Genomic DNA, 57,671 nt, shown 5'->3' on the forward strand with positions numbered 1-57,671 from the left:
TTACTATGTAGATCCATGATTTTAAATGACTATTTTTTATTTACCCTGTTACAAAATCAATTAACTCAATCAAGAATTAAGTCAGAAAATATAACTTGTATTTATGAGGGGAAATAAATACCCCACTTCAACATATAAAACATCGACTGAGGCAACTTGTGGCAAGAGAATAAAAATAGATTAATAGATATTTGTTATGGCACTCTGACTTACGATAAAAAACAACTTAATTATGACTGTGGAAATCATGAAAATTACAGGTGCAAAAATAGACAACCAAACCCTCGTCATAATAACAAAGGAATATATAACATTGATTTAATTAATCATGAATGATATGAATTAAATTTCATATTTTCCACAAGAGTATTAATATGGTTATTTTGAATAACTTTCCCATCTTGCTCGTAAATTATTTTTTGTTGTCTATTTTTTATAATTTCTTATTATTTATTCTCTTCTGGTGCATTACATTTTTATTGTGCATCTGCTAATATTCCAATTCATTTCTAGCGAATAAAACGGTGCTGACCATGAAGTTTGTCTCTTTTAATATCAATGGCCTACGTGCTCGACCTCATCAACTGGCGGCCATCATTGAACAACATCAGCCTGATGTTATCGGACTTCAGGAAACGAAAGTGCATGATGATATGTTCCCGCTTGAGGAGGTCAGTCAGCATGGTTATCACGTCTTTTATCATGGGCAAAAAGGTCATTACGGTGTAGCACTGCTAACCAAGCAAGAACCTTTAGCTGTTCGTCGCGGTTTTCCAACTGATGAAGAAGATGCCCAGCGCCGTATTATCATGGCTGATATCGCAACGCCACAAGGGACTTTAACTGTTATTAATGGCTATTTCCCACAAGGAGAGAGTCGCGACCACCCAACAAAATTCCCGGCTAAAGAGCGTTTTTATGCTGACTTACAGCAGTATCTGGAACAACAACTTTCTGCTGATTCTCAGGTTCTGATTATAGGGGATTTAAATATCAGCCCAACGGATCTGGATATTGGGATAGGTGAAGATAGCCGCAAGCGTTGGTTGCGTACTGGCAAGTGTTCATTCCTGCCGGAAGAACGTGCGTGGCTGGATCGTTTGCAAAGTTGGGGTCTGGTTGACACTTTCCGTGCAGCCAATCCTGATTGTAACGATCAGTTTTCGTGGTTTGATTACCGCTCACGCGGTTTTGATGAAAATAGAGGCCTGCGCATAGATTTATTGCTGGCAAGTCAGCCATTGGCTGCGCGTTGTATTGCCACTGGCATCGACTATGAAATCCGTGGGATGGAAAAACCGTCAGATCACGCGCCGGTATGGTCTGAGTTCGCGCTCTGATTTTTATGCTCTCACTCTAATCATTATGGGAACAGCCAAACCACTTATTTTGAGCGGCGTAGTTCCCATAATTCTGGATATATCGGCTCTATTTAAATATAGGGCGATTTTTCAATGGAATATAGTAACCACTGTTATTGGGTAAATAGAAATGATTGATGTCGTCGCGGCAATTATTGAACAAAATGGCAAAATTTTATTGGCGCAGCGAGACTCACACCGCGATCAGGCTGGATTATGGGAGTTCCCGGGCGGGAAAATTGAAACCGGTGAAACTCAACCACAGGCTTTGATACGTGAACTAGCCGAAGAGTTGAATATTAAGGCAACAATTGCAGAATATATTGCGACCAATCAATGGGATTCGCCAAAACATACTATCCGGCTACATGCCTGGCATATAGAAAGTTTTAGTGGTGAGTTTGTTCTGCATTGCCACTCAGCACTGATTTGGTTAGCACCAGAGGATGCTTACAACTACCCTCTGGCGCCCGCCGATATTCCACTGCTCGATGCTTTTATTGCCCAAAAGCGCTAAATCACTATTTGGTTAATCTTTTCCAGATCAGTGGATTAGTCCCTATGACACTGGAATCACGCACACATTGCAGAACTTCCCCCTCGACCCGCAGTACAGCCCCTTCCGAGTAGTTCTGATTTTGATAAACACAACAACGTGTGCACGGATTATTGTTAGAATTGCGGTTTGCCGCATTATTCCATACCTCTGGTGGCAAAGGGACGACCACATCGACATTATTTCGGTTCGCCATAGCCGCACCGGAAATTAGCGTGGCAAAACCAATCACGCCCAACAGTACCCGTGTTCTCATGACTTATTCTCCTTGGCTTTAGACGGTGTTTTCTTGCGCTTCTTTGTCGCACCAGAGGGGGCTGCTGGCAACCCACGGAAAACCTGAGGTGAACGATTCTGTTTTGCCTGACTAATAAGATCCTGCAAAGTTGCCACCAGCGGCTGCATAAAATCCTGATAGCGACAATTTTTTTCGCTAATTTGGGTCAGTGTCGATTCCCAGTGCGCCGTCATATCGGGTCGCGCCGCGATATCAGGTAATGCATGAATCAGTGCTCTTCCTGCTGGGCTGGCATGAATATAACGACCTTTTTTAAACAAAAAAGTCCGTTTAAACAGCAACTCAATAATACCTGCGCGCGTCGCCTCGGTACCCAGCCCATCAGTGGCGCGTAAAACTTTCTTCAGCTCTTTATCTTGCACAAAGCGCGCGATCCCCGTCATGGCAGATAATAAACTGGCATCCGTGAATGGCCGTGGTGGTTGAGTTTGGCGCTCAACGACTTCACCCCGTTCACACAATAATTCGGCCCCTTTCTCCACCACCGGCAATGGCGCGCCTTCGTTTTCTTCATCACGCTCTTTACTGCCCAGCAAAGTCCGCCAACCGGCTTCGGCCAGAAAACGGGCTTTAGCAATAAACTTTCCGCCGGCGATATCCAATTCAATGACACATTTACGAAACTGGGCATCAGGGCAGAACTGCATCAGATATTGTTGCGCCACTAATCGATAAACCTTGCCCTCATCCGTGGTTAGATTCACCTTACTGGCTCGTGCGGTAGGGATGATGGCATGGTGCGCATCCACTTTTTTGTCATCCCAACAACGGTTACGCCGGTCGCTGTCCATCACCTCAAGCGGCAACAGGTCGGCTTGGTGGATACTAATAGCATTGAGCACGGAATGACGCCCGGCAAAATGCTCTTCTGGTAGATATCGGCAATCTGAACGCGGATACGTAATCAATTTGTGCGTTTCATATAAACGCTGGCAAATATCCAATACTTGCTGGGCACTTAAGCCAAATCGCTTTGCCGCTTCAATCTGCAATGTTGACAGAGAAAATGGCAAGGGGGCGATTTCTGATTCCCGTTTATCATTATAGGACGTGACAATGGCGGGCTGACCGGTGATACGGTTAACCACATGCTCGGCCAGCGGGCGATGCAACAAGCGCCCTTCTTCATCCTGATAAGATTCACATGAATCACTGGGCTGCCAGAGTGCTATAAAACGCTCTTCCGCCGGAGTGACAATATGGGCTTTAACTTCAAAAAAATCTTTGGAGACGAAATCTTCAATCTCTTCATCGCGACGAACCACCAGCCCCAAAACGGGTGTCTGCACTCGCCCAACAGACAAAACACCGTCATAGCCCGCATTGCGGCCAAGAATGGTATAAGCCCGAGTCATATTGATGCCATAGAGCCAATCCGCTCTGGCCCTTGCCAAGGCGGAAACACAAAGCGGGATAAACTCACGGTTATAGCGCAAACGCTCGACTGCGCGCTCTACCGCCTGTGGGTTTAAGTCATTAATCAAACAACGACGTACATTCTGCCGTTTCTCTGCGGCTAAATCGAGGTAGTCCAGCACCTCGTCAACCAGAAGTTGTCCTTCACGGTCAGGGTCACCCGCATGCACCACTTCATCAGCTTGCTGTAACAACTGTTTGATAACATTCAGTTGTTTACTAACAGAAGGCCGAGGCTGCAATCGCCACTTTTCAGGAATAATCGGCAAATCCGCTAATGACCAGCGCGCATAACGGCTATCGTAAGCATCGGGCTGAGCTTGTTCCAGCAAGTGGCCCACACACCAGGTCACCATTTGATCACTACCACAGGCAATGAATCCATCACCCCGACGATGCGGCTTCGGCAAAATATCGGCAATAGCCCGCGCCAAACTGGGTTTTTCGGCAATAAAAAGTCGCATCATTCACCGCATAAATGCATCAAAGGAAAGGTCATTCGGTTATCTCAATCAATGCCCGGCGATTATCTAGCGCAGTTAGCTCGCCAATGGCACTGAGCGTCATCCCATGTTGAGCAGCAACTTCTTGGACTTGCGCTTCAGCCTCTGGCAGTACCGCCAGCAGCAAACCGCCAGAGGTCTGCGGATCACAGAGTAGGTTTTTCTGTAGCTCAGACATCTTGCCAATCAGATGACCATAGCTATCAAAGTTTCGTCCGGTGCCGCCCGGTACACAGCCAGCTGCAATATACTCTTCAACAGCCGGTAAACGTGGAATAGCCGAAAAATGCAGTGTCGCCTGCACCCCTGAACCCTGACAAATTTCACTTAAATGCCCCAACAGGCCGAACCCGGTCACATCTGTCATGGCGGTAACACCCGGAATATGTGCAAAATCAGCCCCTGATTTATTCAACTGGCACATGGTTTCGGTAGCAACACCCTGATGTTCCGGGCGTAATTTACTTTTCTTCTCTGCCGTGGTCAGAATACCAATCCCCAGCGGTTTGGTCAGGAACAACTTGCAACCGGCTTGTGCCGCGCTGTTCTTTTTCACCTGTTCAGTGCTGACAATGCCGGTAACCGCCAAACCAAAAATCGGTTCCGGCGCATCGATAGAGTGCCCGCCGGCCAGCGAAATACCGGCTTGCTGACACACATAGCGCCCGCCTTCAATAACTTGCTGAGCGACTTCTGGCGCCAACTTATCAATTGGCCACCCCAGAATGGCAATCGCCATAATAGGTTTACCGCCCATGGCATAAATATCACTAATCGCATTTGTGGCAGCAATGCGGCCAAAATCAAAGGGATCATCAACAATGGGCATGAAGAAGTCGGTAGTACTGATAATGCCGACACCGCTGCCAATATCATAAACAGCGGCGTCATCACGGGTTTCGTTACCCACCAGCAGACGGGGATCTAAGAATTTTTGTTGCTCAGAATGCAAAATTTTATCCAACACTTTGGGCGAAATTTTGCAACCGCAGCCCGCTCCGTGGCTGTATTGAGTAAGACGTATCGCTGGCGATGTCATAACACTCTCCCGTCTGAAGGTTCAATAATAAGCAATTCAATCAATACGTAAGCTATTTAGTCAGGAATGATGCATATAAGGCAAGAATCCAAGGTTGCCTATGGTAGCGCCTATAGCTTGGCTTGGTAAGTAGATAGCAGTTATCAGGCAGATAGGTTGGTCACAAAGCGGGCTAAAACGCAGCGTATTGCTGATATCCACCCGGTTTCAAGTTGCAGGTTTGTTGGCTGCACTCAATCACTCGAATAACTTGCCATCGTCCTGCAACTTGAAATCTATGGGATATAGCGTACTAGAATAATTTATAAACCTTAGAAATGACGCACAAAAGTCGAGTAATCCGGTGGTGTCACTTTGGTCGCTGATTTCAGTTGTGGTGTTCCAAGATAAAGGAAACCGACAATTTCATCTTGCTCGCGGCAGGCAAAGCCCTTGCGAACAACCGGGTGCTGAGTCCAAGAACCGGTGCGCCAGATGCCATTAAAACCTTGTGCCAAGGCCGCCATTTGCATGGCTTGTACTGCACAACCGGCAGAGACAAGCTGTTCCCAATTCGGCACTTTAGGATTTTCTGTCACATGAGCAATCACGGTAATAATCAGAGGTGCGCGGAACGGTGCTTTGGTCGCTTTCTCCAACACTACCGCATCCGAACCATCGTGTTTAACGGCATCTTGTAACAATTGGCTAAAGCGCTCCAGACCCTCATTTTGAATTAAAACAAAGCGCCACGGCTGTAATGTGCCATGATCAGGTGCACGCATACCCGCATGGATAATATTGTCCAACGCCTCGCCCGCAGGGGCTGGTGTGGTTAAGCGAGACGCCGAACGACGATTGAGTAATAATTCCAATGCATCCATCATTTTCTCCTGATAACGATTTTCATTTTCAGCACGGTAGCATAAGTTGTCGTTTTGTTACCAGTGTTGACCTATTAGCTAGGTTTTTCGGTGATTTAAAGCTGACTTTTGTTCGTCAGGTCATTAGGATAACGATACTTGCCCGGTTTTGTTGGAGATAACATGCGCACTTTGTGGCGAATTATTGCTGGCTTTTTCAAGTGGACCTGGCGTCTGCTGAATTTTGCCAGAGAGTTTATTCTTAATCTTTTTCTAATATTGCTGATTTTAGTCGGCGTTGGTATTTACCTTCAGTTCCAAAGTAAACCGGCAGAACCGGTTAAGGGCGCACTGTTAGTTAATTTAAGCGGCGTGGTGGTTGACCAGCCCGCAGTCAATAATAAGCTGCGCCAATTGGGCCGCGAGTTATTAGGGGCATCCAGCAATCGCCTACAGGAAAACTCCCTGTTTGATATTGTAGAAACTATTCGTTTGGCGAAAACCGATAACAATATTACCGGCTTGGTATTATCACTGAGTGATTTTACCGGTACTGACCAGCCGTCGCTACAATATATCGGTAAAGCCCTGCGGGAATTCCGTGATACCGGCAAGCCGATTTATGCTATTGGCGACAGTTATAACCAGACGCAATATTATCTAGCCAGTTTTGCCAACAAAATCTATCTGTCACCGCAGGGTGCAGTCGATCTGCATGGTTTTGCCAGCAATAATCTGTATTACAAATCGTTGTTGGAAAAACTCAAAGTTACCACCAATATCTTCCGCGTGGGCACCTATAAGTCTGCGGTTGAGCCGATGATTCGTGATGATATGTCCCCCGCAGCGCGTGAGGCTGACAGCCGTTGGATTGGTGGACTGTGGCAAAACTATTTGACTGCGGTTTCCGCTAATCGGCAGTTAACGCCAGAGCAATTGTTCCCAGGTGCGGCAGGGGTTATCAGTGGATTACAAGCGGCTGACGGCTCCCCTGCGCAATATGCTCTTAATAGCAAACTGGTCGATCAATTGGCTTCTCGTCCAGAGGTAGAAACCGAGCTGGTTAAAACCTTTGGCTGGGACAAAAAGAATAATGATTTCAATTACGTCAGTATTTATGACTACCAGCCAACGCCAGCCCCACAGCAGGGAGAGCAAATAGCGGTGCTCTTTGCTAACGGCGCGATTATGGATGGCCCACAAACGCCTGGAAATGTCGGCGGTGATGCACTGGCGGCGCAAATTCGCCAAGCGCGGTTGGACCCGAAAATTAAAGCGGTTATCCTGCGGGTAAACAGCCCAGGGGGCAGTGTCAGTGCCTCTGAGTTAATTCGTTCTGAGTTAGCGGCATTGCGCGCAGCCAATAAGCCATTGGTAGTGTCAATGGGTGGCATGGCGGCCTCGGGTGGCTACTGGATCTCGACTCCAGCCAACTATATTATCGCCAACCCAAGTACATTGACCGGCTCAATTGGTATCTTCGGTGTGATTAATACATTCCAAAACTCGCTGGAGAGTATTGGGGTTCATACCGATGGTGTTGCCACCTCGCCACTGGCGAATGTGTCGATGACCAAAGATTTGCCGCCTGAATTCTCCCAGATGATGCAAATCAATATCGAAAACGGCTATAAGACCTTTATCGATCTGGTGGCCACCTCACGGCACAAAACACCGGAGCAAGTCGATCAAATTGCGCAAGGCCACGTGTGGATTGGTATGGATGCCAAAAATAATGGTTTGGTAGACCAGCTCGGTGACTTCGATGATGCCGTTAAGAAAGTAGCTGAACTGGCAAAACTGAAAACCTGGCAGCTGAATTGGTTTGTTGATGAACCAAGCCTCAGCGATTTGATTTTTGGCCAAATGAGCGCGTCAGTACAGGCGATTTTGCCTGCCGCAATTCAGGCATGGTTACCTGCGCCAATCTCTGCCATGGCACAGGCCGTCAAAGATCAACCTAGTTTGCTCAACACCCTCAATGACCCGCAGAATCGCTATGCGTTATGTCTTACTTGTGGTGATGTGCGCTAGTTAATGCATTAAATTGTAGATAAATACTCCGCCCGGCACCTGCTGGGCTTTTTTTCCTCGCCAGTCACCCTATAATTCACCCATCTTATTCAGTTCGACTTTTCAGGCATATTGCTCATGCAGAAGAAATCTATTTATGTCGCCTATACTGGCGGGACTATTGGTATGCAGCGCTCGGATCACGGATACATCCCGGTTTCAGGCCACCTGCAACGCCAACTGGCGCTGATGCCTGAGTTTCATCGCCCCGAAATGCCTGATTTTACTATCCATGAATATGCTCCATTAATTGACTCCTCAGATATGACACCTGAGGATTGGCAGCATATCGCCAATGATATTCAGCAGAATTACGATTTATACGACGGTTTTGTTATTCTGCACGGCACCGACACCATGGCATTTACCGCGTCGGCCCTCTCCTTCATGCTGGAAAACTTAGCTAAGCCGGTGATTGTCACGGGCTCCCAAATCCCTCTGGCCGAGCTGCGATCTGACGGGCAAACCAACTTGCTGAATGCCCTGTATCTGGCAGCTAATCATCCCGTCAATGAAGTCAGTTTGTTCTTTAACAACAAACTGTTCCGCGGCAATCGCACCACCAAAGCTCATGCCGATGGTTTTGATGCTTTTGCTTCGCCCAATCTCTCGGTATTGCTTGAAGCGGGTATCCATATTCGTCGTATGGCCTCAGTGGAGTCACCTATCAATAATGGCCCATTGATTGTGCATAGCATCACACCGCAGCCCATTGGCGTGGTGACTATTTATCCTGGCATATCCGGTGCGGTAGTGCGTAATTTCCTCCTACAGCCGGTAAAAGCTCTTATTCTGCGATCTTATGGCGTGGGGAATGCACCACAGAAAGCTGAGTTATTAGACGAGTTAAAAAATGCCAGCGAGCGCGGTATTGTGGTGGTGAATCTGACGCAATGTATTTCTGGCAGAGTGAACATGGAAGGATATGCAACCGGTAATGCACTGGCGCATGCAGGAGTTATCAGTGGTTTTGATATGACCGTTGAAGCCGCCCTGACAAAACTGCATTATCTGTTGAGTCAATCTCTATCCCCTGAAGATATCCGCCGGTTAATGCAACAGAACCTGCGCGGTGAATTAACTGACACTAACTGATCTGGCGGAGTTTTCATGAACGCGGCACTGCTTTTAATTGATTTGCAAAATGACTTTTGTCCGGGTGGTGCTTTGGCGGTTGGTGAAGGTGACCGGGTGATTGCGGTGGCGAATGAGGCTATTAATGCCTGTTTGGCACAAAAGATACCGGTCATTGCTAGCCAGGATTGGCACCCTGCCGAACATCGGAGTTTTGCTATTAACTCCAATGCGGAGCCAGGGACGGTCGGTGAGTTAGAGGGATTAACACAAGTCTGGTGGCCAGTACATTGTGTGCAAGATAAACCCGGCGCGGCGCTGCATCCCCTGTTGAACCAAACGGCTATTACCGCGATTTTCCGTAAAGGCCAAGATCCGGATATCGACAGTTACAGTGCATTCTTCGACAATGGCCGGCGGGCAAAAACGCCACTGGATGATTGGTTGCAGCAGCACGGAATCAAAAGTTTGTTTATTATGGGGCTGGCAACTGATTACTGCGTGAAATACACCGTTTTGGATGCATTAGCCCTGGGCTATCAAACCACCGTCATCAGTGACGGTTGTCGTGGGGTAAACCTGCAACCACAAGATAGCCAACAGGCTTTTGATGCTATGCGCGATGCGGGGGCCAGCATACAGACCTTGGCGCACTTTCTTGCTGACTGAAGCGAACAACAGCTCATTAAGATTAATACTCAACGGAGCCATTATTAGCACCGTTGAGTCTTTCACTCCGGCTTCAGCTTCACCAAGGTCGGTTGGCTGAATTGCTGCTTCAGCTCTTGCTTGGATTTCATCACTATCTGGCCATCAGTACCAATGCTCATATGTTGGGCATCAGTGTTATGGCGTGCTTGCCATAGCATAACCATTTGCAGGCTATTTTCTTTCTGCTCTGGCGTGAGTGCCACGCCGTCTGGCCATTTGCCTAACTCAACGGCTTGAACCAAACGTTGATAGATTTCCGGCGTCATCACTGAAATCAGGTCTTCAAGCTCCATCAGAGCATCCTCAGGTAAATGAATAACAAGCTGAATCGATTTTTCTTGTGTCAACTAATGATCTCAGACCGCACTACCCGGCGGTCTGTTCGCCATTTTGGTCATCAACAAAATTCAGTGATGCAGAATTCACGCAGTAGCGCTCTCCGGTTGGCTGTGGGCCATCAGGAAATACATGTCCCAAATGGGCATCACAATTGCCACAGCGAATCTCGACACGATGCATATTATGAGAATAATCATCAATATAGCGAATTGAGTTAGCATCAAGAGGTTGATAGAAACTCGGCCAACCACAGCCCGAATCAAACTTGGATTCTGAGACGAAAAGCGGCTGATGGCAGCACAAGCATTGGTACACACCGTCGCGTTTGTTATGCAGTAATTTGCCGCTAAACGGCGCTTCCGTCCCCCGCTGTTGGGTGACATGACGCTGAATATCGGACAGTTTCTCAATATTTTCTGTAGGGTTCAGTTCTTTAGCCATTTGTGCGGTTCTCTGGCAGGGAATAAAGTCAACGAAAACAACGTCTAATAATAACAAAAAATTAACAACAAAGCAGTTAAAATTGTCCTAAACTGTATGCCATCGAAGCGGCAACAGTATAAATGTGATAAAAATCGCAAATATTACTGATTCTCACTTTAAACTGAATAATTCGCCCCAATATAAAAATGAGGCTAATCGTATCAGGAAACGCGCGATTAATGTTCGATCTACCTCCCCTGGTTTGATTTGTAGCAATAATTGACACGATTCCGCTTGACGCTCGGTAAGGTTTTTGTAATTTTACAACCAACCTTTTATTCACTAACAAATAGCTGGTGGAATATATGACTATCAAAGTAGGTATCAACGGTTTTGGCCGTATCGGTCGCATTGTTTTCCGTGCTGCTCAGGAACGTTCTGACATCGAAATCGTTGCAATCAACGACCTGTTGGACGCTGACTACATGGCGTACATGCTGAAATACGACTCTACCCATGGTCGTTTCGACGGTACAGTAGAAGTAAAAGACGGCCATCTGGTTGTTAACGGTAAAACCATCCGTGTTACCGCAGAGAGAGATCCGGCTAACCTGAAGTGGAACGAAGTTAACGTTGACGTTGTTGCTGAAGCAACTGGCCTGTTCCTGACCGACGAAACTGCACGTAAGCACATCGCTGCTGGCGCGAAGAAAGTGGTTCTGACTGGTCCTTCTAAAGACGACACCCCTATGTTCGTTATGGGCGTTAACCACAAGTCTTATGCTGGCCAAGAAATCGTTTCTAACGCTTCTTGCACCACTAACTGCTTGGCTCCACTGGCTAAAGTTATCAACGACAAGTTCGGTATCGTTGAAGCGCTGATGACCACTGTGCATGCAACTACCGCAACTCAGAAAACTGTTGATGGCCCGTCTCACAAAGACTGGCGCGGCGGCCGCGGCGCATCCCAGAACATCATCCCTTCTTCTACCGGTGCTGCTAAAGCAGTTGGTAAAGTTATCCCAGAACTGAACGGCAAACTGACTGGTATGGCGTTCCGCGTTCCTACCCCTAACGTTTCTGTTGTTGACCTGACTGCACGTCTGGAAAAACCAGCTTCTTACAAAGAAATCTGTGCTGCCATCAAAGCAGCTTCAGAAGGCGAGCTGAAAGGCGTTCTGGGCTACACCGAAGACGACGTTGTTTCTACCGACTTCAACGGCGAAAAACTGACTTCAGTATTCGATGCTAAAGCAGGTATCGCGCTGAATGACAACTTTGTGAAACTGGTTTCTTGGTACGATAACGAAACTGGCTACTCAAACAAAGTTCTGGATCTGATCTCTCACATCTCCAAATAATGGATTGATGTAGATTTCTGCCAAAAGCCACCCTCGGGTGGCTTTTTTATTGTCTAAAAACAGCGGTATGAGTGCATCAGCTTATTAAGCTTCGACAATAAGTTGCGCAATATCAATGATTCACTACTACTCTACCCTAGGTTTGCTGCAAGATCTGACGGCTGTGATATTATCGAAAATCTGAAGTTCAATGGATCTCAAGCTCCTATTCTCATAAGGCCAAACGAATGAACGAGAAAGTATTCACCCTACCTGTTGTTGAACAAATTTCGCCTTACATCAGCCAACGCCAGTTAGATGAACTGCCAGTCGTGGTTGTTTCCCATCCGAAAGTTCGCGCCGCAGTGAGCCTGCAAGGTGCCCATTTACTGGCATTCCAGCCAAGTGGTGAGCAACCGATCATCTGGTTGAGCAATAACACTCCCTTTAAAGATGGCGTCGCTATTCGTGGTGGTGTGCCTATCTGCTGGCCTTGGTTTGGTCCATCCGCACAACCTTCCCATGGCTTTGCTCGTTTGCTGCCATGGACTCTCAGCGCACACGATGAGAATGAGAATGGGGTTATCCTGACCTTCACTCTTGAAGACAGCGATGCATCACGTAAATTCTGGCCACATGCCTTCACTTTGATTGCCCGCTTCAAGCTGGGTGATGAATGTGAAATGGAATTAGAATCACACGGTGATTACGAAGCGGTTGCAGCTTTACATACCTACTTCCAGATTGGCGATATAAACCAAATTAAAATCAGTGGTCTGGGTGAAAAATACCTGGATAAAGTGCTGAAAATTACTGATGCCACCCAACAAGGTGACTTAGTGTTTAATGGTCAAACTGACCGAATCTATACGCAGCCAGAAGCTTATAGCCTGATCAAAGATGCCGCGCTGAAGCGCACCATTGAAGTGCATCATCATCATCAAAGTGATGTTGTTGCCTGGAACCCAGGGGCTGAGCTATCAAGCAGCATGGTTGATATGCCAAATGATGGCTACAAAACCATGGTTTGCGTGGAAACTGCTCGCGTGAATAAGCCGTTGGTCGCAACACCAGACTCCCCTGCGCGTCTGGCCATGACCATCCGTAGCCGTAAAAATTCCTGATAGGGATATAAAGCGTCAGATACAACAATGGGGCTTTATGCCCCATTTTTTATGGTATCGATTTTCTCTGCGCTAAATTAGCGGAAAGTATAAGTCACACCGGTCCACAATAAGCCGCTGTAAGATGCATCTACCATTGGGCTGTTTTTTACATCATTCGCCAAACGAATATAACGGCCGGTAAAGAAAGCATTCCAGTTTGGATTAATGTTGTAGTTAACCGACAACTCCAGATACGGTGCCCAACTGTCATTTGGGCTGTATTCTGCTAAACCACTACGCGCCGATTCACTGCGGCTGACACCATAGTAGTAATCATTCTGATCATCACTATTCCAGCTCACACCCACACCCGGCGTCAGTGTCCAGCTATCTACACTAAAGCGATAGAGATAGGCCAGATCGCCGATAAAGCCGCCGCTGTTATCCAGCACATCGCCAGAGAACATGGCACGCAACGTCCCCCAATCCTCAATATGAGAATATGACATTCCTGCCATCATGGTACTGCGGCGTTTATCCAACTGCTTCATCTGCTGGTCATCACTGTCGCCCGGCGTAAAGTGCAGCGGCAAATAGTAAGCATCAATAGACAAGCGATTAGTATCATCTTTCCACAGGTAATAACCGGCCGCCAAAGTTCGGAAGTAGAAATTATCACTTTCATAAGAAACGATAGGCACAGGATAGACACGGTCATTCTTACCGCGGTAAGGGTCTGGACTGACTAAAGCGGATGCCCCCAGAGACCAAGTTCCTGCCATCGCTGTTGGCATACAAACAGCGGTAGCAACAGCCAATGCTGCCAGCGTTTTTACTTGCTTCGTTTTTATGTAATGTTTTTTCACGGATTAAATCCCATTGGTAACAAAATCATGAGTTAACGTAGTGTAAATCAATTGCTTGTCCGTGGCGAAATCTTTACACATGCCAGTCTGATATCAATAGTTTCTGTACAACTTATCGCCGATAAACCACAAACTGACAACCTAAAAATTTACGTAGATTTGATTACAATAAAATAACAATATATTCAAATGGATAATCCTGATTGATCATATATAAAACACTGAGAATGAAATAAAAAATAGATTTAATTACCAAATGGTGGTTATTTATTGTACTAGCAGTGGCAAGTCTGTGATTAAGGTGAACTTGACCTTTAGAGGAGACGCGACCATAACAATAAGGTAGTAGTTTCAAAATTTTAACCCAATAAAGCGCTACTATTATTTTATGTTCCCAACCATTCAAACAGGACGGGCATCGCTATGAACATATTTGATCACTATCGCCAGCGCTACGAAGCTGCCAAGGACGAAGAGTTCACACTGCAGGAGTTCCTCACTATCTGCCAGCAAGATCGCAGTGCGTATGCCAATGCGGCTGAGCGTCTGCTGATGGCTATTGGTGAACCAGTCATGGTCGATACCGCGCTTGAGTCCCGCATGTCTCGGCTGTTCTCGAACCGAGTTATCGCCCGTTACCCTGCGTTTGAAGAATTCTATGGCATGGAAGAAGCCATAGAGCAGATCGTTTCCTATCTCAAACATGCGGCACAAGGACTGGAAGAGAAGAAACAGATTCTGTATTTATTGGGTCCAGTCGGTGGGGGTAAATCATCTCTGGCCGAACGTTTGAAAGCCCTGATGCAGCGCGTGCCAATCTATATTCTCAGTGCCAATGGCGAGCGCAGTCCAGTCAATGACCATCCTTTGTGCTTATTCAACCCGCAGGAAGATGCGGCGATTTTGGCCAAAGAATACAATATTCCTAGCCGTTATCTTGGCACTATCATGTCGCCGTGGGCGGCTAAACGCCTGCATGAATTTGGCGGTGATATTACCAAATTCAAGGTCATTAAAGTCTGGCCTTCTATCCTTGAGCAAGTAGCGATAGCGAAGACTGAGCCAGGTGATGAAAACAACCAGGATATCTCAGCACTGGTCGGTAAAGTTGATATTCGTAAACTGGAGAATCACGCCCAGAACGATCCCGATGCCTATGGTTATTCCGGGGCTTTGTGCCGGGCAAACCAAGGGATAATGGAATTCGTCGAGATGTTCAAAGCGCCAATTAAGGTGCTGCACCCTCTGCTGACGGCAACACAGGAAGGGAACTATAACGGTACTGAGGGGATATCTGCCCTGCCATTTAGCGGCATTATCCTCGCGCACTCTAACGAATCTGAATGGGTCACATTCCGCAATAACAAGAATAATGAGGCATTCCTTGACCGTGTGTATATCGTCAAAGTGCCTTATTGCCTGCGGGTATCGGAAGAGATAAAAATCTACGACAAGTTGTTGAATCACAGTGAGTTGACTCATGCACCTTGCGCCCCGGGCACCTTGGAAACACTGGCTCGCTTCTCGATTCTTTCGCGCATGAAAGAACCGGAAAACTCCAGTATTTACTCCAAAATGCGGGTATATGACGGTGAAAGCCTGAAAGATACTGACCCGAAAGCCAAGTCTTATCAGGAATATCGGGACTATGCTGGGGTTGATGAAGGTATGAACGGCCTTTCTACCCGTTTTGCCTTTAAAATCCTGTCGCGGGTGTTTAACTTTGACCACGCTGAGGTCGCCGCTAACCCAGTGCATCTGTTCTATGTATTGGAGCAGCAGATTGAACGTGAGCAATTCCAGCAAGATGTTGCGGAAAAATACCTCGAACATCTTAAAGGCTATCTGATCCCGAAATATGCTGAGTTTATCGGCAAAGAGATCCAGACGGCTTATCTGGAATCTTACTCTGAGTATGGTCAGAATATTTTCGACCGCTATGTTATCTACGCCGATTTCTGGATTCAGGATCAAGAGTACCGTGACCCAGATACCGGGCAACTGTTTGACCGCGAATCACTGAATGCTGAACTGGAGAAAATTGAAAAACCAGCGGGTATCAGCAACCCGAAAGACTTCCGTAATGAAATCGTCAATTTTGTGTTGCGCGCCAGAGCGAATAACAGTGGCCGTAATCCAAACTGGACCAGTTATGAGAAGCTGCGCACGGTTATCGAGAAGAAAATGTTCTCCAACACTGAAGAGTTATTGCCAGTAATCTCCTTTAATGCCAAGACCTCAACGGATGAGCAGAAAAAACATGATGACTTTGTCGACCGAATGATGGAGAAAGGTTATACCCGCAAGCAAGTTCGTTTGCTGTGTGAATGGTATCTGCGGGTAAGAAAATCATCATAACCTGATGAGCCCCGGGAGCGTAGTCCGCTAGGTTCCCGGGGCGAATAAGGCAGCCAACACAGCAACAACGCGAGAGATGCAGGGGTTCACCTCAATAACTTTCGCGTTGTAGCAAGGCAACAACTGAGCGAAGCCCTGGGAGCGTAGTCCGCTAAGTAACGAGGGTGAGTAAAGGCGGCCAACACAGCAACAACGTGAGAGATGCAGGGGCTCGCCCCAATAACTTTCGCGTTGTAGCAAGGCGGCAACTGAGCGAAGCCCTGGGAGCTTAGTCCGCTAAGTGACTAGGGTAAGTGAAGGCGGCCAACACAGCAACGACGTGAAAGATGCAGGGGCTGGGGGAGCTATGGGCTACTTTATTGACCGACGACTCAACGGCAAAAATAAAAGCATGGTCAATCGCCAGCGCTTTTTGCGCCGCTATAAGTCGCAAATTAAACAATCTATTTCCGATGCCATCAATAAACGGTCGGTAACTGATATTGAAAGTGGCGAATCAGTCTCTATACCTATTGACGATATAAATGAGCCGATGTTCCATCAGGGGCGCGGTGGATTACGTCATCGTGTGCACCCCGGCAATGATCACTTTGTGACCAACGACCGGGTGGAGCGCCCTCAAGGGGGCGGCGGCGGAAGCGGTAGTGGTCAGGGTAATGCCGGTCAGGATGGTGAAGGCGAGGATGAATTTGTCTTTCAGATTTCCAAAGACGAATATCTCGATTTGCTATTTGAAGATCTTGCGCTGCCGAATCTGAAAAAAAATCAGTATAAACAACTGACTGAGTTTAAAACTCATCGCGCGGGTTATACCTCCAATGGCGTGCCAGCCAATATCAGCGTGGTGCGTTCACTGCAAAATTCACTGGCGCGTCGCACCGCGATGACGGCCAGTAAACGTCGCGAATTGCGTGAGTTGGAAGAGACTCTCACTGTATTGGAAAACTCGGAGCCCGCACAATTGCTGGAAGAAGAGCGTGTCCGCAAAGCGATTGCCGAGTTAAAACAGAAAATCGCCCGGGTACCTTTTATTGATACCTTCGATTTACGTTATAAAAATTATGAGCGTCGTCCTGAGCCTTCCAGTCAGGCGGTAATGTTCTGCCTGATGGATGTGTCCGGCTCAATGGATCAGGCGACCAAAGATATGGCGAAACGGTTTTATATCCTGCTGTATCTCTTCCTGAGTCGCACTTATAAAAACGTCGATGTGGTGTATATCCGCCACCATACCCAAGCGAAAGAAGTGGATGAACAGGAGTTTTTCTATTCGCAAGAAACCGGCGGTACCATTGTCTCAAGCGCCCTAAAATTGATGGATGAAGTAGTACAGGAGCGCTATGACCCGGCACAGTGGAATATCTACGCTGCCCAAGCCTCTGATGGTGATAACTGGGCCGACGACTCGCCACTGTGTCATGAATTACTGGCGAAAAAGATTCTGCCCGTAGTGCGCTACTACAGCTATATCGAAATAACGCGCCGTGCTCATCAAACGTTATGGCGGGAATATGAAGACTTGCAGGCAAAATATGAAAACTTTGCCATGCAGCATATTCGTGAACCCGAAGATATTTACCCGGTATTCCGTGAGCTGTTCCATCGGCAAACCGTGGATAATTAAATTCGGCGATAAACACCCAGCCGGTTAACTCTTTCTGTTACAGAAATAGCTTTCCGGCTTTTTCATGTTCATGGGTTAGAATGACCACTCCCTGGTTATTCTCAGAGTGACGCAATGAAATGGCATGATGGATTACGCCAACCCGGCGTGTTAGCTGCATTAGCTGCCGCAATACTGTTTGGCGCCGGTACTCCGTTGGCGAAACAATTGCTCAATACTGTCAGCCCGTGGCTACTGGCGGGCTTGCTTTATTTAGGTTCTGGCGCAGGTCTGGCGCTCTATCGGTTAATCACTCGCCCAGCGGCTGTGCGCCTGCCCCGCAATGAACTCCTGTGGTTTATTGGCGCGATTACCTCGGGTGGAATTATTGCCCCGGTATTATTAATGGTCGGTCTGACCGGAATGCCCGCCTCAGGGGCTTCACTGCTACTCAATGCTGAAGGGATATTTACTGCCCTGCTCGCCTGGTTTGCTTTCAAAGAGAACTTTGACCGCCGCATTGCCTTGGGCATGATAGTTATTGTTGCCGGTGCCGCGATTTTAAGTTGGCCGGGAGAAACACGCTTTGCCGGTTTATGGCCAACGTTGGCCATTCTCGGGGCCTGCTTCGCCTGGGGGATTGATAACAATCTGACCCGCAAAGTCTCTCTGACTGACGCTACCTGGATTGCATCAGTTAAAGGCCTGGTGGCCGGTATCGTCAACCTCAGTCTGGCTTTTGCTCTCGGTGCCACCTTACCGCCACTCACAAATTTGGCCGGCGCTTTACTGGTCGGATTTTTTGCTTATGGCGTCAGTCTGGCGCTGTTTGTCATTGGTTTACGTCATCTTGGCACCGCGCGTACCGGCGCTTATTTCTCTATTGCGCCATTTTTAGGGGCGATATTGGCGGTAGCAATGGGTGATGCGGTCACAATGCCATTAATCGTCGCTGGCCTGCTGATGGCAATAGGGATTTGGTTGCATCTGACTGAGCAACATGAGCACCCACATCACCATGATGATGTGGTACATGAGCACGAACATCTGCATGATGAACATCACCAGCATTCACATGACTTCCCTATTAGTGCGGGTGTGCCACACAAACACCGCCATCAACACCAGCCGCTAGAGCACTCTCATCCGCATTTTCCGGATTCACACCATCGCCACAAGCATTAATGAAAGTCAGCATTAATGAGAATGAGTATTAACATAAATGATAAGCAGTATTTATAAATCACCACGTTGCTGGGTATTTAATAGCGTAAATATCAGTTTGTATACTGCCGCCAGCATAATTAACCAATTAAAATCAGAATACATATCATCTGTATCGGAATAAATGCAAAAATCAATAATTATCTGAAGGGAAACTATTAATATATATAATTATTTTTATACTTTGTGACGTTCACATCAACTTAACAATTTAAAAAGATCGCCTAAAATCATTGGTTTATCCCAGTCAGTAAATCATCTAGTATAAGAACATTCTTATTTCTTATGAATTGCCGAGAAAACTGTGCGCCTCTTACTTTTACTGACGCTATTTCTGTCATTCATTCCTGTCTCTCCGGCGGCGTATAGCCCCTATGAATATAATGTTTGGCATACTCAGGGGGGAATTTTATATGGAACGACCCAAACAGCGGATAAAGAACCGGTACATATCAGCATTGCTGGCCCCACGACAAATTGGGCAAATATGGTAATTTCATTATTAGGTCATGAATCCTGTAATCTGCAAAAAACCACCACAGAGTTTTCCTTCAATAGCGATATCTATACGGTAGAATACGACTGCCTAAAAATGACCGAGCATACGGTGATTAGCTACACTCTGCGTGACGCCGCTAAGGTCAATTTACTCTACGACCAACTAAAATCAGGTTTTACTGTCACGCTGGATGAACACATTCTAACATTTGAGCATCCAACCTTAGTTCGCCCAACAACTTCGCCATCTCAACAATAGTGGGCACCTGCTGATACCGTCTTATCGATCATCCAGTTGGCTAAAACGCAATTCCAGATAATCAAGCACACTGCGCACTGAGGGGAGTAATCCTCGCCGTGATGGGAACACCGCATGGATGATTTCATGGCGCAGGGACCAATCAGGTAGCAAGCGTATAAGTGCTCCTGTCGTCAATTGTTCGGTCACCATCATCACCGGGAGTTGTACCGCTCCGACACCACTGAGTGCCGCACTTCGCAATGTCGTCATGTCTGCCGTCACCAATCGCGGCTGATGATAAATTGCAGCATGTGCCCCCTGCGGCCCATCTAAGTGCCAGATAAAATCTTGCTGCGGCTGCCCTAGCCCAAGGCTTGGCCACCCCGTCAAGTCAGCCGGTACCTTGATCTCCCCTTGACGCGCGAGTAATTCAGGGCTGGCAACCAGACACTGACAGCGATTACCCAACACCTTCAAGACCAAATCACTGTCTTGCAATGGTGGTGGCCGAACACGAATAGCAATATCAATCGCTTCAGCTACCGGGTCCACTTGTCGGTTAGTTGATTCGAGATGAAGGGTCACCAAAGGGCAAGTGGCCATAAAATCTGCCAGCATGGTACTCACCGTCGCCTGTAGCAATGCCACCGGGCAAGTCATGCGCACCACACCACGGGGTTCTGCCCGGGTTAAATCAATGGATTCTTGCGCAGCTCTGGCCTCTTCCAACATCGCTTTGCAGTGTTCGTAATAGGTGCGGCCAACATCGGTCACGGCGAAGCGTCGAGTTGAACGCTGAATTAACCGGACACCCAACCGCTCCTCTAGCAAGGCCAACCGCCGGCTCAGCTTTGATTTTGGCAGGCCCAATACTCTGGCTGCTGCACTAAATCCGCCATGCTCCACCACCTCTGCATAATAATAGAGATCATTAAGATCCTGCATAAACCGCCTCTCGACTATTGGCCGCTAATCTGATTATTGTTCTAATAATAGAACACTGATACTCAGTTTTGCTATCTACTGCTTAGATTATCCCGAATATATACTTTCTCCAACGTGTGGCCAGAGGCATAAAGCAACAGGGCTGCTATACCTTATTAATGATGTTGTAAGGAGAAAGTGATGAAAAAAGTTCAGGGTATTTATCGCGCCCCACGCCAACATTGGGTGGGTGATGGCTTCCCGGTGCGTTCACTGTTTTCATATCAGAGCCATGGCAAGCAACTGAGTCCTTTCTTGCTGCTGGACTATGCCGGGCCGATGGATTTTACCGCAACCCAGCATCGCCGTGGCGTCGGGCAGCATCCACATCGTGGCTTTGAAACCGTCACGATTGTTTACCACGGTGAAGTTGAACATCGTGACTCTACCGGCAAAGGTGGCGTTATTGGCCCCGGTGATGTGCAATGGATGACGGCAGGCGGCGGTATACTGCATGAAGAGTTTCATTCAGATGCGTTCGCACAGCGTGGTGGGGCCTTTGAAATGGTGCAATTGTGGGTCAATCTGCCCGCAAAAGACAAAATGGCAGCGCCCGGTTATCAAGCGATTCGCAGTGAAATGATCCCTCAGGTTGCATTGCCAGAAGACGCCGGCAGCCTGCGGGTGATCGCCGGTGACTATGCGGGGGAAAATGGCCCAGCCCATACATTCTCACCACTGAATGTCTGGGATATCCGGCTGAATCAGGGTAAAAGCACCGAGTTCTTACTGCCGGACGGTTGGAACACCGCACTGATTGTATTGCGGGGCACGGTGCAGGTTAATGGCGATGCCATTGCCCGCGATGCAGAAATGGTCTTGCTGGATTCTGCAGGCAGCCATGTGACTATCGAGGCCAATAATGACGCCGTGCTGTTATTACTTAGCGGCGAACCTATTGATGAGCCTATTATTGGTTATGGGCCATTTGTGATGAACACGCAGGAGCAAATTGCTGAAGCTATTGCTGATTTTAACAGTGGTCGTTTTGGTTCGATGGATGCCCAACCCTAACAACTGATCTACCCGCCATTACCTGATAACAATGTTGTCAGGTAATGGCATTTGTCTTGCTCTCAGAAAACACGCCGCTAGCAACAGACCACTCGCTATGTAATGCACGCTATAAATTCCTCTTTTTCCTCTCCGGTTATCAACTAAACTTACTGATATACGAGATATATAAAAATAATGCCGAGATAAATAAGACGACAGTGTTTATTTAACATTCTTATTATTAATTCGCGCCTGAATATTTGTCATTTATCCTATTTTATTTATTCATAAATAGTGATATTTCAGTGGAGATAACCATAATTTGATTTAGCTAATATGACTGCCAGCGCTTCTTTCGCATAGGAATTCACCATGAAGCCCAAAAACACAGCCGCATCGCAAGATGTCACGCAGTCTGAATACGACGAAAATAGTGCGTTATTAAGCGCCTTGGATCGCTCATTAGCCATTATTGAGTTTGATCTCTCTAGCCGTATTATCGCGGTTAACCAAAACTATCTTGATTATTTTGGTTATCAGCGTGATGAAGTCATTGGTCAACATCACCTGATGTTTTGCCCTCCAGGCTATAACACTAGTGAAGAGTATCAAACACTTAAAAGGCGTTTGCGCGCCGGGGAATCGCTGGAAGGGACTTTTGAGCGGTTACATAAAGATGGCTCTACAGTATGGTTGGCCGCAATTTATCAACCGGTCCCCGGCCCCGATGGCTCACTGACCCGCATGGTGAAAATTGCTAAAGACATTACTTTTTTAATTGAGCAGCAAAAAGCCACCCAAGAGTGGGTACAACTGCTGACTCAATTAACCGACCGCAGCGACAGTGCGATGTTTATTGCGGCCAATAGTGAGCATGGGCAACAAGCCGTTTATATCAATCAGGGGTTCACAAAGTTATTTGGCTATACCCCTGAGCAGGCCTTAGGGCAAAATATGGTGGATTTGCTCCAAAGCGCCCATCCTGAACAATTGGCATTGATAGATTCATCATCCACTGATGCACGTCAGCAACTGCTGCCTAAAGAACTTTTCTACAGCAAAGATAGGCAACCCCATTGGTGTTCCGCAGTCATTAACTCGCTAGTTAATCAACTGGGTGAACAGAGTTATAGCATCGGGGTATTAACCGATATTACGCTGACCAAAATGTATGAAGTGTTGCAATATAAGGTGCTAGAGGCGCTGGTTAAGGAACACCCGCTTGAAGAAGTGATGTCTTTGCTGTGCCATGAAGTCGAGCGCATTGCTCCAGAGGTCACTGCCAGTATATTACTGGCTAATGGGCCTGAGCACCTGAGCCATCTCGCCGCGCCGAGTTTGCCACTGAGTTATACCGCCGCACTCACCAATGTGCCCATCGGGCCATACGCTGGCTCCTGTGGCACCGCCGCTTTTCGTAAAGAATCTGTCGAAGTGCAAGATATTGCTACTGACCCACTGTGGGCGGACTATCGCCACTTAATTCTGCCTCATGGCTTACTGGCATGCTGGTCGACGCCAATTCTGTCCAGCCAAGGGGAAATCCTCGGGACTTTTGCTTTCTATTACAAGCAGGCGCGCGGCCCAAGCGAATTTCATCGCCAGTTAGTCAAGTTAATTGCCAACTTGTGTTCTCTGGCGATGGAGCGGGAAGTATCACGCAAACAAATTCAACATTTGGCGTTTTATGATTCCCTGACCGGTTTACCTAATCGCAGTCAGTTTTTGATTTACGCGAAACAAACCATTGCGTTAGCCGCTGAAGTTGGCCACTCACTGGCCGTGTTAGTCATTAACTTAGATCGCTTCAAGCAAGTTAATGACTCCCTTGGCCATGCGGCTGGCGATGAACTTCTGGCTTCTATCGCCCAACGGCTGCGCAACGAGCTACCAAAAAGTGACATTATTGGCCGCCTGTCTGGCGACGAATTTATTATTATTTTATCCCCCTGCACCATGCAGCAAGCCACCGTGAAGGTTGAGAAGATGCTCAGTTTGCTATCTCAGCCCTGCATGATAGCCAACGTCAATATTATTCCTTCCGCCAGTATTGGCATCAGTTTATATCCAGAAAATGGTGAGGAAATGGATACGCTGATGAACCATGCTGATATTGCGATGCATAAAGCCAAAAACATGGGACGCGGACATTTCAATTTCTTCAGTGTGGAAATGAATAATCTCAATCAACAACGCCAGGATATGGAAGATGCCCTGCGTCATGCCTTCCATATCGGTTCTCTTGAGTTATTTTATCAGCCGCAAGTGATGCTGAAAGATGGCCATCTGTATGGGGTCGAAGCCCTGAGCCGCTGGGTTCATCCCATACTGGGAAATATCCCGCCACAGCGTTTTATTCCTATTGCCGAAGAGAGCGGCCTGATTAACGAACTGGCTCTTTGGGCTATTGAAACCGCCTGCGAGCAGTTGGCCGACTGGCGTTTACGCGGGATTGATGTCCCCTCGGTATCGGTGAATCTGTCCCCGACCAACTTCCACAACCCCGGTTTGCCGGACATGATTTTGCATATTTTGCAGCATTATCATTTACCGCCACAGGATCTGACGTTAGAAATTACTGAAGATATATTGATTGAAAATAACCAGGCGATTTTCAGCACTATCGAAAAAATTCATCGTCTGGGCGTCAGATTATCAATGGATGATTTTGGCACCGGTTACTCTAGCCTGAGCTATCTCCGTCGTCTGGATCTCGATGAGATCAAGCTGGATAAGAGTTTTGTCCACGACCTCGAGCATGATGAAACTAGCCGTACCCTGAGCGAAGCGGTGATACGCATTGGCGAAAGCTTACAACTTTCAGTCATTGTTGAGGGGGTAGAAAATGAAGCTCAGCGCACTTTATTGAGCCGCCAAGGCTATCAGATTGGTCAAGGGTTCCTGTTCTCTGAGGCCCTGCCGGCCATCAAACTGGAGAAATGGCTAGAACATCGCCTTACCACTTAATTAGAAACCACTCCGTTAATGAATGATAAGTGATTGTTAATAAATAATAAGAAATAGTAAGTGAATAACAAGAGATATCTGATGAGTTGTAGTACCCTACTAGCCGATTCCAAACACTAATAAGTGACACCGTCACTATCGTTGGTTTTGGCTGTGCTCAACCTTCTCATTAGTCGGCAGATTATTTATCCTTGCCACCTGTGTAATCTGGATGTCGTCTTGTTGCTATGCAAAAATTTCTGTTTCTATTATTAAGCCTAATTCTACTCGGCCCATTGGGTATCGACCTCTATCTACCCACGATTCCGGCCATCGCCAAAGGGTTGAACAGTAGTGAATCACTGATCCAGTCCACCATTGCCCTGTTTATTCTGGTGCTGGGGCTGGGTCAACTCATTGCCGGTCCCTTAGTTGATAAATATGGTCGCAAACCCATCGCTATCATCGGTATTATTCTTTATATGCTGGGTGCCGCTATGGCCGCGCTGGCGGTTAGTCCGATGATGTTTGTCGGCTCGCGCCTGCTACAAGGTGTGGCGGTTTGCTGCACGGCGGTGGTGGCCTTCAGTGGTGTGCGTGATCGTCTTAATGGCAATGAAGCCGCGCGCGCCTTTGGATTCCTCAATGGGACATTAAATATTGTTCCGGCCTTAGCCCCGCTGCTGGGCGGCCTGTTGGCCGAAGCCTTTGGCTGGCGCGCGCCCTTCTGGTTCCTGGCGCTTTACGGCTTGTTAGTATTAATTCTGATCATTGTTTTCCTGCCCGAAACTCGTCCGGCGGATACTCAACCGATAAAAAGTTTGCCGATAAAGAACTATCTGCGCATTTTACGTGATGATCGCTTCCTGATTTTCTCACTGGTTAATGCCGGTGCAATGGGCATGGCATTGACCTATGTCTCTCTGGCTCCCAACGTGTTAATGGTTGGCGCAGGGCTCAGCCCACTGCAATTCTCGCTGGTATTTGGTGCCAATGGTTTTTGGATTATGGCCGTCAGCTTTTTTGCCAGCCGGGTTATCCAGAAAGTGGGCCGTCCAGCATGTCTGATGACCGGCAGTTTACTGATGGCGCTAGGTTGTCTGGGGTTACTCTTCGGTCTGACCCAACTCTCGGCGGCCACACAGAACCACTGGCTGGTGTATATGTTACCGGTCGCCAGCGCCTGTGCCGGTTTAGCCTTTATGATGGGGCCAGCAACCAGTTATGCACTGGAGCCTTACGCCAATGAAGCTGGTGTTGCCTCAGCCTTAGTGGGTTTTGTGCAAATGGCGGGGGGGGCCGGATTAGGTTTACTGGCCATGGCATTACCCATTGAGCCAAAACTCTCACTGGCTATCGTGATGCTGGTCGGTTGCATACTGGCAGGGCTAGCGCGCCGCGCCAGTAAACATGTGCGTGGAACATTGCAGAAAATAAACTAACGCTAGCTACAACCTTTGGTGTTGTCGCCGGACAGCAAGCGAACGCATCTCGATGCACTTATGAAGTTCAGTGATTCGGGTGAATAAAACCGCTGACCGCGCGACAACGTCAAGGACGTAAGGTAACAGGCACTCGATTTGCCAGCGCACACATCAACTCATAACCTACGGTACCGGCGGCTTTAGCCACATCATCAATAGGCTGATTTTCACCCCAGACTTCAACTTTACTACCTATTTGCGCTTGCGGGCACGGGGTTAAATCCACCGTCAGCATATCCATCGAAATTGAGCCGACCGTCTGTGTCAAGATGCCGTCTACCCTTATGGGCGTTCCGCTGGGTGCCAGTCGCGGATACCCATCGGCATAACCACAAGCCACCACGCCGATACGTTGCGCGGCACTGGCGGTGTAGCGGCTGCCATAACCCACCGAGTGGCCGGCTGATAATGACTGAACCGCAATAATTTCACTGTTCAGGCTCATCACCGGTTGCAGGCCAATCCCTGCGATATCGGCAACCTCCCCACTGGGTGACGCGCCGTAGAGGATAATACCGGGGCGGACCCAGTCATAGTGCGTCGCTGGATTACGCAATATTGCCGCGGAATTGGCAAAGCAACGCGCTGCCGGAATATGTTCACTAGCCTGCTGAATCAGCGAAAATTGTGTCTGCGCGCCGATGTGATTATCCGCATTGGCAAAGTGGCTCATTAGCGTCACCTCACCCACGTTACTCAGGCTTTTCGCCCATTGCCAAATAGTCTCCGCCTGCCCAACAGGAAAACCTAAGCGATTCATCCCGCTATTCAGCTTTAAATAAATATTCAGTGGAACTGACAAACGCGCGGCTTTGATCGCCTCAAGCTGCCAGTCACTGTGCACTGTTGTCGTGAGGCGGTAATAGTCCAGTAGCACTAAATCCTGCGGTTGAAAGAAGCCTTCAAGCAGCAAAATCGGCCCCTGCCAGCCCTGTTCACGTAACATTATTGCTTCATTTAAATCCAGCAGTGCAAAGCCATCCGTTGCCGCCAACCCTTGCCAAATACGTGCCAGACCGTGCCCATAGGCATTGGCTTTCACCACTGACCATATTTTTGCCGCTCCGGCATGATGGCGAACAATACTCAAATTATGGCGCAGTGCAGATAAATTAATCGTGGCAGATATCGGGCGAGGCATGCTTATTCCTTCCAAAGCAGTAGTCAGTCATGCACAACCTATTGCCGCTTGCCCATAGTGTTGTGCCTGAATAATCAGCGTTTTAGCGAACAGGATGAATGTCGTGTAATGGCGCAGTATTCAGTGGCCGAAAGCCCGCGCTATAACGTGATACCGCAAGGTCATCAGCTAAAATAGCGGGTCGACGGCCATATATAATATCAGCCAATAACTGGCCCGAACCACAAGCCATCGTCCAGCCCAAAGTGCCGTGCCCGGTATTCAGATAGAGGTTCTTAAGCGAGGTTCGCCCGACAATTGGCGTGCCATCCGGCGTCATTGGCCGTAAGCCGGTCCAGAATGTGGCTTGGCCGATATTGCCCCCATGGGGATACAAATCAGTAACCACCATCTCCAAGGTTTCACGTCGTGCTTGTGCCAATTGGGTATTGAACCCGACGATTTCAGCCATGCCACCCACACGAATGCGGTCGTCAAAGCGTGTAATAGCAATCTTATAGGTTTCATCTAACACAGTAGAAAATGGGGCTGATGCTGGGTCGGTGATAGGGATGGTCAACGAGTAGCCTTTGAGTGGATAAACCGGAATCGACACTAACCCAGCTAACAGCGCGGTTGAGTATGCGCCAAAGGCAACAACATAAGCATCCGCTTTTATAATGTCATCACCACACAATACGCCCGCGATTTGGTCACCCTCCACCAGCAATTTATCCACCGAGCGGTTAAAGATGAATTTCACCCCGGCCTGTTCGGCCATTTTTGCCAGCCGCTCGGTAAATAATTTACAGTCCCCGGTTTCATCATTGGGGAGACGTAAACCACCGGTGAGTTTGTGTGCCACTTTGGCTAATGCCGGTTCAACAGTAGCCAGTTGGTCGGCAGTGAGCAGTGAATATGGCACGCCCGCATCATCCAATACGGCGATATCTTTGGCCGCATTATCAAATTGCTGTTCGGTACGGAACAGTTGCAGTGTGCCCCCCTGACGGCCCTCATATTGTATACCGGTATCTTCCCGCAGATCTTTTAAGCAATCGCGACTGTATTCTGCCAGCCGTACCATGCGGCTTTTGTTGGTCATATAGTGGGAAGTGTCGCAGTTTCTCAGCATCTGCCACATCCAACGCAACTGAAATGCACTGCCATCTAGGTGAATCGCAAGCGGGGCATGGCGTTGAAACATCCATTTAATGGCTTTTAAGGGAACACCAGGGGCTGCCCAAGGGGCTGCATACCCCGGGGAGATCTGCCCCGCATTGGCGGCACTGGTCTCTTGCGCTGGCCCCTCCTGGCGGTCAATTACGGTGACATCATGACCGTCTTTGGCTAAGTACCAGGCACTGGCGACACCCACTACACCACTTCCTAAAATGACAACGCGCATATCATCCTCACTCCAAAATCACCACAAAAGCATAATATTCTGTTGACAGAAAATTAACCCAGCAGAAAAAACTATCCAACATATTAATTATAGACTGTGACTTAATTCACAATTAATTTACGCTGCAATGACTTTTTAATTCAATAGCGCCAGAGAAATAGCGATAAGATGCTATTTTTGCCCAATTAAACGAAAGAAAGACTGAAAATTAAACTGATTATCCCTATTAACAGCATGAATAATTAGCATGTTGCATAAGTTGATTTTATTGGTTTTATATTCTGCATAACCACCAAATAAACAGAATAATAATCCAATAAAAACCTATTTAAGATTATCCGTTAGGGCGATAAAAAATAATCTATATTGACATAAGGTCTTGCCATGCCTCAGTTTGTTCATATTGAGCTAGGATTATTGAAGTGACCGGTATTTTGCAGGGTTATAAAACCGTGAGGATGCGCTAATGACAACTTCAACACCAAAACACACCGCGCAAGATAAGCGCCTGACTGACGGCCCGGACTGGACATTTGAATTGCTACAGGTCTATCTGGATCAAATCGACCGGGTGGCAAAACATTACCGGCTTGATACCTATCCCCATCAGATAGAGGTGATCACCTCAGAGCAAATGATGGATGCCTATTCAAGTATTGGCATGCCAATCAACTATACCCATTGGTCTTTCGGTAAGAAATTTATCGAAACCGAGCAGAAATATAAGCACGGTCAACAAGGACTGGCCTACGAGATTGTTATTAACTCCAATCCTTGTATTGCTTATTTAATGGAAGAAAACACCATCACTATGCAAGCCTTAGTCATGGCGCACGCCTGCTATGGCCATAATTCCTTCTTTAAGAATAACTATTTATTCCGAGCATGGACGGATGCCAGTTCCATCGTGGATTATCTGCTGTTTGCTCGCCATTATATTAGTGAATGTGAAGAGCGCTATGGGGTGGAAGAAGTTGAGCGGCTGCTCGACTCGTGCCACGCGCTGATGAACTATGGCGTGGATCGCTATAAACGCCCACAAAAAATATCCTTGATTGAGGAAACTGCCCGCCAGAAAAGCCGTGAGGAGTATCTGCAAAGTCAGGTTAACTCTTTATGGAAAACCTTACCGCGTAAAGATCGGGGAGAAGTGCAAGCTCAGGCTCATCGCTACCCCAGTGAGCCACAAGAGAATCTGCTGTATTTCATGGAGAAAAATGCCCCACTGCTGGAGTCATGGCAGCGGGAAGTGCTGCGCATCGTGCGCAAAGTCAGCCAGTATTTTTATCCGCAGAAACAGACTCAAGTGATGAATGAGGGCTGGGCCACCTTCTGGCATTACACCATTTTGAATCATCTGTATGACGAAGGCCAAGTCACCGACCGGTTTATGATGGAGTTTTTACACAGTCATACCAATGTTGTCTATCAGCCGCCCTATAACAGCCCTTATTACAATGGTATTAACCCCTATGCTCTGGGGTTTGCCATGTTCCAGGATATCAAGCGCATCTGCCAGTCCCCGACTGAAGAGGACTATTACTGGTTCCCTGATATTGCCGGTAAAGATTGGCTGGATACGCTGCATTTTGCCATGCGCGACTTTAAGGATGAAAGCTTCATCAGCCAATTCTTATCACCGAAAGTGATGCGTGACTTCCGCCTCTTTACTGTGCTGGATGATGATAAGAATAACTATCTGGAAATTTCGGCTATTCATAATGAAGAAGGCTATCGTGCCATCCGTAATGAATTGTCTGCTCAATATAATTTGAGCAACCATGAGCCCAATATTCAGGTCTGGAATGTCGATTTGCGCGGTGACCGCTCTCTGACGCTACGCTATATCCCTCATGACCGGGCACCACTGGATAAAAGCCGCCAGCAAGTGATGAAACATATTCATCGGTTATGGGGGTTTGATATTCATATGGAACAGTTGAATGCTGATGGCAGCATTGAGTTGCTCGACAGTGTCCCGCCCCGAGCGAGCAAACTCTAGGACGATAAGTCGTCGCTAATATCCATCAAAAAGGGGCATCAAATGCCCCTTTTACTTTGCTATTTTATCGCCTTTACCTAGCGACGAGCTTCAGCCAAATCACTTGGCATGGTGCCCTGCATACTGTGCCAGATAGCACCGCTCTCTTTACCGTAGGTCCGCAAGCAATCTACTACCTGCTCGTGCCCTTTCTCATCACACAGTGTCGACAGCTTGCTATAAAACGCCAGTGCCAGCTTACGTGCTTCAGGATTAGAGAAATAGTAACGCCCAACCCGGGTGTAAAGCCCTTTCAAGCCATTGAGGATCAAGCCATAAATCGGATTACCGGAAGCAAACGCCAAACCACGGAAAATACCGTAATCCAGTGCGGTAAAGGCCTCTGAATTATCATCAACCGTCTGGGCTTGTGCCAGAATTTCCTGAGCTTTTTCCGGATGGTTGCGAATAGCCGTTCGGACAAAGATGGTAGCGATATTGGTTCGAACAGCCAGTAAGTTGTCTATCAATTGTGGCACACTGTCGTGGTCAAGCCGCGCCAGCGTTTCCAAGATATTAAGACCGGACGTCTCCCAAAAGTTGTTTACTTTCGTCGGTTTACCATGCTGAATAGTGAGCCAGCCATCGCGGGCTAACCGTTGCAGCACTTCGCGCAATGTTGTGCGGGTAACTCCAATAAGCTCTGAAAGTTCACGCTCCGCCGGCAAAATGGTGCCTGGAGGGAAGCGATTATTCCAAATACTTTCAATAATATACTCTTCCGCGAAACCGGCAGGACTTTGCGCCTTTATAACCATATTTTTTGACGTTCCGTAGCGATATATATCAGCAATTTAGTGCGCTCATCATACCAGACGACTCTATTCTGACATAGCATCGGAACCGAACAAATGGTGAAAGCAGTCATAAAGTTGCAAAAATTGCGCAGATAGAATGATGAGCAGATTATACATATTGCTTTTAGAGCAATAACCTAAAGTAAAATGTAACTTTGAGCAGCAATAGCATCATAAAAAATTTATTAAGGAGACCATAAGCCACAATGGATATGACCATTAGACAAGCGGTACTTAGGAATTTTCTTGGCAACTCGCCAGATTGGTACAAACTGGCAATCATAGGGTTCCTCATCATTAACCCGTTGGTGTTCTTCTTCGTCAACCCATTCCTCGCGGGTTGGATGCTGGTGATAGAATTCATCTTTACGCTGGCGATGGCACTGAAATGCTACCCATTGCAACCCGGTGGTTTGCTCGCTATTCAAGCCGTGGCTATCGGTATGACCAGCCCGCATCAGGTTGCAGAAGAGATTGCTAATAATCTGGAAGTCCTGTTGCTGCTGGTTTTCATGGTGGCGGGCATCTACTTTATGAAGCAGTTGTTACTGTTTGTATTTACCAAACTACTACTCAATATCCGCTCAAAAATCATTCTTTCATTAGCCTTCTGTGTGGCTTCTGCTTTTCTTTCCGCCTTTCTCGATGCCCTAACCGTTATCGCGGTAGTCATTAGTGTATCTGTCGGTTTTTATACTATTTATCATCATGTTGCCTCCAATCATTCGGATAAAGACATTAATGATGACAGTTGGATAGACAGTCAAGATAACCGCAAAACACTGGAGCAATTCCGGGCATTTCTGCGCAGCTTAATGATGCATGCCGGTGTGGGTACGGCATTGGGCGGCGTGATGACGATGGTCGGAGAGCCGCAGAATCTGATTATTGCCAAAAGTGCCGGTTGGCATTTTGGCGATTTCTTTATCCGCATGTTGCCGGTCACGCTACCAGTGCTGTGCTGTGGGTTATTGGTTTGCCTGTTGGTTGAGCGCTTCAAACTGTTTGGATATGGTGCGGAGTTGCCTGAACGTGTGCGTCAGGTTTTAACTGATTACGACAAACAAGCCAGCGCCAAGCGGACCCAGCAGGAGAAAATGAAACTTCTGGTTCAGGCGCTGATTGGGGTGTGGTTGGTGTTGGCACTAGCCTTACATCTCGCTGAAGTCGGCTTAGTGGGGCTATCGGTCATTATTCTCGCGACCTCCCTATGTGGCATCACCAATGAACATGCGCTGGGTAAAGCTTTTCAGGAAGCATTACCGTTTACTGCCCTGCTCACGGTATTTTTCGCTGTGGTCGCGGTAATTATTGAGCAAAGTTTATTCACGCCTATTATTCAATTCGTGCTGCAATCTTCGCCATCAGCCCAACTATCACTGTTTTATCTGTTTAACGGTTTGCTGTCATCGGTATCAGATAATGTCTTTGTTGGCACGGTGTATATCAATGAAGCGCGCACTGCATTTGAGCATGGCATCATTTCACTGCAACAATTTGAGTTATTGGCTGTCGCCATTAACACCGGGACTAACCTGCCGTCAGTCGCCACGCCGAATGGTCAAGCGGCATTCTTATTCCTGCTGACCTCGGCACTCGCGCCATTGATTCGCCTCTCATATGGTCGCATGGTGTATATGGCTCTGCCTTATACCATTGTGATGACCCTTGTGGGTCTGCTGGGCGTTGAATATCTCTTAGTTCCGGTGACAGAATGGATGATGCAAAGTGGCTGGATAAGTTTGCCTCATATAGCCGCAGAGGTTAGCATCACACACTGATTGCTTGCATTATCGTCTCTGCCAGCCCTACACTTTCCCTCGCCACGAGGGACGGTGCTATACCCACAGACATAAGTTTCAAATACTATGGGGTAGACTTAGAAGGATTATGGGCTGGCAAAACAAACCAATATCTTACCCAAAGTAAAATTTATGCTCGTGGTAGTCGATCATTCGCGAGAAATAACTGATTTTTGCCTAATTTTACCTTTGGGTAGCTGGCAGCAAAGATGAATTGGTTTACACTGCCGGTACAATTGCTTACTGCATGGAAAATAAAGATATGTTGCAATTCCTTAACCGCTGCTCTAAAGGGCGCGGTGCTTGGCTATTACTGGCCCTGACTGCACTTGCATTAGAATTAGTTGCGCTCTATTTTCAACACGTGATGCTACTGCAGCCTTGCGTGATGTGTATTTACGAACGCGCCGCATTATTCGGTATTCTTGGTGCCGCATTGCTAGGTGCTATTGCCCCTAAATCACCCTTGCGCTATCTGGCTATTTTTATCTGGATTTATAGCGCCTGGAAAGGGATTCAGCTGGCGTGGACCCACACCATGCTGCAACTGCATCCATCACCTTTCACCACCTGTGATTTCTTTGTGAGCTTCCCTTCTTGGCTGCCATTGGACAAGTGGTTCCCGGCTATTTTTGTTGCCAGTGGTGATTGCGCGGTAAAACAATGGGAATTTTTAAGCCTGGAAATGCCACAGTGGTTAGTGGGTATTTTTGCAGCTTACCTGTTGGTATCGCTGTTAGTGCTGATGAGTCAGTTTGTTAAGCCGAAAAGACGCGATCTGTTTGGTCGATAGTTTTCATACATATCTTTATCTATTTAAGGCGCCCATTTGTGTGGCGCCTTTTTTATATACCCTTTCTGCTCGCTGTAGTGACCTACATTCCGCATAGGTACATCAGATTATCAAATCACAATGGTAATCTGCTGGCCTGATTAATTTAACGAATAATTCCGCGTGCCGAGCGGGAGAAAAAAGGCTTATAGGGGATTAATATTTGCCACTCTTTCGCCAGAAGCTCAATTTCTTCATTAACATCTGCTACCAACTTACCCGCATGATAAATAAGCTGATAAGCATTCTGAACCGCTTGCCCATCCCCCCAATTTAACCCATCGGCTTTCACGCCAATTGGGACAGCACGGTTACCTTCAGCAATCACATACGGAGGAATATCCTGCACCACACAGGAGCCAGTATTAACCAATGCACAAGTACCAATCACACAGAATTGATGCACTGCACTTGCCGCACCGATAGTGGCGCAATCACCCACCTCAACATGCCCGGCTAATCCCACATTCGACGCCAATAAACAGTGGTTACCGACAATACAGTCATGACCAACGTGAACGTGGCTCATCAGATTATTATCATCACCAATCGAGGTGACGCTGCCACCTTGCAAAGTACCGCGATGGATAGTGACATTTTGTTGAATCAAATTGCGGTTACCGATGACCACCCGAGTGGCCTCACCATTATATTTAAGATCCTGATTAATCTCGCCAATAGAGGAAAACTGTCCAATATTATTGTCACATCCAATCTCAGTAATACCATTAATCACAATGTGTGATTTAAGCACGGTGCCTGAACCAATAGTGACTTGAGAACCAATGTAGCAAAAGTGACCAATCTGTACATTCGCCCCAATTACCGCCCCCTTCTCAATGATTGCAGAAGTAGAAATTATCGCGGTGTTATCAATCAAGCTATTTAACTCTCCATGTGGAGGACTCACTTTACGACTTCGTGGGTAACTTCAGCGTCGACTCAGGACTAATCCATCCATTGGTTTAATCGGATTTACTAACATAAAAAGTGGTTGTCACTCAGATTAGGTAGGCCCATATGCAAAAACCCTGGCAATAACCAGGGTTTTTAAAAGGGAGCCGGTACTTTCCCGGCCGTCATGTTATGGCGTAAGCGTTCATCGTACACTCCGACGTTACACAGCCTAAGCACGACTATTGCACAACAGAGAAACACACTGGAAAACTACCCAATAAGCTTCTCTGTTACGCATCTTTCTACACCCTCTAAGAGCGTGATTGCCGAAATGTTGCTATGCATTTACTTCACCAGAGCAATAATCATACAGTGTTATAATATTTCATCAAGGTAAATTGAAAATTTTCTTCCATTGAAACCTTCTTTGGATTTTTTATTTCTCATCACTTACGTGTAGAGCTAATTATAGCTGCGAGTCACACAAAAAAGGCCGCCATTAGGCAGCCTGAGTTCAATCCATCATCAAAGGCTAAGCTTTGGTATGGGTGCAAATATATTGATTAGCTTGTTCACCATCGACAACCGCCAAACGAATTGGCAATGCCGAGATATTAAGAGAGGCAATCACTTGCTCTTGGCTACTCGCCTTCTGGAAGATTAACGACTCTCCCTGCCCCTCTGGATTCACTTTTACAAAATGAAACACCGCGTTATCTATGGTCAATTGTTGATTCGGGCCATCCAATACCGCAGTAAGGCTGGCGCCATCTTTCAATTCGCAATCAAGATTAATTAATGAAGCCCCAGCGGCCTGAACCTGGTGTGAAACACTACCTAAAGTAGTGGAGATGCCGATGATGATAGCGGCTAATGTTGAATATTTCATATTTTAGGTTTCTTTGTTAGATACGGCGTATGTCAGCCAAATCTGGCTTATTAATAGGTAGCGTTATCTAGCCCACTGCGGTTTATTCAGGATGTGATCTTGCCAGTCAATGACTTCGCTCTCGCGAACAGCAATATGGCGCACTGAGATTCGCTCACCATGCATAGCTGATTTGGACCCAGTTAATAGCGGATGCCAGCTTGGTAAATCATGGCCTTCACCAATTAAACGATAAGCACATGTGGGTGGCAGCCAATCAAAAGTGACCAGATTTTCGCGCGTTAACTTTATGCAATCTTCTTCTAATTCAAAGCGACGCTCATAGTTACGGCACTGACAGGTTTTAATATTGAGCTGATCACAGGCCACATTGGTGAAATAAATTTCATCAGTGTCCTCATCAATCAATTTATTCAAACAGCATTGGCCGCATCCGTCACACAGCGATTCCCATTCACTATCTGACATCTCAGCGAGTGTTTTTTGTTGCCAAAAAGGAGGTTGTGACATATTTGTATCCGCGGTGGTTGATGAGCATGCAGTAATAAGCATATAGCTAAATAAGCGGGTCGTTATAGACGTTTTGGCTACCAGATGCAAGTTTTGCCGCCCGCAAAAATGGGCAAGCGGCATAGTTTTCTTAGATTATGCGGGTGTTCAACGTTTTACCATTTAGCATAATTTTAAGCATATCGCCCGACTTCATCGGCCCGACACCCTGCGGCGTTCCTGTCAGTACCACATCGCCTGCGCGCAAGGTAAAGAAGCGACTGATGTAACTTATCAATGGGATTATCGGGGTGATCATGTCGCGAGTATTACCCTGCTGACGGATTTCATCATTAATGGTCAGGGATAAATCGACATTTTGCGCATCGCCAAACTCAGCCACCGGGATAAAACCGGAAATCGGGCACGAACCATCAAATGCCTTGGATTTTTCCCACGGCTGCCCGGCTTTTTTCAATCCTGACTGCAATTCCCGTAGCGTTAAATCCAATGCCACACCATAACCGGCAATAGCACGCGCCACCCTATCTTCACTGGCTTGTTTTAATGGCGTACCAATCAATACCGCCAATTCCACTTCATGATGGACAGCACCGAAATCTTTCGGAATAGAGACCGGCTGGCGAATATCGCATAATGCTGTTTCAGGTTTGATAAACAGCACCGGTTCAGCTGAGGCTGTACTCCCCATTTCTTTAATATGCTCGGCATAGTTGCTGCCGACGCAAACCACTTTGCTTACTGGAAAATCCAGCAAAGCCCCTTGCCAGTCTCTATGTTGGTACATACTGCCTCTCCTGAATTCACATCCTGATAGACACTACACCGCGGCGATTTGACCGTGGTATACAACAACTATTTAACCATAGATATTATTAATCATAGACATTATTAGCCACAAACATTATTGACTAATGCTCTCAGCCATCATACCAATGCTGATGGCGAAATAGTAAGAGCGGTTCCAGTGCATAAGGGTACGAAAATTATCATAAACCAGAAAGGCTCGCCCTTGAACATCATCGGGAATGATCACCCAAGCCCGTAAGTCTGAGTTAACGACCTTCCCTCCGGGGATCAGCGTCACACCAAGCTGCTGCCATTGGGCCACTGTTTTAGCTTGATTATCTTTCAGACCAGCCAAGGCGACATTGAATCCTTCCGGTAGTTGCGCTTCCTGTCCCCAACCAATGCCGGGTTTCCAACCTTCAGTAGACAGATAGTTAGCAGTAGAAGCAAATACATCATCAATATTATTCCAAATATCGATTTTTCCATCGCCATCACCATCGGCACCATAAGTCAGGAAGGAACTGGGCATAAACTGGCTTTGCCCCATCGCTCCGGCCCAAGACCCTTTTAACTGCGGATCCTCAACCTTGCCCTGTTGGATAATCTGGAGTGCTGCCATCAGTTCTTGAGTAAAGAAAGCTTCTCGCCGCCCTTCAAATGCTAATGTCGACAAAGCCGAAATCACATCTTCCTTACCCTGAATCTTGCCAAAACTACTCTCCATGCCCCACAACGCAACAATGTAGCGTTCAGGTACACCGTAGCGGGCCGTCACTTGAGATAGCTGAGGCTTATAACGCTGATAGTTTTCCTTGCCCTGCTTTATTCTGTTCGCCGTCAAGACCTTGGCCAGATAATCATCCAGTGTGACTTTCTTCTCTAACTGATTACGATCAGATTGGATCACTCGGTCAACAAAATGAATATTGGCGAAGGCGACATTCAACGTCGCCTCACTGATCCCATTGGCTCGGGCCTGTGCTTTCAATTGCTCAACATAAGCAGGAAATCCTGCCGGATCACGCCCTTGCTGAGATAGCATCGTTGCCGTATTAGCGCTGTTTGTCGAAGCTGACTTTACCTTAGCTTGGGGGGCAACCGCCTGGGTTTGCATGGGGGCCGCCGAATTCTTATTGGCACACCCCATCGAGATGACCGTCGCCAGTGCGACGGCAATCATGGATAATTTCATCGACGCATTCCTTGGTAAAGCAATAGCCAGTGAGGAAGCCGAGCGTTTAAAATCAGTGGGTTTCACCCAAGTGCATTTTCAACAGACTTTCCGGTGGCGGCGGGACTTGCAAATAAAAGCCCTGCTCGATAAGTGCACTTTTCACTTTCTCGATATCAGCTGTTGCCAGACTTTTGCGCTCGTTTAATGAAAGCAGCATCGCGAATTGCGGTTTGCCAAAACTGGCCAGTAACTCAGCGGGAACTCTCGAAAAATCATCTTTCGTTTCAATATATAGGTAGGTTTGATCCCGTTTCGGACTTCTATAGATAGCACAAAGCATGTTCTGGACTCTGGTTGATAAATTCAATAATAAAACTGCATAGTTAGCTTAAGATTATAACACGTCAGGCCATCTTGCAGGCCCGAGTTGTCAATAGACGGGAATTTCTATGCCTATACTGCCAGCACAGGGGTCTGGCTTATAGTATTGATACTTACCATTGTCAGCACGTCGACGTTGTAGATATTCCTGCTGCTGGCATTTAGTCTGCTTTTCAGCTTCACGCCTTGCAGACTCAGCATCTATCCGCGCTTTTTCCTCATCAAGTTGCCGTTGCCATGAATTAGCATCCGGGGCGACAGAACCAAGAGACTTACGTTTCTCCAGATAATCGGGCGAAACCTTACTATCTTTTGGAATTTCAGCATGATAACTATAGTCAGCCCATGCAGTTACCGGGGCAGACAGAGCTGTAATGCAGATAAATGATAGTGGGATGAAATTCCTTTTCATCATTGATTTCCTTTCGATTAGAGGGGTAGAAAACGCAAATTATCACAAAATGATTATCATTCTCAATGTTAAATAACTAAAAATAGTACTCATTGGCGCAGTTTATATCGAGCACAAAAAGAGAGGCTGGGCCGTATCATTAATTATCATTTGCCGGTCTGTTTCACCAATTGACAAAGTACTGCGTGAGATTTTTCTGAAATAATATGGTGAGGTATTTCACTAAGCCGATAATAACGACATTCAACCGCCCTATTTCATCATCTTAAAAGTGATAATAATGGTCAGCGCTTACTGTATTTTATAAAAAACAACTTCAGCTGATAAAAAAATGACCACATTTGTTAGAAAATAGCGACTTTTATGGGCGGTGCTAACCCCAGATAAAACCAACCCAACTGCTGAAAAAATACTCAACTTAATCATGGTCGTGATAATAGCCAAATATAGGCAGGTCAGGGCTAGCGAATAAGCAGAAGTTATGCTGTAATTTCTTGTCAGATTGGAGTCATTGTGGCCTTAAGATTTCAATATATTGATACGGATAGATTTATTTTTATATTACCTATAACATGTTTGGTAAGATCAGAATATTGTACCCCGAATGATATTGCGGGGATTAAACGCAGCTGAAACTGAGTCAGGATAGATGTCACAATCGCCAATTGAGTTAAAAGGCAGTAGTTTTACCCTATCGGTCGTTCACTTACATGATTCTCGACCGGAGGTAATTCGTCAGGCTTTACAGGAAAAGGTAGATCAAGCGCCTGCTTTCCTGAAAAACGCCCCTGTTGTGATTAACGTTGCAACGTTACCTAACGGTGCTAACTGGAAAGATCTCCAACAGGCTGTCACTTCAGCAGGTCTGCGTATTGTTGGCATCAGTGGTTGTCAGGATGAACGTCAAAAACGTGCAATCGCGCGTGCAGGTTTGCCGTTACTGAGCGAAGGTAAAGGCCAGAAAATGGCACCCGAGCCGGTTGTCAGCCCGCCAGAAAACGTTCCTACCAAGACACGAATTATCAACACGCCTGTCCGTTCCGGCCAACAGATTTATGCTCGTAATTGCGATTTGATTGTTATCAGCAGTGTCAGTGCCGGTGCTGAATTAATTGCCGACGGCAATATTCATATCTATGGAATGATGCGAGGCCGTGCGCTAGCAGGTGCATCGGGTGATGCTCAATGCCAGATTTTTTGCACGCATCTGGGTGCTGAACTAGTCTCTATCGCAGGGCAGTACTGGTTGAGTGATCAGATCCCGCGCGACTATTTTGGTCAAGCCGCGCGTTTGCATCTGCTGGATAACGCATTAACTATACAACCTTTAAATTAAGCCCTTTTGACAAGGAATCCATTTCATGGCACGCATTATTGTTGTTACATCGGGTAAAGGGGGCGTTGGCAAGACCACATCAAGCGCGGCTATCGCAACCGGCTTGGCCCAAAAAGGTAAAAAAACCGTCGTTATCGATTTCGATATCGGGCTACGGAACCTAGACTTGATTATGGGATGTGAGCGCCGGGTCGTTTACGATTTTGTTAATGTTATTCAAGGTGACGCCACGTTGAATCAGGCATTAATAAAAGATAAGCGCACAGATAATCTATATATTCTGCCCGCTTCGCAAACCCGTGATAAAGATGCTCTGACCAAAGAAGGTGTTGAAAAGATTTTAAACGATCTTGGCGACATGAATTTTGAGTTTGTTGTGTGTGACTCACCAGCGGGTATCGAAAGCGGCGCCTTGATGGCTCTGTATTTTGCTGACGAAGCGGTCATCACCACCAACCCTGAAGTTTCTTCTGTGCGTGACTCAGACCGTATCCTTGGGATTCTGTCATCGAAATCACGTCGTGCAGAAAATGGCCAGGAGCCAATTAAAGAACATCTGCTGTTGACTCGCTACAATCCAGGGCGTGTGAATCGCGGCGATATGCTTAGCATGGAAGATGTCCTCGATATCCTGAGGATCCCACTGGTTGGCGTTATTCCAGAAGATCAGTCTGTATTACGTGCCTCGAACCAAGGCGAGCCTGTGATTCTGGACAAAGAGTCAGATGCCGGTAAAGCTTATGACGATACCGTTGACCGTTTGCTAGGAGAAGAACGTCCCTTCCGCTTCATCGAAGAAGAGAAGAAGGGCTTCCTGAAACGCCTTTTTGGGGGATAAACCATGGCTTTGTTAGACTTTTTTCTGTCCCGCAAAAAACCGACAGCCAATATAGCCAAGGAACGGCTGCAAATTATCGTCGCTGAGCGTCGTCGTGGGGACAGTGAGCCCCATTATTTGCCTGACTTGAAACGCGATATTTTGGCGGTTATTTGTAAATATATTCAGATCGACCCTGAAATGCTACATGTGCAATTTGAGCAGAAAGGGGATGATATTTCGGTGCTTGAACTTAACGTGACATTACCGGAAACGGAAGAAACGCCTAAATGATTTCTTCGCAATAACTATCCCCTGTATTTATTTACAGGGGGTATTTCTCTGTTATTTACTGTATATATATCCAGCTCAAACTTTTCTATAAATATATTGCCAGCAAAACAAGAAAATTCTTAATCCCTATTTCAGTTGTCCATCAACGGGCTATAAATTTAAACTGAAACATTCAGAGCGAAGTCTCCTCCCCTCTGAATATCGATTAATACTGTTGTAAAATCTCGGTTAATTCCACAGACAATAAATCCCCACGCCAGCCACTTAATAATTCTGGTTGAGTGTCCGTTGATTTCAGTTTCCAGTGCCAACTGAGTAATTGGTTTATTTGACGACGTGATGCCAATAACTCACTGCTGAGTCCACTACGTTCACTGACTGCTAGAATAAGCGCTTTAATATCTTTAAAGACTTTCTTGTAACCGGGCTGATCAATCAAATTAATCACCGGTGGTGGCAGTTGGTCTTCAGGGACGGCATTGCCCTCGACCACCAGCGCCAGCAACGTGCGCCCATGATAACGGATCTCCTGACCACTCAGCCCCAGAGAATCCAGCTCTCCCAGTGAGGTTGGCTGATAGCGGGCAACTTGCCACAGATTTTCTTCTCGCACCACGAAGTTCACCGCCAGGTCACGCTCACGCGCTTGACGCAAACGCCATGCAGCCAGCTTTTGCAAACAGGCCAACTGGTGACCACGTAACTGCCAGGCGTTGGTGATTTCGCGGTATGCCAGTTCCGGTTCCAATGTTTCACTGCGGCGTCGACACAGCAGCTGGCATTCATCAATAGCCGCATCCATACGCCCGGCAGCCTCGGTCGCTTCAACCAGCTTGGTGGCCAAAGGCAGCAGATAAAACACATCCGCAGCCGCATAATCACACTGTTTTTCACTCAGTGGGCGGGCAATCCAATCCGTGCGAGATTCGCTTTTATCTAACTCAATACCTTCGAACTCATTCACCAACATGGCAAAGCCACAAGAGAGCGAGCGCCCGGAGAATGCAGCCAATACCTGAGTATCAATCATCGGCGTCGGCATCAGACCAAAAGCATTGAGAAATACTTCAAGATCTTCACTACCGGCATGCAGATACTTCACCACATCCAAATCTTGCAGCAGTTCGCGGAAAGGTTGCCATTCAGTAATAGGTAAAGGGTCGATCAGTGAAAGTTGTTCACCGTCATACAGTTGAATCAGGCCTAACTGCGGATAGTAAGTGCGCGTTCTGACAAACTCTGTATCCAGCGCGACATGGGCATGTTTTCGGGCGAGCTCGCAGACCTGCTGCAACGCACTGTCGGTCGTGATCAACTGATAATTCAAAACGTCATTCTCTTGGTCGTTATACCCGTTATCGTGCAACTGGATATAGTCTATGACAAACACAACAACGCCGGTGATGACCGGCGTTGTTGATGATGATTGGGTGACTCCGTTACGCTAAGCCGCGTTTTGCTCGCTAGCATTAGCCTTAACCTGTTCGTCACGCAGTTCCCTTCGTAAGATTTTACCGACATTAGATTTCGGTAATTCGTCACGAAACTCTACTATTTTCGGTACTTTATACCCTGTAAGGTAGCGGCGGCAATGGGTTAACAGCTCTTCAGGCGTCAATGAAGCATCTTTTTTCACTACAAACAATTTTACAGTCTCGCCGGAGACCTCATTAGGCACCCCAACAGCAGCCGACTCCAGCACTTTTGGGTGTAACGCGACCACATCTTCAATCTCATTGGGGTAAACGTTAAAACCAGAAACTAGAATCATATCTTTCTTACGGTCCACAATTCGCAAGAAACCTTGTTCATCGAGGGTCGCAACATCGCCGGTTGCCAACCACCCATCTTTTAGCACTTCATCGGTCGCATCGGGCCGCTGCCAATAGCCTAACATAACTTGTGGGCCACGCACCCATAGTTCGCCCGGCTCACCGAACACGGTGACATCGTTGCCTTCATCATCAACCAGCCGCACATCCGTAGAGGGGACGGGCAAACCAATGCTGCCACTGTAATGCTTCAAGTCGTAAGGGTTACCTGTGACCAGCGGCGAACATTCCGTTAAACCGTAGCCTTCTAATAAGTGTTTACCGGTCAGTTTTTCCCACTTTTCAGCCACCGCCTTCTGTACTGGCATGCCGCCCCCCACTGAAAGCCGTAATGTCGAAAAGTCTAATTTGGTAAACTCTTCATTATTTAACAGCGCATTAAATAATGTATTCACACCGGTCATGGCGGTGAATGGATAGCGGCTTAGCTCTTTCACCATGCCCGGAATATCACGTGGGTTGGTGATTAATAAACTGCGCCCGCCTAACTCGATAAACAGTAAGCAGTTCATGGTCAAAGCAAAGATATGGTAGAGCGGCAGGGCCGTTACCACCAATTCATGGCCCGGTTGCAGTAATGGCGCGTAGGCCGCCTTCGCCTGCTCCAGATTCGACTGCATATTGCGGTGAGTCAGCATCGCGCCTTTCGCCACGCCAGTCGTCCCGCCGGTATACTGCAAGAATGCCATATCCGTATTGATGACATCCGGCTTCACATATTGCATGCGCCGGCCTTTCTGCAGAGCGGTGCGGAATGAAATGGCATCCGGCAAATAGTACTTCGGCACCAGTCGCTTGATGTATTTCACGACAAAATTCACCAGCGTTCCTTTGGCCGTCGACAGTTGATCCCCCATGCGCGTCAAAATGACGTGCTTGACCTGGGTTTTGAAAACGATTTTTTCCAGTGTGTGAGCAAAGTTGGAGACAATAACAATGGCGGCGGCGCCGCTATCATTCAACTGATGCTCCAGCTCGCGCGGGGTATACAGTGGGTTAACATTCACCACCACCATACCGGCGCGCAAAATACCAAACAAGGCGATAGGATATTGCAGCAGATTAGGCATCATCAAGGCAACGCGGTCGCCTTTTTGTAGCCCTAGACCTTGTTGCAAATAGGCGGCAAAAGCACGGCTACGCTCTTCCAGCTTACGGAAGGTCATCACCTCCCCCATATTGATGAACGCAGGTTGGTCCGCATAACGCAATGCCGCGTTCTCAAACATTTCCACCAAAGAAGAATAGCGGTCCGGGTCAATCTCTGCGGGGACATCTGCCGGATAACGCTTTAGCCATACTTTTTCCAAGGTAGCACTCCTGAAATTATTATTGATCGCCAGGGTAAGACTCAAACTCACACCAGAACTTTAACAATATTTTAACTCAGCTTACCAGTTTGCTTTTAAACAATTTTGAAGTTGAGAAGTACATCACTAATTCTTTTCATGCATCCCAGCAAAAAAACCAGGCAGCCAGCACCATCTCATTAATACAATTAAAATCAATATGTTACATAAATTCATATTTATGGCAACCATAACCTATTGATTATACATCGTTTTGACTCATTCTTAATCTAAAGCTTGGGTGAGAATGATTATCTGGTGATCATTCATATAAATTGGTTGAATAGCACCAGCAACTTTTGTCCTTTACCTAATGAGCCTTATACAGGGCTTCATTGCGATTAAGCTGTCACCGTAATGTTAACAAGTAGATACCATGACCCTATATCGTATTGAGTTTGGCCAAAAACAAGATTTGCCTTTTCTGGCAAGTATTGACTGCCGATAGAGCCAATTCTCACGTCTTTGGGGGGGCTGGTAGTGGGTGGGATTGATGCCACAAAGGATAAAAAAATCACGACTTTTTCAGCGAAGGGTTTAAACCAATAAAAAAGGGTGCCGATTGCTCGACACCCTGTTCTATTATGTTCTTAGCCAAGATAAATCAACAACTTGCTAGCCGTTACTCGTCGCGCTATTCAGTCACAATAGTCTGAATTTGCGCCGGTCCGGTGTCGTACCAGCCCCATGGCCCCCACATTCCGGGGTTGCGATAGCCCCAAGGCCCCATGGCTGGCGGCATCATCACTTGTTGTGCCAGATGCCAACGTTTGTAACCCGTAGCATCGACCACCACAAAATCATACGGTGTCATGCCAATTTTACCCGCCTCGACACCGGTAATCGGGCCGACGACGGTCACAAGGTGCCCACGGAAATCGACAGGCTCAAGGAAACCATTCACATAAGCAATCACTCGCCCCTGCGAAGGTTCACCCAAAATAGGTCTGGCACCAGAATCCAACGGTACGCTGGCAATTTCTAGCCGAGTGCGGCTCGGTTCGTTGGTCACACTAATAACTGTGCCGCCAAAACGCGCTTCCTGACCGACAAATACCTGCGGTGATGTTCTGACCAAATTAAGATTTTGCTGCGGTGTCGCGGTAGTCCCCTGAATCGCTGGTGGCACCGTGACACAACCGGAAAGCAGTAGCGCGCCCAACCCCAGCCAACCACACATCCATTTACGGCTTATATTCTGTCTAGATTGAGTTATTGTCATCGTTTGCTACTCCTTATTATTTCTTTGCTATCCAGACATTTTAGACTCTAATCACGATAACAAGTTGCTAAGTTCTAGCGGCCCGGTAGTTTTTTCCACGTCACTTCATTACGCAGGTAGACTGGCTCAGCATGTTCAACACTGACAATCTGCCCGCTAGCCCATGACGATAAAGCCAATGGCAACATATCTTCGGCGTGCGGCAAGATAATTTGCCCGTCAACCAGCACCACATTGCTGCCGTTAATCATATCGGGATAAGTCTGCCAGCCAGTACCCACGGTGGCCCAATGACCACTCAGTGACTGGGCCTGTAACAATGCTTGCGCCGGAGTCATTACCGCCTCAGTGGCTTCGCCAAGCCACTGCCCTTGCGCATCGCGCTCAAACTCGCCCCAATAGACCTCCCCCATCCGCGCATCAATTGCCGCCAATACTCGAGATGCCCCGGTCAGACGAAATGCGCCCTGAGCCATGGTTTGCAAGGTAGAAACACCGATCATCGGCAAGTCAGCGCCTAATGCCAGCCCCTGACCAATACCAATACCAATGCGCACACCGGTAAAGCTCCCCGGGCCGCGGCCAAAAGCCAGGGCATCGAGTTGTTGCAGTGTCAGGCCCGACTCAGCCAAAACTTGCTGCACCATCGGTAAGATTCGTTGGGTGTGTTCCCGTGGGCACAGTTCAAACAAAGCCTGAACTTCGCCGTTATTCCAGAGTGCGACAGAACAAGCTTCTGTTGCGGTATCGATCGCTAAAATTCGCGTGGACATGCCAACCTCGGCAGGAAAAGAGTATGAATTCAACACAGGGCGCGCATGATAGCACACCCCTCCTCGCTTTTCCCTCAATCGCGCTGTTTGAGAAAAGCGATGGCTTTCGCCAGATCGCGGGTACGTGGTGCGGGCGGCAGGCTATTAAGGAACATCGCGCCATACGGGCGCATCACTAGCCGGTTATCGCAAATGACCAGCACCCCGCGATCGTCAATATCACGAATCAGACGCCCCACCCCTTGTTTTAGGGTAATGACGGCATCAGGTAATTGCACGTCGTTAAAGGGATCACCACCGCGCAGACGGCAATCTTCAATGCGCGCTTTCAGTAACGGATCGTCTGGAGAGGTGAACGGCAGTTTATCAATAATAACGCACGAGAGCGCATCACCGCGCACATCGACACCTTCCCAGAAACTGCTGGTAGCCACGAGTAGCGCATTGCCCGCCGCCACAAACTGTGACAGCAACTGCCCCTTGCTGGTTTCCCCTTGAACCAAGACCGGCAAAGTCATGCTGGCGCGAAACTCTTCTGCCAAGCCGCGCATCATCTGGTGCGAGGTACAGAGGAAAAAACAGCGCCCTTGGTTCGCATCAATCAGTGGTTTTAACATCACGGCTAATTTGCGCGCCGCTCCGGGTTCATTTGCCGAGGGTAGATTACGAGGCACACACAACAATGCCTGATTAGCGTAGTCAAACGGGCTGGGCAGCAGCAGTGTTTTGGCATGAGTCAGCCCCAGTCGCGAGGTAAAATGTGACAGTTGGTCATTAACTGATAAGGTGGCGGAGGTAAAGATCCAGGTTCCTGGCTTTTCTTCAATTAATTCACGAAAACGGTCAGAAACCGAAAGTGGCGTGAGTGCCAATACAAAATGGCGTGAATTACACTCATACCAATAGCTGTAACCCGGGGTGCTGACATCCTTTAAGCGTTTAAGGCGGTTACGATACACCGTCGCCCGCTCAAAAGCCGCATCAAGCATCGCCGAGCGCCCCAGTGACAGCTTCATCACGTCGTAGCAAAGCTCCAGAGCATCATCGAGTAATAACAGTGCCCGCTGGATGGCAGGTTGCTCCATAACATCGCGTAAATTACCGCGATAGCCAGGATCGCCAAGGACTAAACGAAAATCTTGGGTACTTTGTGTCAACCGATCGGCACTTTTTTGCAACTGTGCAGCATCACGAACTTCGGTGCGATAAGCAATAATGATGTCTTTCGCCAGATCCATCAGCTGTCGGCTGGTCAGTTGCTGGCCAAAATATTGGCTGGCAATATCGGGGATCTGATGGGCTTCATCGAAAATCATCACATCGGCAGTGGGGATTAATTCAGCAAATCCGCTCTCTTTCACCACCATATCGGCCAGAAATAGATGATGGTTAACCACCACCACATCAGCATCCATTGCCTTGCGGCGCGCCTTCACGACAAAACAATCTTTATACAGCGGGCAATCACTGCCCAGACAGTTATCATTGGTGCTGGTCACCAACGGCCAGACAAAACTATCCTCTGCCACCTGACCACAGGTGCTGATATCACCATCAACGGTTTCAGCTGACCAACCGCGCAAGCGAACCAAGTCGACCAGAGTCTCACTCGCCAACTCGCCCCCCGCCAGTGATTGCTGTTCAAGCCGCTCCAGACAAAGGTAATTGGAGCGCCCCTTAAGTAAGGCCAGCTTCCCTTTGTATTTTAAGGCAGTTGCAACAGTGGGCAGGTCACGGGAATAGAGCTGGTCCTGTAATGCCTTGGAGCCGGTCGAGATAATTACTTTGCAGTCAGCCCGTAAAGCGGGTGCCAAATAAGCAAATGTTTTACCGGTCCCGGTGCCAGCCTCTACCACCAATTGCTGTTTGGCAGCAATAGACTCACTGATTGCCGCAGCCATCTGGCGCTGGGATTCGCGAGGATTAAAACCTGTAATGGCCTGCGCTAATGCGCCGTCTGTTGCAAAATCGTCTGTCACGCTTTCTCTTCCGAGTGAAATCAGCGCTGATTATGCCAAGCCTCACGTCCCGCGACCACACATTCTCGCCGTAAGCTATGTTACTCTAGCAGCGAAACTGACATTGACATTCACACAAGGGAGTGAAAATGAGTATTGAGCGAATTAATCCAGAAAAGCGTTGGTCCGACGCAGTGGTATTCAACAACACAATTTATTATACCAGCGTACCGGAAAATCTGGATGCAGACGCCACGGCCCAGACCGCGAATACACTGGCAGCAATTGATATCATGCTGCATCAGCTCGGTTCTGATAAAAGCCGGATTTTGGATGCCACCATATTTCTGGCCGATAAAGCAGATTTCGCTGCAATGAATGCCGCCTGGGATGCCTGGGTTGTCGATGGCAATGCCCCGGTGCGCTGCACCGTCGAGGCCAAATTGATGAATCCAAACTATAAAGTTGAAATCAAAATCATTGCGGCGCTGTAGTTATAAGAACGTTATTTATGGCCCCAAAATGATAAGGGTAGCCAAATGGCTACCCTAGTTTGCTGTGCTGAATATTGTTTATATCCGCAGCCACTGGTGTTGCCACCAAGGACTACAGAGGATTAGGACAGTTTGATCATCACCATCCCCGCCAGTAGTAAAATCAGGCCAATCCAGCCTTTGTAATTCAGGCGTTGGTTGAATAAAATCCAACCGGCGGCCACAGTCGCGGCGATACCAAACCCGCCCCACAGCGCATAAGCCACTGATAATTCGATGCCTTTAACTGCCTGAGCCAAAGCGCTGAATGCTCCTAATACTGACAGTAACGACAGGATACCCAACCATACACGGCGAAAACCGTCTGACATCTTCAGCAAGATATTGGCAATAATTTCTAGAATGACGGCCAATATCAGAAAAGCAATATGATAAAACTCAAGCTGTTGCATGATGCTCACCTGACTGGGTACTTATCTTGCCACTGCCTGGTTTCTTCGGCTTACGGGTCCCCGATTTCACTAACATAATGCCGCCGACTAAGGTAACTAAACCGGCGATTTTCAGTGGAGATAAACTTTCATCAAACCACAGCACACTGAAGACCGTAATAATCAGGATGCCGATCCCTTCCCACAATGCATACGCGACACCTAAAGCCACTTTTTTAACAGCCAGCGCCAGCAGAATGTAAGAACCGGTAATCATAAAATACATCACAATGTGCCCGGTCATCTCACCACTGACACTCGCGTATTTCATTGATAAAGTGCCGATAATTTCAGCAACAATCGCTAAACCTAAAAATATCCAATAAATCATGATTCTTCTCCTAACATCCATAAACGCACGCTAAGGTCTATTTGTTACGGTTTCCAATTCACTTGATATATCCCCACAGGCTTTGGCGGTGCGGGTCGGCAGCAAGCGAACTTATCCCGATGAGCTTACTCTGGTAAGTGATTCGGGTGAGTGAACGTAGCTAACATCCCTGTGACGTCAAAGACGAAGGGCATGCGCAGACCGTAAGAAATAGAAACTCACTTGGCGTATAAACTTTTATACCTTAAATAATTCGAGTTGCAGCAAGGCGGCAGGGAAGATAATCCCGATGAACTTACATAAGTAAGTGACTCGGATTATTGAACGCAGCCAACGCATATGCAGCTTGAAATATGACCGGTATGTTTAAAGCGGAAGAAGAAAGACGCTATAGCTCGCTGCACCAGTGATGCTCACTGGCCAGAATGGCTGACAGGAAGAGTTGGCATGTAGAGTGTTTGAAAGTAATTCCATTAATTTTGATCATAATATATCTCTTTTTTTTAGCCACACCTGCTTTAGCCACATACTTGTTTGCTAAACCTAGTGTGATCCGCCTAAAACCCTCATCAAATTGGAATAATTAACTGATGTATTTTTACCACAGTCAATTTTATAAAGCAAACCATCCATTTGATAAATTGTTTAAAAAAAGAGATTAAAAAATAATAAGTTAGTAAATCCAAAAAAACAAAACCCCTGCATTGCAGAGGTTTTATATTGGGCGACAATCCGCGCTTCTCCCATCAGTTCAGGGAGTTAGAGTAGCTTATGCTGTAGCGCCCGCCACAGCTTGTTTCGCTAATTCAGTAATACGAGCGTAATCACCTTTTTCCAGCGCGTCAGCAGGAACCAACCATGAGCCGCCGATGCACAATACGCTCTTCAGCGCCAGATAATCGCGGTAGTTGTTTGGTGTAATCCCCCCGGTTGGGCAGAAGCGCACTTGTGAGAATGGGCCGCCAATCGCTTGTAATGCTTTAACGCCGCCGTTAGCTTCCGCCGGGAAGAATTTAAACTCACGCAGGCCATAGCTCATGCCGAGCATCAGTTCTGAAACTGTGCTGATCCCTGGGATCAATGGAATAGAGCCTGCTGTCGCAGCTTTAAGCAGTTCATCAGTCAGCCCAGGGCTAATAGCGAATTGCGCGCCAGCCTCAACAACTTCAGCCAACTGCTGTGGATTAAGCACGGTACCCGCGCCAATAATGGCTTCAGGGACTTCTTTAGCAATGGCACGGATAGCCTCAACAGCACAAGGGGTGCGCAACGTCACTTCCAGCACCCGAACACCACCAGCCACTAAGGCTTTTGCCAGCGGTACCGCTTGCTCGAGCTTATTAATCACAATCACCGGGACAACTGGGCCTGCAGTCAAAACCTGTTCTGCGCTCGTTTTCCAGCTTTTCATCAGTTGTTATCTCCACTTATGCCGATTGGCATGTACTCACCCGAAGGTGTCAGTTGAAATATGGCTGGCAGAATACTCAGCTTTTCGCCAACCATAAAGAATCATGATGCGAGCCTGCTAACAGCTCTTTATTATTTACCGGCTTCCTGCCTCTAGCTGCCCGCCGATCTCCTTGGCGGAGATGCGCCGCCAAAACCTGCTCTGGCAGCGCGTGCAACAATTAATCTTCGCAGATGAACAAGTTACTCGAACTCATTCCATGAGCGGCCATCACGGGTGATCATGGCAACAGAAGCTACCGGCCCCCATGTACCTGATTGATAAGGTTTTGGTGCCTCATTATCAGCAGCCCATGCTTCCATAATGGAATCAACCCACTTCCAGGCTTCTTCAACCTCATCACGGCGCACAAACAGTGCCTGAATACCCCGCATGGTCTCCAGTAACAGACGTTCGTAGGCATCAGCAATATGCTGCTCGTTAAAGGTTTTAGAGAAACTGAGGTCAAGCTTGGTCGTTTGTAGGCGGTGCTTGTGCTCCAGACCTGGGACTTTATTCAACACTTCAATTTCAATACCTTCATCTGGTTGCAGACGAATGGTCAGCTTGTTTTGTGGCAATTGCTGGTAGGATTCACGGAACAGGTTCAGCGCCGGATTTTTAAAGTACACCACCACTTCAGAGCATTTGCTTGGCAGGCGTTTACCGGTTCTTAAATAGAACGGCACCCCAGCCCAACGCCAGTCATCAATATCCACCCGGATAGAAACGAAGGTTTCGGTATTGCTGCTCTTATTCGCCCCTTCCTCTTCCAGATAGCCCGGGACTTTATTGCCCTGAACAAATCCAGCCGTGTACTGACCACGCACAGTGGTTTCACGCACATTGGTGTGATCGATACGGCGCAGCGAGCGCAGCACTTTCACTTTCTCATCACGGATACGGTCGGTGCTCAAGTCTGCTGGTGGCGACATCGCAATCATGGTCAGGATTTGCAGCAAGTGGTTTTGGATCATGTCGCGCATTTGGCCGGCCTGATCAAAATAGCCCCAACGCCCTTCAATACCCACTTCTTCCGCCACGGTAATTTGCACGTGGTCAATGGTGCGATTATCCCAGTTGGAGGCAAACAGGGAGTTAGCAAAACGTAATGCCAACAGGTTCAATACCGTCTCTTTACCTAAGTAGTGGTCGATACGGTAAACCTGACACTCATTGAAATATTCCGCGACTTGGTCGTTGATGACCCGCGAAGAGGCCAAATCTTTCCCCAGCGGTTTCTCCATCACCACCCGGCTAGGCTCTTTATTCAGCCCTGCTTCGCCCAATCCTTTGCAAATAGCACCAAAGGTATTAGGTGGCATGGCGAAGTAGTTGATGGTGGTGCGATTTTTTTGATCCAGCATTTTGCCCAACTTGGCAAAATGTTTGCTGTCGTTTACGTCCAGATTACAGAAGTCGAGACGAGAACTGAGCTTTTGCCACAATTCATCATCCAGCTTCTCTTTCATAAAGGTATCGAGGGCTTCCTTTACCACGGCTGTGTACGCGTCTTTATCCCAGTCGGCACGGCCTACGCCGATAATCCGAGTTTCAGGGTGGATGTGACCCGCTTTCTCTAATTGGTAAAGGGAAGGCAACAGTTTACGGCGAGCCAAGTCTCCCTTAGCGCCGAAAATCACCAGATCACACGCCTGGGCTGCCTGGGCTGTATTAGTTACCGCCATGTTATTCTCCTCGTTGCAGGATATTTGTAATTTTCTTACATTACTAATGTACTCTCTTTGACTATAGCCAGTAAACCCAGATAAAAGTGGACCAAAAAAGGTTAAATAACACTCTATAGAACCGCAGGCCGCGTCAAATCAGGCCGCGTAACTTTAAAATGTAATTTTATGACGTTTTTGACAACTATTTACCATTATGAAAATTAGACACAGGTCATATTCTGGTGAAAAAGTGTGACTTCCAACCAGATGCCACTGCCAACGGGTCCCAGCACGTAGTATATTTTCATTAAACCGGCATAGATTTCTCCTTTAAATGAAATCGGTAAAACCCATGGGTGACTCTCGTTATATGAATACGCTGGAAAATATCCAAAATAATCTGGACCTCCTGAGCAAATCGGAAAGGAAAGTCGCCGAGGTGATCCTGGCCTCCCCACAAACTGCCATTCACTCAAGTATCGCCACCCTCGCCAAAATGGCGAACGTCAGCGAGCCCACGGTAAACCGTTTTTGCCGTCGATTAGACACCAAAGGTTTCCCTGATTTTAAACTTCATTTGGCACAAAGTCTGGCTAATGGCACACCTTATGTGAATCGAAATGTCGAAGAGGATGATAGTGTATCCGCTTACACTGGAAAAATTTTCGAATCGACCATGGCTAGTCTGGATATGGTGAAGAATAATTTAGATATTGCAGCGATAAATCGAGCAGTTGATTTATTGACCCAAGCGAAGAAGATTTCGTTCTTCGGCCTTGGTGCGTCTGCCGCCGTAGCCCATGACGCGATGAATAAATTCTTCCGCTTCAATATCCCAGTTATTTATTTCGATGACATCGTTATGCAACGTATGAGTTGTATGAATTCCAGTGAAGGCGATGTCGTGGTATTGATATCTCACACGGGGCGAACAAAAAGCCTGGTAGAACTGGCTCATTTAGCCCGTGAAAACGATGCCACAGTGATTGCGATTACCTCACGCGATACTCCTCTGGCCAGCGAAGCAACATTGCCGCTGCTGTTGGATGTGCCGGAAGATACCGATGTCTATATGCCCATGGTGTCGCGCATTGCCCAATTAACATTAATTGATGTGTTAGCCACCGGCTTTACGTTACGCCGAGGGGCAAAATTTAGAGATAATCTGAAGCGAGTCAAAGACGCCTTGAAAGAATCTCGCTTTGATAAAGGTTCACCACCGGTTAATAGTGGCGAATAATGTGAGAGAATGAATTGTATCAAAAAGTAAATGACATCAGTGACAGAAGTCGCTTTGTTTTGTGTTAGCGCATCTTCTGAGACGAAAAATTGACGTATTATTGAAAAATAATGCTCTTGATGACTCAAATATTTATTGAGCCAATAAGTGGTAAATAGCTCGCTTTTGTAATGTTGTCATTGATGTGCCGATGTCCTCCGGGAGGAGGCATTCATGCATCAGTCGTTTTACATCCGCAAGCGGATAACATGTAGGACACTATGTATTTGATAATGCCGTGCTTTTGATTATGTCATCTTTGATAAACGTTTTTTTCATCAGCATGTCGCTGTAAAATTTGTAGCTTAGTTACATTTTACTATCGGATTCATTATCCGCTGTTTTAACAACACCATGCTTCATCAGTCAACGGAGTAAGAGATGTCCAGACGGCTCAGAAGGACCAAGATTGTTACTACACTGGGGCCGGCTACTGACCGCGACAATAATCTGGAAAAGATTATTGCTGCGGGTGCTAACGTAGTCCGCCTGAATTTTTCCCATGGTAGCGCCGAAGATCATGAATTGCGGGCCAATAAAGTCCGTGAAATTGCCGCCAGATTGGGGCGCCATGTTGCGATTCTTGGCGATTTGCAAGGTCCGAAGATCCGGGTATCTACTTTTAAGGAAGGCAAAGTTTTCCTTAACGTACACGATAAATTCTTGCTGGATGCCAATATGGCAAAAGGCGAAGGCGATAAAGACAAAGTTGGTATCGATTATAAAGGCCTGCCTGCTGATGTGGTTCCCGGTGATATCCTGTTACTGGATGATGGTCGAGTACAACTGAAGGTTATTGAAGTTCAGGGTATGAAAGTATTCACCGAAGTGACTGTAGGTGGCCCTCTTTCCAATAATAAAGGCATTAATAAGTTGGGCGGTGGCCTGTCAGCCGAAGCATTAACGGAAAAAGACAAAGCCGACATTATTACCGCCGCTAAAATTGGTGTCGATTTCCTGGCAGTTTCTTTCCCTCGTACCGGTGAAGATTTGCATTATGCGCGCCGTTTGGCCCGTGATGCTGGCTGCAATGCTCAAATCGTGGCAAAAGTTGAACGTGCTGAAGCCGTGGCAACTGATGAAGCGATGGATGATATCATTCTGGCCTCTGATGTAGTGATGGTGGCGCGGGGTGACTTGGGTGTTGAAATTGGCGACCCTGAGCTGGTCGGTATCCAGAAAAAACTGATTCGTCGTGCTCGTCAGCTTAACCGTGCGGTCATCACTGCAACTCAGATGATGGAGTCAATGATTACCAATCCAATGCCAACACGTGCAGAAGTAATGGACGTGGCTAACGCCGTATTGGATGGTACTGACGCCGTAATGTTGTCGGCAGAAACAGCCGCTGGGCAGTATCCGGCTGAAACAGTTGCGGCAATGGCCCGTGTTTGCTTGGGTGCTGAAAAAATCCCAAGTATTAATGTGTCTAAGCACCGTCTTGATGTGCAATTCGACAATGTCGAAGAAGCTATCGCTATGTCTACCATGTATGCAGCCAACCACCTGAAAGGCATCACCGCAATTATCGCGATGACCGAATCGGGCCGCACTGCTCTGATGATGTCTCGTATCAGTTCTGGCTTGCCAATCTTTGCCATGTCACGTCACGACCATACTTTGAACCTGACGGCTATCTATCGTGGTGTCACCCCGGTTTACTGTGATACTCACACCGATGGCGTGCTGGCGGCTAATGAAGCAGTCAATCGTCTGAAAGACAAAGGTTTCTTGGTATCTGGCGATCTGGTTATTGTGACACAAGGCGATGTGATGGGAACGATTGGGACAACCAATACCAGCCGTATCGTCCGAGTTGATTAATTTGTTTTAATTAGCTAAAGCAAAAGCCCGCTCATCAGAAGCGGGCTTTTTTATACTCAATGGTAATAGCGCTTAATAAATATCCTTACGGACATAAGGCTCTATTTCACCCTCTTTACGGGTTTTCAGCAGCTTAAGAATCCAGGTATATTGTTCCGGATTAGGTTTTACCAGCAGCTCAACTTCTTCATTCATTCGGCGAGCAATATAAGCATCATCGGCATCCGCTAAATCGTCCATTGGTGGACGAATATAGATATCAAGGCGATGCTCGCGATAATTGTAAACCGGGAACATTGGCACAATAGCTGCGCGGCATACTTTCATTAACCGCCCTACGGCTGGTAATGTCGCTTTATACGTGGCAAAGAAATCGACAAACTCACTTTGCTCAGGGCCATAGTCTTCATCCGGTAAATAGTATCCCCAGAAGCCCTGACGCACTGAGCTAATAAAAGGCTTAATACCACTCTCACGCGCATGAATACGCCCACCAAAACGCAAGCGAGCACTGTTCCATAGATAATCGACCAAGGGATTACGTTGATGATGGAACATCCCGGCAACCGGCTTACCCTGCTCGGCTAAAAGCATGGCTGGAATATCAATCGACCAGGCATGAGGCACCAACAAAATAACATTACGTTCTTGTTGTTGCAGTTGGTCCAGAACATCTAGCCCATGCCAGTGAACACGAGATAGCACCTTCTTCGGATCACGAAAACAGAGTTCCGCCATCATCATTAAAGGCTGTGCCGCCGTAGCAAACATCTGGTCAATAATATGCTCGCGCTCGGCTTCTGGCAGTTCAGGCATGCAATAGAGAAGATTAATGCGGGCACGGCGTCGGGCGCTTTTAGCAAATTTCCCGGCGAAACGACCAATTCCAGCCAACAGTGGATCTCGGAATTTCGGTGGAACATAAGCCATCGCCGCCATAGCTCCGGTTCCTAGCCATACCCCCCAAAAACGTGGATGTAGGAAAGATTTTTTGAATACTGGGATAAAGCCAGCAGCGTCGTTTTTCTCTTTTTGCATGGGGGAACTCTTAGATTGGCAGTGGACTAATAATAATTGCAGTCGATATCTTTTGCAGACAATCTTTTAAAAAATAGTCTGTTATAAAAGTGACTCTGCGCAGTTAATGTCCGGAAACAAAATCGATATCAGATAAATAACCTATCTAACAGACTGAAACTGAGCCGCCAGGGTGTA

Annotated in this window: 51 protein-coding genes; 23 read left to right on the forward strand and 28 right to left on the reverse strand. The window is 47.3% G+C overall.

From position 1 onward, the window contains the following. The first annotated feature begins 533 nt into the window (after nt 1-533). On the forward strand, nt 534-1,340 hold the full coding sequence (gene xthA, locus FTA96_RS03685; RefSeq protein WP_145573198.1) for an exodeoxyribonuclease III: 807 nt from the start codon (nt 534-536) through the stop codon (nt 1,338-1,340). A 151-nt stretch (nt 1,341-1,491) separates the two neighbouring features. Further along, the gene (locus FTA96_RS03690; RefSeq protein WP_050318225.1) at nt 1,492-1,878 is read left to right on the forward strand and encodes a pyrimidine (deoxy)nucleoside triphosphate diphosphatase; all 387 of its coding nucleotides are present in this window, start codon (nt 1,492-1,494) and stop codon (nt 1,876-1,878) included. A gap of 4 nt (nt 1,879-1,882) precedes the next feature. Here the strand turns inward: FTA96_RS03690 and FTA96_RS03695 are convergent, their stop codons facing one another. The 4 genes from FTA96_RS03695 to FTA96_RS03710 form a co-directional block, all read right to left on the reverse strand. Continuing rightward, a complete protein-coding gene (locus tag FTA96_RS03695; RefSeq protein WP_050122177.1) occupies nt 1,883-2,173 on the reverse strand; it encodes a DUF1496 domain-containing protein in 291 nt (96 codons plus the stop codon). After that, a complete protein-coding gene (locus FTA96_RS03700) occupies nt 2,170-4,095 on the reverse strand; it encodes a DNA topoisomerase III (protein ID WP_050107209.1) in 1,926 nt (641 codons plus the stop codon). Before FTA96_RS03700 ends, FTA96_RS03695 begins: the two co-directional genes overlap by 4 nt. A gap of 31 nt (nt 4,096-4,126) precedes the next feature. Beyond that, a complete protein-coding gene (selD, locus tag FTA96_RS03705; RefSeq protein ID WP_050146477.1) occupies nt 4,127-5,173 on the reverse strand; it encodes a selenide, water dikinase SelD in 1,047 nt (348 codons plus the stop codon). Nucleotides 5,174-5,484: 311 nt separating this feature from the next. Next, entirely contained in the window at nt 5,485-6,036 is a 552-nt protein-coding gene (locus tag FTA96_RS03710) for an NAD(P)H nitroreductase (RefSeq protein WP_050107211.1), read from the reverse strand. Nucleotides 6,037-6,198: 162 nt separating this feature from the next. On the opposite strand from FTA96_RS03710, the gene sppA reads away from it, so the two are divergent. The 3 genes from sppA to pncA all read left to right on the forward strand — a co-directional run bounded on the left by sppA (nt 6,199) and on the right by pncA (nt 9,831). Then, on the forward strand, nt 6,199-8,049 hold the full coding sequence (gene sppA / locus FTA96_RS03715) for a signal peptide peptidase SppA (RefSeq protein ID WP_050107212.1): 1,851 nt from the start codon (nt 6,199-6,201) through the stop codon (nt 8,047-8,049). Between the two features lie 117 nt (nt 8,050-8,166). After that, nucleotides 8,167-9,183: an asparaginase gene (ansA, locus tag FTA96_RS03720; protein WP_050122171.1), complete on the forward strand. Its 1,017-nt coding sequence runs from the start codon at nt 8,167-8,169 to the stop codon at nt 9,181-9,183. 15 nt (nt 9,184-9,198) lie between these two features. Beyond that, nucleotides 9,199-9,831, forward strand: a complete 633-nt coding sequence (pncA, locus tag FTA96_RS03725) for a bifunctional nicotinamidase/pyrazinamidase (RefSeq protein ID WP_145573200.1) — start codon at nt 9,199-9,201, stop codon at nt 9,829-9,831. Between the two features lie 62 nt (nt 9,832-9,893). Here the strand turns inward: pncA and FTA96_RS03730 are convergent, their stop codons facing one another. Both FTA96_RS03730 and msrB read right to left on the reverse strand, forming a co-directional pair. Beyond that, nucleotides 9,894-10,166, reverse strand: a complete 273-nt coding sequence (locus FTA96_RS03730; protein WP_050107215.1) for a YeaC family protein — start codon at nt 10,164-10,166, stop codon at nt 9,894-9,896. 73 nt (nt 10,167-10,239) lie between these two features. Then, a complete protein-coding gene (gene msrB / locus FTA96_RS03735; RefSeq protein ID WP_050107216.1) occupies nt 10,240-10,653 on the reverse strand; it encodes a peptide-methionine (R)-S-oxide reductase MsrB in 414 nt (137 codons plus the stop codon). A 347-nt stretch (nt 10,654-11,000) separates the two neighbouring features. Here msrB and gapA point away from each other — a divergent pair, with 347 nt between their 5' ends. Next, nucleotides 11,001-11,996, forward strand: a complete 996-nt coding sequence (gene gapA, locus FTA96_RS03740) for a glyceraldehyde-3-phosphate dehydrogenase (protein ID WP_004875218.1) — start codon at nt 11,001-11,003, stop codon at nt 11,994-11,996. 227 nt (nt 11,997-12,223) lie between these two features. Continuing rightward, complete coding sequence (locus FTA96_RS03745; protein WP_050107217.1) at nt 12,224-13,099, forward strand: D-hexose-6-phosphate mutarotase; 876 nt, start codon at nt 12,224-12,226, stop codon at nt 13,097-13,099. A gap of 77 nt (nt 13,100-13,176) precedes the next feature. Here FTA96_RS03745 and FTA96_RS03750 read toward each other — a convergent pair whose 3' ends face one another. After that, the gene (locus tag FTA96_RS03750) at nt 13,177-13,947 is read right to left on the reverse strand and encodes a MipA/OmpV family protein (protein ID WP_145573202.1); all 771 of its coding nucleotides are present in this window, start codon (nt 13,945-13,947) and stop codon (nt 13,177-13,179) included. Between the two features lie 423 nt (nt 13,948-14,370). Here FTA96_RS03750 and yeaG point away from each other — a divergent pair, with 423 nt between their 5' ends. From yeaG to FTA96_RS03775, 4 genes are all read left to right on the forward strand, one after another. Beyond that, nucleotides 14,371-16,305: a protein kinase YeaG gene (yeaG, locus tag FTA96_RS03760; RefSeq protein ID WP_050107219.1), complete on the forward strand. Its 1,935-nt coding sequence runs from the start codon at nt 14,371-14,373 to the stop codon at nt 16,303-16,305. 346 nt (nt 16,306-16,651) lie between these two features. After that, on the forward strand, nt 16,652-17,929 hold the full coding sequence (locus FTA96_RS03765; RefSeq protein ID WP_050107220.1) for a YeaH/YhbH family protein: 1,278 nt from the start codon (nt 16,652-16,654) through the stop codon (nt 17,927-17,929). Between the two features lie 114 nt (nt 17,930-18,043). After that, nucleotides 18,044-19,093 (forward strand): DMT family transporter, encoded by a 1,050-nt coding sequence (locus tag FTA96_RS03770; protein ID WP_145573204.1) that lies wholly within the window; start codon nt 18,044-18,046, stop codon nt 19,091-19,093. A 343-nt stretch (nt 19,094-19,436) separates the two neighbouring features. Then, nucleotides 19,437-19,889, forward strand: a complete 453-nt coding sequence (locus tag FTA96_RS03775) for a hypothetical protein (protein WP_235895196.1) — start codon at nt 19,437-19,439, stop codon at nt 19,887-19,889. Between the two features lie 21 nt (nt 19,890-19,910). Here the strand turns inward: FTA96_RS03775 and FTA96_RS03780 are convergent, their stop codons facing one another. Beyond that, nucleotides 19,911-20,816, reverse strand: a complete 906-nt coding sequence (locus FTA96_RS03780; protein WP_145573206.1) for a LysR family transcriptional regulator — start codon at nt 20,814-20,816, stop codon at nt 19,911-19,913. A 180-nt stretch (nt 20,817-20,996) separates the two neighbouring features. Between FTA96_RS03780 and FTA96_RS03785 the strand changes: the two genes are divergently transcribed. The 3 genes from FTA96_RS03785 (at nt 20,997) to FTA96_RS03795 (ending at nt 26,239) form a co-directional block, all read left to right on the forward strand. Further along, the gene (locus tag FTA96_RS03785) at nt 20,997-21,869 is read left to right on the forward strand and encodes a pirin family protein (RefSeq protein WP_050122163.1); all 873 of its coding nucleotides are present in this window, start codon (nt 20,997-20,999) and stop codon (nt 21,867-21,869) included. A gap of 354 nt (nt 21,870-22,223) precedes the next feature. Then, the gene (locus FTA96_RS03790) at nt 22,224-24,818 is read left to right on the forward strand and encodes a bifunctional diguanylate cyclase/phosphodiesterase (protein ID WP_050107225.1); all 2,595 of its coding nucleotides are present in this window, start codon (nt 22,224-22,226) and stop codon (nt 24,816-24,818) included. A 227-nt stretch (nt 24,819-25,045) separates the two neighbouring features. Beyond that, nucleotides 25,046-26,239 (forward strand): multidrug effflux MFS transporter, encoded by a 1,194-nt coding sequence (locus FTA96_RS03795; RefSeq protein ID WP_145507373.1) that lies wholly within the window; start codon nt 25,046-25,048, stop codon nt 26,237-26,239. 109 nt (nt 26,240-26,348) lie between these two features. On the opposite strand, the gene dadX is transcribed toward FTA96_RS03795, so the two are convergent. Continuing rightward, nucleotides 26,349-27,422 carry a catabolic alanine racemase DadX gene (gene dadX, locus FTA96_RS03800; RefSeq protein WP_145573208.1) on the reverse strand — a complete coding sequence of 358 codons (1,074 nt, stop codon included), beginning with the start codon at nt 27,420-27,422 and terminating at the stop codon, nt 26,349-26,351. Nucleotides 27,423-27,504: 82 nt separating this feature from the next. Then, complete coding sequence (locus FTA96_RS03805; protein ID WP_050107228.1) at nt 27,505-28,809, reverse strand: D-amino acid dehydrogenase; 1,305 nt, start codon at nt 28,807-28,809, stop codon at nt 27,505-27,507. 466 nt (nt 28,810-29,275) lie between these two features. Between FTA96_RS03805 and FTA96_RS03810 the strand changes: the two genes are divergently transcribed. Next, nucleotides 29,276-30,811 (forward strand): SpoVR family protein, encoded by a 1,536-nt coding sequence (locus FTA96_RS03810; RefSeq protein WP_050107229.1) that lies wholly within the window; start codon nt 29,276-29,278, stop codon nt 30,809-30,811. Nucleotides 30,812-30,888: 77 nt separating this feature from the next. Here FTA96_RS03810 and fadR read toward each other — a convergent pair whose 3' ends face one another. Next, the gene (gene fadR / locus FTA96_RS03815) at nt 30,889-31,608 is read right to left on the reverse strand and encodes a fatty acid metabolism transcriptional regulator FadR (RefSeq protein ID WP_050107230.1); all 720 of its coding nucleotides are present in this window, start codon (nt 31,606-31,608) and stop codon (nt 30,889-30,891) included. 245 nt (nt 31,609-31,853) lie between these two features. Between fadR and nhaB the strand changes: the two genes are divergently transcribed. Together nhaB and dsbB are read left to right on the forward strand one after the other, a co-directional pair. Beyond that, on the forward strand, nt 31,854-33,428 hold the full coding sequence (gene nhaB / locus FTA96_RS03820; protein ID WP_050146466.1) for a sodium/proton antiporter NhaB: 1,575 nt from the start codon (nt 31,854-31,856) through the stop codon (nt 33,426-33,428). 283 nt (nt 33,429-33,711) lie between these two features. Beyond that, on the forward strand, nt 33,712-34,242 hold the full coding sequence (dsbB, locus tag FTA96_RS03825; RefSeq protein WP_050107232.1) for a disulfide bond formation protein DsbB: 531 nt from the start codon (nt 33,712-33,714) through the stop codon (nt 34,240-34,242). A 145-nt stretch (nt 34,243-34,387) separates the two neighbouring features. On the opposite strand, the gene lpxA is transcribed toward dsbB, so the two are convergent. From lpxA to FTA96_RS03860, 7 genes are all read right to left on the reverse strand, one after another. Next, nucleotides 34,388-35,161: an acyl-ACP--UDP-N-acetylglucosamine O-acyltransferase gene (gene lpxA, locus FTA96_RS03830; protein WP_050107233.1), complete on the reverse strand. Its 774-nt coding sequence runs from the start codon at nt 35,159-35,161 to the stop codon at nt 34,388-34,390. Nucleotides 35,162-35,710: 549 nt separating this feature from the next. Continuing rightward, entirely contained in the window at nt 35,711-36,067 is a 357-nt protein-coding gene (locus FTA96_RS03835) for a hypothetical protein (protein ID WP_050107234.1), read from the reverse strand. Nucleotides 36,068-36,130: 63 nt separating this feature from the next. Beyond that, entirely contained in the window at nt 36,131-36,577 is a 447-nt protein-coding gene (locus tag FTA96_RS03840; RefSeq protein WP_050122223.1) for a YcgN family cysteine cluster protein, read from the reverse strand. 130 nt (nt 36,578-36,707) lie between these two features. After that, nucleotides 36,708-37,364, reverse strand: coding sequence for a fumarylacetoacetate hydrolase family protein (locus FTA96_RS03845; protein ID WP_050107235.1), 657 nt, complete (start codon nt 37,362-37,364; stop codon nt 36,708-36,710). Between the two features lie 117 nt (nt 37,365-37,481). Beyond that, nucleotides 37,482-38,561, reverse strand: a complete 1,080-nt coding sequence (locus FTA96_RS03850; RefSeq protein ID WP_186372847.1) for a lytic murein transglycosylase — start codon at nt 38,559-38,561, stop codon at nt 37,482-37,484. A 52-nt stretch (nt 38,562-38,613) separates the two neighbouring features. Beyond that, nucleotides 38,614-38,883, reverse strand: coding sequence for a YcgL domain-containing protein (locus tag FTA96_RS03855; protein ID WP_050107237.1), 270 nt, complete (start codon nt 38,881-38,883; stop codon nt 38,614-38,616). A gap of 90 nt (nt 38,884-38,973) precedes the next feature. Beyond that, the gene (locus FTA96_RS03860; RefSeq protein ID WP_050107238.1) at nt 38,974-39,336 is read right to left on the reverse strand and encodes a hypothetical protein; all 363 of its coding nucleotides are present in this window, start codon (nt 39,334-39,336) and stop codon (nt 38,974-38,976) included. Between the two features lie 649 nt (nt 39,337-39,985). On the opposite strand from FTA96_RS03860, the gene minC reads away from it, so the two are divergent. Genes minC through minE form a run of 3 tightly spaced genes read left to right on the forward strand, consistent with a single transcriptional unit; the run spans nt 39,986 to nt 41,783 of the window. Beyond that, nucleotides 39,986-40,672 carry a septum site-determining protein MinC gene (gene minC / locus FTA96_RS03865; RefSeq protein ID WP_050107239.1) on the forward strand — a complete coding sequence of 229 codons (687 nt, stop codon included), beginning with the start codon at nt 39,986-39,988 and terminating at the stop codon, nt 40,670-40,672. Nucleotides 40,673-40,697: 25 nt separating this feature from the next. Next, nucleotides 40,698-41,510: a septum site-determining protein MinD gene (minD, locus tag FTA96_RS03870; RefSeq protein ID WP_050101166.1), complete on the forward strand. Its 813-nt coding sequence runs from the start codon at nt 40,698-40,700 to the stop codon at nt 41,508-41,510. A gap of 3 nt (nt 41,511-41,513) precedes the next feature. Then, a complete protein-coding gene (minE, locus tag FTA96_RS03875; protein ID WP_002211180.1) occupies nt 41,514-41,783 on the forward strand; it encodes a cell division topological specificity factor MinE in 270 nt (89 codons plus the stop codon). Nucleotides 41,784-41,988: 205 nt separating this feature from the next. On the opposite strand, the gene rnd is transcribed toward minE, so the two are convergent. From rnd to FTA96_RS03900, 5 genes are all read right to left on the reverse strand, one after another. Then, nucleotides 41,989-43,110: a ribonuclease D gene (rnd, locus tag FTA96_RS03880; protein WP_050107498.1), complete on the reverse strand. Its 1,122-nt coding sequence runs from the start codon at nt 43,108-43,110 to the stop codon at nt 41,989-41,991. Nucleotides 43,111-43,227: 117 nt separating this feature from the next. After that, a complete protein-coding gene (gene fadD / locus FTA96_RS03885) occupies nt 43,228-44,925 on the reverse strand; it encodes a long-chain-fatty-acid--CoA ligase FadD (protein ID WP_050107240.1) in 1,698 nt (565 codons plus the stop codon). Between the two features lie 673 nt (nt 44,926-45,598). After that, a complete protein-coding gene (locus tag FTA96_RS03890) occupies nt 45,599-46,186 on the reverse strand; it encodes a Slp family lipoprotein (RefSeq protein WP_050107241.1) in 588 nt (195 codons plus the stop codon). A 74-nt stretch (nt 46,187-46,260) separates the two neighbouring features. Continuing rightward, the gene (gene tsaB / locus FTA96_RS03895) at nt 46,261-46,959 is read right to left on the reverse strand and encodes a tRNA (adenosine(37)-N6)-threonylcarbamoyltransferase complex dimerization subunit type 1 TsaB (protein ID WP_050107500.1); all 699 of its coding nucleotides are present in this window, start codon (nt 46,957-46,959) and stop codon (nt 46,261-46,263) included. Nucleotides 46,960-47,033: 74 nt separating this feature from the next. Continuing rightward, nucleotides 47,034-48,938 carry an ATP-dependent DNA helicase gene (locus FTA96_RS03900; protein WP_050107242.1) on the reverse strand — a complete coding sequence of 635 codons (1,905 nt, stop codon included), beginning with the start codon at nt 48,936-48,938 and terminating at the stop codon, nt 47,034-47,036. Nucleotides 48,939-49,066: 128 nt separating this feature from the next. Between FTA96_RS03900 and FTA96_RS03905 the strand changes: the two genes are divergently transcribed. After that, entirely contained in the window at nt 49,067-49,411 is a 345-nt protein-coding gene (locus tag FTA96_RS03905; RefSeq protein ID WP_050107243.1) for a RidA family protein, read from the forward strand. A 122-nt stretch (nt 49,412-49,533) separates the two neighbouring features. On the opposite strand, the gene mdtI is transcribed toward FTA96_RS03905, so the two are convergent. The 4 genes from mdtI to zwf all read right to left on the reverse strand — a co-directional run bounded on the left by mdtI (nt 49,534) and on the right by zwf (nt 53,371). After that, nucleotides 49,534-49,863 carry a multidrug/spermidine efflux SMR transporter subunit MdtI gene (gene mdtI, locus FTA96_RS03910; protein ID WP_005163022.1) on the reverse strand — a complete coding sequence of 110 codons (330 nt, stop codon included), beginning with the start codon at nt 49,861-49,863 and terminating at the stop codon, nt 49,534-49,536. Further along, complete coding sequence (mdtJ, locus tag FTA96_RS03915) at nt 49,850-50,233, reverse strand: multidrug/spermidine efflux SMR transporter subunit MdtJ (protein WP_050107244.1); 384 nt, start codon at nt 50,231-50,233, stop codon at nt 49,850-49,852. Before mdtJ ends, mdtI begins: the two co-directional genes overlap by 14 nt. A 769-nt stretch (nt 50,234-51,002) precedes the next feature. Then, the gene (locus tag FTA96_RS03920; RefSeq protein WP_004708500.1) at nt 51,003-51,644 is read right to left on the reverse strand and encodes a bifunctional 4-hydroxy-2-oxoglutarate aldolase/2-dehydro-3-deoxy-phosphogluconate aldolase; all 642 of its coding nucleotides are present in this window, start codon (nt 51,642-51,644) and stop codon (nt 51,003-51,005) included. A 242-nt stretch (nt 51,645-51,886) separates the two neighbouring features. Beyond that, entirely contained in the window at nt 51,887-53,371 is a 1,485-nt protein-coding gene (gene zwf / locus FTA96_RS03925) for a glucose-6-phosphate dehydrogenase (RefSeq protein WP_050107245.1), read from the reverse strand. A gap of 316 nt (nt 53,372-53,687) precedes the next feature. Here zwf and FTA96_RS03935 point away from each other — a divergent pair, with 316 nt between their 5' ends. Together FTA96_RS03935 and pyk are read left to right on the forward strand one after the other, a co-directional pair. Then, nucleotides 53,688-54,593, forward strand: coding sequence for a MurR/RpiR family transcriptional regulator (locus FTA96_RS03935; protein WP_301280296.1), 906 nt, complete (start codon nt 53,688-53,690; stop codon nt 54,591-54,593). A 420-nt stretch (nt 54,594-55,013) separates the two neighbouring features. Continuing rightward, nucleotides 55,014-56,456 carry a pyruvate kinase gene (gene pyk / locus FTA96_RS03940; protein ID WP_050107246.1) on the forward strand — a complete coding sequence of 481 codons (1,443 nt, stop codon included), beginning with the start codon at nt 55,014-55,016 and terminating at the stop codon, nt 56,454-56,456. A 72-nt stretch (nt 56,457-56,528) separates the two neighbouring features. Here the strand turns inward: pyk and lpxM are convergent, their stop codons facing one another. Continuing rightward, the gene (gene lpxM / locus FTA96_RS03945) at nt 56,529-57,494 is read right to left on the reverse strand and encodes a lauroyl-Kdo(2)-lipid IV(A) myristoyltransferase (RefSeq protein WP_050107247.1); all 966 of its coding nucleotides are present in this window, start codon (nt 57,492-57,494) and stop codon (nt 56,529-56,531) included. Nucleotides 57,495-57,671 lie beyond the last annotated feature (177 nt).

Origin of the sequence: Yersinia alsatica, from assembly GCF_902170305.1 — a bacterium.
GTDB lineage: Bacteria > Pseudomonadota > Gammaproteobacteria > Enterobacterales > Enterobacteriaceae > Yersinia > Yersinia alsatica.

What these genes read in the sequence shown, in the direction of transcription:
- FTA96_RS03765 (WP_050107220.1), top strand. Translation starts at nt 16,652, where the DNA reads ATGGGCTACTTTATTGACCGACGACTCAACGGCAAAAATAAAAGCATG.
- FTA96_RS03690 (WP_050318225.1), top strand. Translation starts at nt 1,492, where the DNA reads ATGATTGATGTCGTCGCGGCAATTATTGAACAAAATGGCAAAATTTTA.
- FTA96_RS03840 (WP_050122223.1), bottom strand. Translation starts at nt 36,577, where the DNA reads ATGTCACAACCTCCTTTTTGGCAACAAAAAACACTCGCTGAGATGTCA.
- FTA96_RS03795 (WP_145507373.1), top strand. Translation starts at nt 25,046, where the DNA reads ATGCAAAAATTTCTGTTTCTATTATTAAGCCTAATTCTACTCGGCCCA.
- pncA (WP_145573200.1), top strand. Translation starts at nt 9,199, where the DNA reads ATGAACGCGGCACTGCTTTTAATTGATTTGCAAAATGACTTTTGTCCG.
- minE (WP_002211180.1), top strand. Translation starts at nt 41,514, where the DNA reads ATGGCTTTGTTAGACTTTTTTCTGTCCCGCAAAAAACCGACAGCCAAT.
- FTA96_RS03780 (WP_145573206.1), bottom strand. Translation starts at nt 20,816, where the DNA reads ATGCAGGATCTTAATGATCTCTATTATTATGCAGAGGTGGTGGAGCAT.
- sppA (WP_050107212.1), top strand. Translation starts at nt 6,199, where the DNA reads ATGCGCACTTTGTGGCGAATTATTGCTGGCTTTTTCAAGTGGACCTGG.
- lpxM (WP_050107247.1), bottom strand. Translation starts at nt 57,494, where the DNA reads ATGCAAAAAGAGAAAAACGACGCTGCTGGCTTTATCCCAGTATTCAAA.
- msrB (WP_050107216.1), bottom strand. Translation starts at nt 10,653, where the DNA reads ATGGCTAAAGAACTGAACCCTACAGAAAATATTGAGAAACTGTCCGAT.
- FTA96_RS03745 (WP_050107217.1), top strand. Translation starts at nt 12,224, where the DNA reads ATGAACGAGAAAGTATTCACCCTACCTGTTGTTGAACAAATTTCGCCT.
- nhaB (WP_050146466.1), top strand. Translation starts at nt 31,854, where the DNA reads ATGGATATGACCATTAGACAAGCGGTACTTAGGAATTTTCTTGGCAAC.
- minC (WP_050107239.1), top strand. Translation starts at nt 39,986, where the DNA reads ATGTCACAATCGCCAATTGAGTTAAAAGGCAGTAGTTTTACCCTATCG.
- FTA96_RS03920 (WP_004708500.1), bottom strand. Translation starts at nt 51,644, where the DNA reads ATGAAAAGCTGGAAAACGAGCGCAGAACAGGTTTTGACTGCAGGCCCA.
- FTA96_RS03695 (WP_050122177.1), bottom strand. Translation starts at nt 2,173, where the DNA reads ATGAGAACACGGGTACTGTTGGGCGTGATTGGTTTTGCCACGCTAATT.
- fadR (WP_050107230.1), bottom strand. Translation starts at nt 31,608, where the DNA reads ATGGTTATAAAGGCGCAAAGTCCTGCCGGTTTCGCGGAAGAGTATATT.
- FTA96_RS03905 (WP_050107243.1), top strand. Translation starts at nt 49,067, where the DNA reads ATGAGTATTGAGCGAATTAATCCAGAAAAGCGTTGGTCCGACGCAGTG.
- mdtI (WP_005163022.1), bottom strand. Translation starts at nt 49,863, where the DNA reads ATGCAACAGCTTGAGTTTTATCATATTGCTTTTCTGATATTGGCCGTC.
- FTA96_RS03855 (WP_050107237.1), bottom strand. Translation starts at nt 38,883, where the DNA reads ATGCTTTGTGCTATCTATAGAAGTCCGAAACGGGATCAAACCTACCTA.
- FTA96_RS03805 (WP_050107228.1), bottom strand. Translation starts at nt 28,809, where the DNA reads ATGCGCGTTGTCATTTTAGGAAGTGGTGTAGTGGGTGTCGCCAGTGCC.
- FTA96_RS03845 (WP_050107235.1), bottom strand. Translation starts at nt 37,364, where the DNA reads ATGTACCAACATAGAGACTGGCAAGGGGCTTTGCTGGATTTTCCAGTA.
- FTA96_RS03860 (WP_050107238.1), bottom strand. Translation starts at nt 39,336, where the DNA reads ATGAAAAGGAATTTCATCCCACTATCATTTATCTGCATTACAGCTCTG.
- FTA96_RS03770 (WP_145573204.1), top strand. Translation starts at nt 18,044, where the DNA reads ATGAAATGGCATGATGGATTACGCCAACCCGGCGTGTTAGCTGCATTA.
- FTA96_RS03785 (WP_050122163.1), top strand. Translation starts at nt 20,997, where the DNA reads ATGAAAAAAGTTCAGGGTATTTATCGCGCCCCACGCCAACATTGGGTG.
- FTA96_RS03790 (WP_050107225.1), top strand. Translation starts at nt 22,224, where the DNA reads ATGAAGCCCAAAAACACAGCCGCATCGCAAGATGTCACGCAGTCTGAA.
- FTA96_RS03835 (WP_050107234.1), bottom strand. Translation starts at nt 36,067, where the DNA reads ATGAAATATTCAACATTAGCCGCTATCATCATCGGCATCTCCACTACT.
- zwf (WP_050107245.1), bottom strand. Translation starts at nt 53,371, where the DNA reads ATGGCGGTAACTAATACAGCCCAGGCAGCCCAGGCGTGTGATCTGGTG.
- gapA (WP_004875218.1), top strand. Translation starts at nt 11,001, where the DNA reads ATGACTATCAAAGTAGGTATCAACGGTTTTGGCCGTATCGGTCGCATT.
- pyk (WP_050107246.1), top strand. Translation starts at nt 55,014, where the DNA reads ATGTCCAGACGGCTCAGAAGGACCAAGATTGTTACTACACTGGGGCCG.
- FTA96_RS03810 (WP_050107229.1), top strand. Translation starts at nt 29,276, where the DNA reads ATGACAACTTCAACACCAAAACACACCGCGCAAGATAAGCGCCTGACT.
- tsaB (WP_050107500.1), bottom strand. Translation starts at nt 46,959, where the DNA reads ATGTCCACGCGAATTTTAGCGATCGATACCGCAACAGAAGCTTGTTCT.
- ansA (WP_050122171.1), top strand. Translation starts at nt 8,167, where the DNA reads ATGCAGAAGAAATCTATTTATGTCGCCTATACTGGCGGGACTATTGGT.
- FTA96_RS03850 (WP_186372847.1), bottom strand. Translation starts at nt 38,561, where the DNA reads ATGAAATTATCCATGATTGCCGTCGCACTGGCGACGGTCATCTCGATG.
- FTA96_RS03935 (WP_301280296.1), top strand. Translation starts at nt 53,688, where the DNA reads ATGAAATCGGTAAAACCCATGGGTGACTCTCGTTATATGAATACGCTG.
- FTA96_RS03710 (WP_050107211.1), bottom strand. Translation starts at nt 6,036, where the DNA reads ATGGATGCATTGGAATTATTACTCAATCGTCGTTCGGCGTCTCGCTTA.
- selD (WP_050146477.1), bottom strand. Translation starts at nt 5,173, where the DNA reads ATGACATCGCCAGCGATACGTCTTACTCAATACAGCCACGGAGCGGGC.
- FTA96_RS03730 (WP_050107215.1), bottom strand. Translation starts at nt 10,166, where the DNA reads ATGGAGCTTGAAGACCTGATTTCAGTGATGACGCCGGAAATCTATCAA.
- FTA96_RS03700 (WP_050107209.1), bottom strand. Translation starts at nt 4,095, where the DNA reads ATGCGACTTTTTATTGCCGAAAAACCCAGTTTGGCGCGGGCTATTGCC.
- yeaG (WP_050107219.1), top strand. Translation starts at nt 14,371, where the DNA reads ATGAACATATTTGATCACTATCGCCAGCGCTACGAAGCTGCCAAGGAC.
- FTA96_RS03890 (WP_050107241.1), bottom strand. Translation starts at nt 46,186, where the DNA reads ATGACAATAACTCAATCTAGACAGAATATAAGCCGTAAATGGATGTGT.
- dsbB (WP_050107232.1), top strand. Translation starts at nt 33,712, where the DNA reads ATGTTGCAATTCCTTAACCGCTGCTCTAAAGGGCGCGGTGCTTGGCTA.
- xthA (WP_145573198.1), top strand. Translation starts at nt 534, where the DNA reads ATGAAGTTTGTCTCTTTTAATATCAATGGCCTACGTGCTCGACCTCAT.
- mdtJ (WP_050107244.1), bottom strand. Translation starts at nt 50,233, where the DNA reads ATGATTTATTGGATATTTTTAGGTTTAGCGATTGTTGCTGAAATTATC.
- dadX (WP_145573208.1), bottom strand. Translation starts at nt 27,422, where the DNA reads ATGCCTCGCCCGATATCTGCCACGATTAATTTATCTGCACTGCGCCAT.
- minD (WP_050101166.1), top strand. Translation starts at nt 40,698, where the DNA reads ATGGCACGCATTATTGTTGTTACATCGGGTAAAGGGGGCGTTGGCAAG.